This window comes from Micromonospora sp. CPCC 205561 (genome assembly GCF_036906775.1).
Lineage (GTDB): Bacteria > Actinomycetota > Actinomycetes > Mycobacteriales > Micromonosporaceae > Micromonospora.
Genome location: NZ_JBAKHV010000050.1, coordinates 1 through 47,178, shown reverse-complemented (window position 1 = coordinate 47,178; position 47,178 = coordinate 1). Strand labels below are relative to the sequence as shown.

Here is a 47,178-nt window from a genome sequence, read left to right as displayed (position 1 = left end):
GCCGCCGCACCCGCCCCGCGCCGCCCGCCGCCGGCTCCCCGGCCCCGGCCGCGCCCCCCGCCGGCTCCCGCCCGTACCCGGCCGGCGGGTCGCCCAGCAGCCGGCGTACGCCGTCGAGCATGTCGGCGCGCAGCACCTCGTCCGGCACGTCGGCGAAGAAGACCACGGGGTCGCTGCACGTCGCGACCGCCTGCACCGCCCGGACCCGCTCCCGGCGCCCGGCGTCCGGCCCGGCGATCAGCTCGTTGGCCCGCATCGCGATGCGCATCAGGCGGTGGTAGGCGTCGCCCCGGGTGATGAGCGCGATGTCGTGGAAGAGCATTCCGAGCGGGCGGCGGTGGGTCAGCACGGTCTCCACCCAGCCCTCCAGCACCGTCCAGCGGGCCCGCTCGGCCGGCCCCGCCGCCGCCGCGTCGAGCAGCGCCTCCAGGTCGGCCACCAGCGGCTCGACCAGGGCGACGAGCAGGTGCTCCTTGGCGGGGAAGTGGTAGAGGATCGCCGCCTTGGTCAGCCGCAGCCGCTCGGCGATCTGGCGCAGCGAGGTGCGCTGGTAGCCGTGCTCGGCGAAGAGGTCGAGCGCCGCGCGCAGGATCCGGGTACGCGTGTCGTCGGGCACCTCCGCGGTCATGGCGGCAAGCCTAGCCGCGACTGACCGGTGCGCGGCGTCACCGTTGATCGGACTGACCGTCGGTCAGTACAGTGGCGTCGTCGGCACCGCCAGCGGCAGGAGGGGTCATGCCCGTCATCTCCATCGAGAACCTGGTCAAGACGTTCGGCAGCGTCCGCGCACTCGACGGGCTCGACCTGCGGGTCGGGGCGGGGGAGGTGCACGGCTTCCTCGGCCCCAACGGCTCCGGCAAGTCCACCACCATCCGGGTCCTGCTCGGCCTGCTGCGCCGCGACGCGGGCGACGTACGCCTCTTCGACGCCGACCCCTGGCGCGACGCGGTGGCCCTGCACCGTCGACTGGCGTACGTGCCGGGCGACGTGAACCTCTGGCCGAACCTCACCGGCGGCGAGGCCATCGACCTCTTCGGCGAGCTGCGCGGCGGCCTGGACCGGCGCCGCCGCGACGACCTGCTGGAGCGCTTCGACCTCGACCCGACGCGCACCTGCCGCACCTACTCCAAGGGCAACCGGCAGAAGGTCGCCATCGTCGCGGCCTTCGCCTCGGACGTCGAGCTCTACGTGCTCGACGAGCCGACCTCCGGGCTCGACCCGTTGATGGAGGCGGTGTTCCAGGACGAGGTGCGGCAGCTCACCCGCGACGGCGCCACGGTGTTGCTCTCCAGCCACGTGCTCGCCGAGGTCGAGGCGCTCTGCGGCCGGGTCAGCATCATCCGCGAGGGCCGCACCGTCGAGTCCGGCAGCCTCGCCGAACTGCGCCACCTCACCCGTACGGCGGTCACCGTCGAGACCGCGCGGCCGATGACCGGGCTGGCGGCGCTGCCCGGCGTGCACGAGGTCCGCGAGATCGACGGGCGCACCCACCTGGAGGTCGAGCCCGCCCACCTCGACGAGCTGCTCGGGCACCTCGTCCGCTTCGGCGTGCGCGCCCTGACCAGCGCCCCGCCCACCCTGGAGGAGCTGTTCCTGCGCCACTACGGCGACGGGCGCGCCGCCGACGGGCGCCACGCGGGCACCGACCGGCGGGCGGGTGCCCGGTGAGCGCCTTCACCGGCACCGGGCGGCTCGCCCGGCTCGTGCTGCGCCGCGACCGGATCCGGCTCGCCGTCTGGGTGCTCGGCACGCCCCTGCTCGGCTACGCCCTCGCCGGCAGCGTCAAGGGGTTCTACCCCGACGAGGCGGCCCGGGTCGGCTACGCCAGCACCTCGGCCTCCAGCCTGGTCGCCCGGGCGTTCAACGGGCCCGTCGTCGGCACCGACCTGGGCGCGGTGGTGGTCGCCGAGTCGTACGTCACGCTGGCCCTGCTCGCCGCCCTGCTGAGCACCTTCGCGGTGGTCCGGCACACCCGGCAGAACGAGGAGACCGGCCGGGCGGAGCTGCTCGGCGCCTCCGTCGTCGGCCGGTACGCGTTGCTCACCGCCGCGCTGCTGGTGGTCGTCGCGGCGAACGTGGCCGCCGCCGCCCTGCTCGCCGCCGCCCTGGCCGGCGCCGGCCTGCCCCCGGCCGGGTCCGTCGCCGCGGCCGCCGCCGTCGGCGGCGTCGGCGTGGCGTTCACCGGAGTAGCCGCCGTCACCGCCCAGCTCTCGGTCACCTCCCGTGGCGCCAACGCGCTCGCCGCCGCCGCCGTCGGGATCGCCTTCCTGCTGCGCGCCGCCGGCGACGTGCTCGGCGAGCAGACCGACGGCGGCCTGCGGGTGGTCAGCGCCTGGCCGTCCTGGCTCTCCCCGCTGGGCTGGGGCAACCAGGTGCGTGCCTTCGGCGGCGAACGCTGGTGGGTGCTGGCGCTGCCCGTCGCGCTGCTGGTCGCCGCGGTGGCGTCGGCCTACGCGCTCGCCGAGCGGCGGGACATCGGCGCCGGGCTCGTCGCGCCCCGGCGCGGACCGGCCGCGGCGGCACCCGGCCTGCTCAGCCCCGCCGGGCTGGCCTGGCGGTTGCAGCGCGGCGCCCTGCTCGGCTGGGCGGTCGGGGTGGCGGTGCTCGGGTTCTCGATGGGTATCGCCGGTGACGAGTTCAACGCCATGATCGAGGAGAACCCGGCCGCCGCCGAGGCGATCAGCGCGATGGGCGGCGGCACCCGGCTGATCGACGCGTACCTGGCGGCGATGCTGGGGCTCTTCGCCCTGGCGATCGGGGCGTACGTCGTGCAGGCGCTGCTGCGCACGCGCGGCGACGAGACCGACGGGCTGCTGGAGGCGGTGCTCGCCACGGCGGTCGGCCGCACCCGCTGGTTCGCCACCCAGCTGGCCGCCGCGACGCTCGGCGCGTTCGCCCTGGTGCTGCTGGGCGGGCTCGCCACCGGGCTCGGCTACGGCCTGGTCGCCGGCGACCCCCTCGGCCGGGCCGTCGAGCTGGGCGGGGCGGCGCTGCTGCGGCTGCCGGCCCTGCTGGTGGTGGCCGGGGTGGTGGCGGCGCTGTTCGGGCTGCTGCCGCGCTGGTCGGTGGCGCTGTCCTGGGCGGCACTGATCGCGTTCCTGCTGCTCGGGCAGCTGGGCGCGGTGCTCGACCTGCCGCAGGCGGCGCTGAACCTGTCGCCCTACACCCACGTGCCGTCGGTGCCGGCGGTCGACCCGGCGGCGCTGCCGCTGGTCGTGCTGACGGCGGTGGCGGCGGCACTGCTGGCGGCCGGCCTGACCGGCTTCCGCCGCCGCGACGTCCCCAGCTGACGGGTCCCTGACGACGGGGTGTCACGCTGCGGCGAGGGGTTCCCGGGACCCGGCGTCGAGAAGGGCGGCCACCCGTGTGATCGCGTCGCGGATCATCGTGCCGTACGCGTCGTCCGGCAACTCGACAGCGAGGGGGGTCGCGAGCGCCAGGTGCTCCCGGGCACAAGCGACGTCGCCGACCCGGCGGTACCCGTCGGCGAGGTTGAGGTGCAGGGAGGGCAGCAGGGCGCGGACCCGCAACGACCCGTGCTGCCGCTGGACGCGTTCGTCGCTGAGGTCGGCGACGGCGGCCAGCGCGCGCCGGTCCCACGCCACCTCGTCCGCGACCGATTCCTGAAGGTCGGCCAGGTGGTGCGCGATGGTGCAGCGGTGCAGGGCGTCCCCGGTGTCACCGACCCGCTCCCAGAGTTCGGTGAGGGCGACGCGTGCGGCGCTCCGGTCGCCAGCTCCACCCAGTTCCAGGGCGCGGCCGATGTGCGCCATGACGTCGTCGCCGTCGTTCTTGTCCACTGTGCTCCCCGGGGTCGGGACCCGTCGGCCGTCCGCCGGGTCTTCGCGGCACATGCTCGGGGCTCGACCGACTCGAGGGTCAAGCCCTCGCACCTGGAAAGTTGCCCTGGCCGACGGCGGGCCGGTGAAGGAGGCTCAGCCGTCGCGGTTCACGCACGAGCGGGAGGCGCTGGCGTGGGTGCAGGCGCCGTGGCGCAGCGAGCGGTGGCGGCGCTTCGCTGTTGGCGTCAGCCGGGGTAGCGGGTCCTCCAGTGGGGATCGGTCGGGGGGAAGTACTCGCCTCCCGACGGGCTGTCGTGCAGCTCGGTGACGAGGTCTCGGGCCAGCGTGTCGGCCGTCCACGCCAGCTCCAGCCGGGACAGCCAGTCGACCGGGAGCGCGTCCGGCCCGTGCGCCGTACCCAGCAGGGCGCCGGCCACCGTCACGGCGTGGCCGCCGTCGCCGGCCGAGGCGGCGAAGAGGAGCGCCTCGCGTACCGTCTCCCGCCCCGGGAAGCAGGCGACGGCGTAGACGCCGCCCGCCAGCGCGGAAACCGCCCTGGGGTCGGGAGCGAGGCGGGTCAGCTCGCCCGTCGAGGGCGCGTCCGGCCGGGCCGCGGCCAGCGCCGGAACCAGGGACCGCTCCGACGCCTCGGCGAAGCCTCCCGGGTCCGACGCCACGCTCTCCAAGGCCTCGACGAGTTGGCGTCCCGCGGCGAGGAGACGGACCACCGCACCACCCAGCCCGGCGGCACCGACAGCGTCACCGGCGTGCGTGAGGGCGGCCATCTCCGCCGGGTCGCACGGGTAGAGGCTGACCGGCAGGGTGCGGGTGAGCGCGTGCGCCCCGGTGCCGTTGCCGGACGTGGGCGCGGATCAGGCCGTCGACGGTGAAGCAGGCGAGCTGCCCGGCGCTGGTCGCCGCCCGCGACCCGGCCGCGGGCACCGTGCCGCCTGTCGCGCCGATGGCGTCACCGAGCATCAGCCCGAGCACGCAGCCCCGAGCGGTCGCGAGCTGCTCCGCCGTCACCGCGGTCACGCCGTGAAGCATAGGAGCCGGTGCTGCGGGGCCATGGTGGGGCGGGGGCGCCCGCCGGCGGAGGCCGGGAGCGCCCGCCGCTGCGCCGGGACGTGGCTCACAGGGCAGGGACATCCGGATCGTGCCTCTGCACCTACGCTCTCCCTGCGGAGCTGGCCGCACCGTCCGCGTAGGAGGAAGCGTGCTGCGACAGCGTGGGTACTGGCGGGAAAACGGCGACCAGATCAGCGCGCAGGAGGCCTGGGACATCTGGGCCGAGCACGCGTACGACATCCTGGTCGAGGTGGCCCGGGGCTACCACGCGGTCATCACCTATGGCGAACTGAGAGACAGATTCCAAGCCGCCACGGGCATTCGGACGACCGCCCTGCTGCAGAACTGGATCGGCAACGTCCTCAACCGGGTCATTTGCGAGGCCCGCCGCCGGGGTGATCCGCCGCTTAGCGCGCTGGTCGTGCGGGCCGACGACGGGATGGTCGGCCCCGGATACGACGAGGTCCTCCGGATCACCGGGGAACCACAGCCGGCGGACGAGATCGCCCGGGAGGAGCATGCCGCCCAGGCCCGGCTGGCCTGCTACCGCCACTTCGGGGCGGCTCTGCCGGTGGGTGGCGGCGTACCTGCGCTGGCGCCGAAGCTACGGGAGACCCTGAAACGCCGACGCGATCAGGCCCCCGAGCCCCGCCGGCCGGTGTGCCCCACCTGCTTCGTCCAGCTCCCCAGGAACGGTGACTGCGACTCCTGCGGGTAGGGGCCGGCGGGCGGAACGGCGCCGTGGCGACCACCGGAACGGCGGTCACCGCCACCTGCTGACCTGCCCCTAGGATCGTCGGCATGCAGGAGGGCCGGTGGACGACGATTACGCCGTCGCAGTTCGCGCACGAGCGGGAGGCGCTGGCGCACGTCCAGGCGCTGCTGCCCGACACCGAGCCGTACCGTGCCTGGTCGAACTTCACGTTCACCGCGCAGACCGGCCACCCCTACGAGGTCGATCTGTTGGTGGCGGGCCCGGGCGGGCTCTACCTCATCGAGATCAAAAGCCTCAACGGCCAGCTCACCTCCAGCGGCTCCAACTGGATCCTGCGCGGCCCCAGCGGCACCCGTACGTTCGACAACCCGCTGCACCTCGCCGACGCCAAGGCCAAGAAGATCAAGTCTCTGCTCCAGGTGGCGGCGAGTCAGCGTAAGGGTCCGCCGCTCAGGATCCCGTTCGTGCAGGCGGCGGTCTTCCTGTCCAAGCCGGGCCTGATCGTCAACCTCGCCGAGCACCACCTGCACGGCATCCACGGTCCCGAGCCCGCACCCGGCCATCAGCCGGGCCCCCTGCCGACGATCGGCTCGCTGCTGCGGCGCCCGCCACAGGACGAGCGGCAGCGGGTCACCAAGGAGATGTCCGCAGCACTGCCGGAACTGCTCAAGGCCGTCGGCATCGCCCGCAGCCGCAAGCACTACCAGATCGGGGCGTGGGAGCTCGACACCCGCCCGTTCGACCTCGGGCCAACGTGGCAGGACCACCATGCCCGGCACCGGGAGCTGGAGCGGGAGCACCGGCGGATCCGGATCTATCTGGTCGAGCGCAACGCGGTGCAGTCCGAGCGGGCCAGCATCGAACGCGCCGCCAAGCGCGAGATGACCGTGCTGCACGGCATCAACCACCCGGGCATCGTGCGGGTCGACTCGATGGAGTCGCACGAGGCCGGGCCCGCGCTGATCTTCCGCTACGACCACCGCTCCATCCGGCTGGACCACTACATGGCCCAGTACGGCGACCGCCTCGACGCGCTGAGCCGGCTCGCCATGATCCGTCAGCTCGCCGAGACGGTGGCCTATGCTCACCGCCGGCGGCTGCACCATCGCGCCCTGTCGGCCCGCAGCGTGCTGGTCAGCCCGGGTCGGCGGCGTCGGGGCGGCAGCGAGGACGAGGCCTGGCTGGTGCCGCAGTTGCAGGTCAGCGACTGGCAGGCGGCCACCCGGGGTGCCGACACCGCCGGCGGCAGCAGCGGTGACCCGGTGACCCACTCCTCGCACGCCGCCTCGCACATCGAGCACTCCGCCGAGGCGTACCTCGCGCCGGAGCTGACCGCCCCGAAGCCCGACGCGGTGGCGATGGACGTCTTCGGGCTGGGCGCGCTCGCGTACCTGATCCTGACCGGGGAGCCGCCAGCGGCGAAGCGCCCCGAGCTGCTTTCCCGGCTGGCCCGCGACAACGGGCTGCGCGCCACCGCCGTGGCCGACGGAATCAGCCTCTTCGCCGACGAGCTGATCCAGGCGGCCACCGCCCCGGTGCCGACGCAGCGACTCACCACCGTCGCCGAGTTCGTCGAGATGCTGCAGGAGGTCGAGGACGAGCTGACCGCCCCGCCGCCCGGCTCGGTGCACCCGGAGGAACCGGAGCCGGAGCAGGTCGACCCGCTGGAGGCGCGCGGCGGGGACCGGGTCAGCGAGTGGACGATCAGGAAGAGCCTCGGCACGGGCTCGACGTGCCGGGCGTTCCTGGCGCACAACGAGCGCACCGGCAAGGACGAGGTGCTCAAGGTCGGCCTCTCAGACGAGAAGGGCGCCCGGCTGGCGCACGAGGCCCGGGTGCTCGGCCCGCTCACCGACTCCCGGGTGATCCGGCTGGCCCGGCCCGAGCCCCTGCAACTCGGCACCCGCACCGTCGTGGTGCTGGAGCACGCGGGTGAGCTGACGCTGGCACGTAAGCTGCGCGACGACGGCCGGTTGACCGTCGACGAGTTGGAGACCTACAGCCACTACCTCTTCGGCGCGCTCGACTACCTGGAGGGCGAGGGCGTCTACCACCGCGACATCAAGCCCGACAACATCGCCATCCGGATCCGCCCCAACCGCACCCGCCAACTGGTGCTGTTCGACTTCTCCCTGGCCGGCGTCTCGGTCAAGGAGACCGCCGCCGGCACCCCCCGCTACCTGGACCCGTTCCTCGGCACCGCCAACCGGCAGGTCTACGACAAGCACGCCGAGTGGTACGCCCTCGCGGTCACCCTGCACGAGATGGCCTCCGGCGAGCTGCCGGTCTGGGGCGACGGCGGCACGGAGCCGCAGCTCACCGAGGGCCCGCCGGTGCTGGCCGTGGAGGCGTTCGACCCGGCGATCCGCGACGATCTGGTCGACTTCTTCCGGCAGGCGCTGCACCGCGACCACCGGCAGCGGTTCACCTCGCTGAAGGACATGCGCGACGCCTGGCACCAGGTGTTCCGACGCTCCGACGCGAGCGCTCCGGTCGGCACCGACCACCCGGAGATCGAGGCCGACGAGCCGGACGAGCAGGCCGCCGAGGCGGCCCGCGACGAGGCCGCGACCAGGGCGACCCGGGCCACCGCGCTGGAGGCTGCCGGCCTCACCCCGCGGGCCGTCTCCGCCGCCCACCGGCTGGAGGCCACCACCGTCGGCGAGTTGCTCACCGTGGCGAACAAGCTCGCCACCCTGCCCGGCCTCGGCGCGCGGACCCGCAAGGAGCTGCAGCGCCGGGTCAAGGAGTGGCGCGGCCGGCTGGGGGAGCGGGAGACCATCCCCACCACCCCCGCCGCCCGCAGGGCGGCCACCGCCGAGGCAGCCACCGAGACCGACGCCGGGCATGGCGACGCCGATCTGGTACGCGTCGGCGTGGACGCGATCGCCACGCTGCTGCTGCCGGCGAAGAACGGCCGCAACGACACCGAGATCGAGGGCACGCGGCTGCTGCTGCACCTGCCCGACTCCTCCGGCACGCTGCCGGCGCTGCCGCCCTGGCCGCAACAGCCGCAGGTCGCCACCGCGCTGGGCGTGAGCTCCGCCCGCATCGCGCAGATCCTCGGCAAGCAGCGCAAACGCTGGCACCACATCCCCGTGGTCGGCAGCGTGCGTACGCAGATCATCGAGCTGTTGCGCGACGGCGGCCGGGTGATGGGCGTCGGCGAGCTGGCCACGGCGCTGCTCGGCAGCCGGGGCTCGGTGCGTACGGGCGACGCGCTGCGCCGGGCGGTGGCGCTCGCCGCGGTGCGGGCCGCCGTGGAGGTCGACGCCCTCGCCGACGAGCCGCGCCTGCTGCTGCGCCGCCACGGCGAGCGACTGCTGGTGGCCCTGGAGGCGGGCGAGGACGACGGCCCCGACACCCCGGCCGCGCCGGCCCTGCTCGACTACGCCGACGCGCTCGGCAAGGCCGCCGACCGGCTCGCCGCCAGCGAGGTGCTGCCCAGCCCGGCGACGGTGCTGCGTACCCTCGCGGCCGTGACCGCGCCCGGCGGGGCGGCCGACGCGATCGACGAGCGGCGACGGGTGCTGCTCGCGGCGGTGGCCTCGGAGCGGGCCGCCGCGACCGCGCGGCTGGAGCTCTATCCTCGCGACCTCGACCCGGTGCGGGCGCTGCGGCTGGCCCAGGCCGGTGTGGTGCCCCCGGCGGCCGGGCCCGACAAGCGGCGCGGCCTGACCCCCACGCAGGTCGCCGACCGGGTGGCCGCGCGGTTCCCCGAGCTGGACCCGCTGCCGCCGCACCCGAAGCTGGACCGGCTACTGGCCGAGGCCGGTTTCGAGCTGCGCTGGGACCGCGACCGGTACGTCCCGCCGCCACCCCGCAACGCGTCGTCCTCGATGTCGTACGTGCAGCGTCGTCCGTCGGCTACGGCCGCGCCGAGCCGGTGGACGGCGGAGTCGCCGGAGCTGGCGGCGGCGATGCGGGCCGAGGAGCGCCTGACGGGCGCCAGGTCGGCCGGTGGGTTCCGGGCCCTGACGGTACGCCTCAACCGGTACGCCCCGGCCCGCGAGGAACTCATCCGGCGCTTCGACGCCCGGCCGGTGAACGTGGCGGCCCGTTTCCTGGACCACCTGCACGCCCTGGTCGACGCGCGTCCGAAGCCGACCTGGGAGACGGTGCTGAGGGCCGACATCGCGGAGCCCGGCTCCCGGCCGGCGATCAAGCTGGGCGAGTACGCCGAACAGGCGTGGCAGCTCGCCGTGCCCGAGCTGCGCGCGGAGTTGCGGGCCGGTGAGGGGCCGGTGCTGCTGCACGACGCGGCGGTGCTGGCGCGCTACCGGGCGGTGGACCGGCTCCACGAGCTGGCCGACGCGGCGCGGACCGGGGTGGGCGACGTGTGGCTGCTCTGCCCGATGGAGGACCCGGCGCTGCTGCCCAAACTGGACGGTGCGGTGGTGCGGGTGGGCGACAACGAGTGGATCGCCCTACCGGACGCCTGGGTCGTCAACGCCCACCGCAGCGTGTCGACCGTCTGACGACCGAGGGGGTCACCTACTCTTTGGCGGCCGTATCGTGGGCGCTGGCTCACCCCATCGGTGTCCACAGAAAGACCAGGGGCCCTGCCGCGGCTGTGGACCCGTCCCACCTTGGAGCGCGCCCCAGCGCTCAGCGCGACGCGCGGGCATGCGCCCAGCCGATGAGTTCGTCGACGTATTCGGCCGCCCGGGGCCGCTCGGCGAAAGCCGCGCGTAATCCGGCGCAGGCAGCATCCAGTTCCGGCGACGGTCCTCGCCCGGAGAGCAGGATGACCAGTGGTGGCCAATGGCCGATCTGCTTGTTGGGCAATGCGCTCAGCTCGGCCAGGTAGCGGCCTGGCTGCAGCAGTTCGACCAGCCGATCCGCCGCCCGCGTCACGCCAGTGAGGAGATCGGCGTGCAGCCGATCCACATCGGTGTCGGCTGTCACCTGCCAGCGCTCGCGGTCACTGTCGGTCGGGTGGGGGCACGGCACCCGGGGTTCCATGAGGCCGATGCTGTAGATCTCGCTCGCCATGTTCATCGGCTGGGTCTGCCCGGTCCTCCACGCCATCCACTCCCACCACTCCTTCGGGGCCACTGCGGTATCGATGTAGAACATTTTCGCGGTGGGCCGTGACCACTGCGACGGCTGTTTGCGAATAACGGCGACACCTTCGGGCGTGATCAGCCGCCACACCGCACCGGAGCTACGAAAGCCCCGTGGATGCAAGGCCACGCCGATGTCATGCAGCAGGCCGCGTACTACCACATCGAGTTTCGCCATGACCCGACGATACGGTCGTCCACCGGAGTCGGTGCAGCGCGAGGAGCCGACGCAGATTCGATCCGCGATCTGCCCCGTCTGAGCTGGTTCGCCGAAGGAGTGCCCCAGTACCTCGACTTCGTCACCGCCGGCCTGACCCTGCCGTGGAGCCCGGGTGTCGGCGACCCAGGCCAGTTCCAGCCGGGACAGCCAGTCGACGGGCAGGGCAGCCGGGCCGTGCGTGGCGCCCAGGAGAGCGCCGGCCACCGTCGCCGGTCAGCCCCTTGTACATGCCGCGCACGTGAGCGCGGATCAGACCTTCTACCGTGAAGCGGGCGAGTCGGCCAGCGCTCGTTGCGCGCAACGGCCCGCTCGCCGGCACCGTGCCAGCCGTCGCGCCGATGGCGTCACCCAGCATCAGCCCCAGCACGCAGCCCCGAGCGGTCGCCAGTCGCGGCGCTGCCCTGATCAGGTCGCCGAGCATAGGACGAGGCGCGGCGGGAGTGCGGGGCGCGGCGGGCCGTGGTGTCAGGAGCGCGAGCAGGGCGGAGGCCGGCAAGCTGGACGTAGATTTCGCGCTTGGCGGTCGCCTCGCCGCGCCGGTTCAGGACGTAGCCGGTCAGCCAGATCCAGCCGGCGTACGTCGGTTGGCCGCAGACCGAGACGACGCGGAAGGTCAGGGCGCGCTCCCCGGCGAACTGCACCGACGCGCGGCCGTCGACGATCAGCAGGTCGCCGGGGGAGGGGCGCGCGGTCACCAGTGACCGGAGTTGCGGTGGTGCTCCTCCGGAGGCCGGCACTCCCGGGCGTGCATGGTCTGCCAGTCGCGCAGCGCCCGCCTGATCCGGTCGTTCTCCTGGGTGAGCAGCCGTACCGTCTCGTTGAGCATGGCCAGCTCGTCGGAGACCCGGGCCTGGAACTCGCGTACCTCCACGGGGTCGACGCCACGCCGGCGCGCGGCGAACTCGCGGGTCCGCACCTCGTGCGGCGTCAACCGGCCCGGGTAGCCGGCGGGATGGGGCTGAGCACCTCGGTACACCTGGGCCACGACGTTCCTCTCTCCAGGGCAGGCGGGAGCGCAGGCTCCGCGCGGTGGGGTCTGGAAGGGCGGGTCGTCCGCGAGGGGGCCGCGGACGACCCGCCCGCTCGGCCGCCGCAGCCCGATTCGGCGGTACGACAGCAGAGCAGCCGGACAGGGCCGGGACGGGCACGAACACCCGCCCCGACCAGGGGATGAGCCGAACTCGTTGCCACGCGAGGAGCGGCCCGTCGCCCACACTAACGACTTACTCGTGTATGTCAACCACTGGTTGTTGTCGTTCGTAGGCGGTTCGTGATCGAATTGGCGAGCCACGCAAGGAGCGCCATGCCTACAACACCCGACTACATCCGCATCGCCGACGACATCATCGCCGGTGTCAAGGCCAAGAGGCTCAAGCCCGAGGACAAGCTGCCGCCGATCGCCCAAATGGCGACGGACTACCGAGCCGCACGTCCACCATCCAGATGGTCTACGTGCGGCTCGAAGCACTGCGCGTCATTCGGCGGCACCAGGGCAAGGGCATCTTCGTCACCGACCCGAGGACCTGGATGCGGGAGCCGTAGGTAGCGGACCGGCGACGGTAACGGACCCAACGGGTACCCCCGTCCCGTTGACGGGACGGCTAGAGTCGTCGGGTGATCGACCGGAAGCTGCTCTTGTCCGACCTGCAGAAGCAGGTCAAGAACCTGGAAAAGGACCTGCGAGAGCAGGCCGAGTCGGTCGAGGAGGTGCGCCTCCGCCTGCGTGGCGAGTACGACCACGCCTTCAAGGTCGGGCGTACCGCCGCCACCTGGGCGGCCTGGCGCGACGAGCGCGTCACGCAGGTCGCCGTCGCCTGGGTGCTCGGCACCGTCTTCGTACGCTTCTGCGAAGACAACGGCCTGCTGCCAGACCCCTACCTCGCGGGACCGGGGGACCGGCTGGTGCTGGCTGAGGAGGCTGAGGCGCAGTTCTTCCGCGAGCAGCCCGACAAGACGCTGCGCGACTGGCTGCACCAGAGCTTCGACGCCATCGCCAGCACCCAGGCCGGCAAGTCGCTGTTCGACAAGCGGCACAACCCGCTATACCAGATTCCGCTCTCGCACGACGAGGCGAAAAACCTCATCGCCTTCTGGCGTCGACGCGGCGAGACCGGCGGCCTGACGCACGACTTCACCGACCCGGGGTGGGACACCCGCTTCCTCGGCGACCTCTACCAGGACCTCTCCGAGGCGGCCCGAAAGACCTACGCCCTGCTTCAGACGCCGGAGTTCGTCGAGGAGTTCATCCTCGACCTGACCCTCACCCCGGCAATCGAAGAGTTCGGCCACGACGTGGTCAAGATGATCGACCCGACCTGCGGCTCGGGCCACTTCGTCCTCGGCGCCTTCCACCGCCTCCTCAAGGAGTGGGAGCGACACGCCCCCAACCGCGATCCCCACGAGCGAGTACGGCTCGCCCTCGATGCCGTCCACGGCGTCGACATCAACCCGTTCGCCATAGCCATCGCCCGCTTCCGCCTGATCGTTGCGGCTCTAAATGCCTGCGGCGTCAAAGTTCTCGCTGATGCCGCCAGCTATGTCCTATCCGTGGAGCTCGCCGTAGGCGACTCTCTGATCAAGAATCGTCAGCTCTCCCTTCCTGTGGCTGGATCTGCTGATTCTGCCGACTTCCACTACGCCACAGAGGATGTGCACGAACATCCAGGCCTTCTCGAGCAAGGCCGGTACCATGTCGTGGTAGGCAACCCGCCCTACATTCAAGTGAAAGATCGCCGGCTCAACGAGCTATACCGTGGTGCCTACGAAACTTGCTATCGCGAATACGCGTTGACTGCGCCGTTCGGGCAGAGGTTCTTTGAGCTGGCAAGGCAAGCTGATGCGGATGGATCTAACGCTGGGATCGTCGGACAAATTACCTCCAACTCTTTCATGAAGCGTGAATTTGGGAAGCGTCTCATTGAGAATTTTTTCAGTCGTAAGGTTGATCTAACTCATATCATTGACACGTCTGGTGCTCACATCCCTGGTCATGGCACGCCTACCGTCATTCTCATTGGCCGTCGACGTGATCGCAATCGTCAAGACACCATCCGTACGGTTTTGGGAGTGCGTGCCGAGCCCAAGGAGCCGGAGAATCCGGCATATGGCCAAGTTTGGCGAGCAATTGTCGAGCAGGCGGATTGTCCCGGTTCTCAAAGTCGCTGGGTAAGCGTTGCGGATTCGCCCCGGACACAGTTTGATCGTCACCCGTGGAGCGTCAGCGGAGGCGGGGCATCAGAGTTGGCTGTACGGGTTTCCGGCGGTCGCCGTCAGCTTAAGGAGGTTGCAGAACTGGGACGCGTGGTTACAACGGGCGAAGATGCCGCCTATGTTGTCCGACCGTCAGCGGCTGTGTTGCGGAAGGTGGGTAGCGCTGTACCGAGTGTCGAAGGTGTACAAATTCGCGACTGGGGTGTGGAGCCAGGTGCCTCCCTAATTGCTCCATATGACGTTGAATGGAAACTTCTTCCCTTGAGGGAGGTGGACGCCGTGTGGCGCTTCCTGTGGCCCCTTAAGGAAGCGCTGTACGAACGCAAAAAGTTCAGCGTTTCCATGCGGGATCGCGGCTGCGCGTGGTATGAGTGGCGCGAGATTTATCGAGACAAGTTGCTCCTTGATTCGCTGATTGCCTATCCGCTCGTAGCTACCCATAATCACTTCGTTCAAAAACTAGAAGGCGTGTTGAAGGAGTCTGCCCCTGTCATTCGTCTTTCGTCGTTGACTGCGGATCAAAAGACGTCGCTGGCAGGCGTTTTGAATAGCTCGCTCGCCTGCTTCTGGTTAAAGCAGGTGAGCCACAATAAGGGTGGTCAGTCCGGTACTGGCGGCTTCACCAACGAGGAATGGGAACGGTTTTACGAGTTCCCTGGTACAAAGCTGCAGGAGTTTCCGCTGCCGTCGGCGTACCCCCTGGAGTTGAGCCGGGAGATCGACGGCGCGGCGCAGCGGCTCGCCACCGTGACCCCGGCGGCGGTCGCGGGCTCCGGGGTGCCGACCCGCGACCGGCTGGATGCCGCCAGCTACGAGTGGCACGCGGTCCGGGGGATGATGATCTGCTTGCAGGAGGAGTTGGACTGGCAGGTCTACTCGCTCTACGGGCTGCTGGACGAGGATCTGACCGCCCCGGAGAGCGTCCGGCCGCCGATGCTGCAGCTCGGGCAGCGGGCGTTCGAGATCGTGCTCGCCCGCAAGATGCGCGACGAGGGCCTGGAGACGCAGTGGTTTACCCGGCATGGGTCGACGCCCATCACGGAGCTGCCGGCGTACTGGTCCGACGAGTACAAGGCGGTCGTGCAGCGGCGGATCGCGGTGATCGAGAGCAACCGCAACATCGGGCTGATCGAGCGGCCGGAGTGCAAGCGCCGCTGGGCCACCGAGGGCTGGGACGCGATGCGGCGCAAGGCGCTGCGCGACTGGCTGCTCGACCGGTGCGAGGCGCGTGAGCTGTGGTACCACCACGTCGACGGGCTGGAGCAGCCGCGTCCGCTGACCACCGCCCAGCTCGCCGACGAGTTGCGCCGGGACGACGACGTGCTCAACGTCGCCAACCTGTACGCGCCCGGCCAGGATCTCGGCAAGGTGATCGCCGATCTTGTCGCCGACGAGCACGTGCCACACCTGGCCGCACTGCGCTACAAGGACTCCGGGCTGGCCAAGCGCGCCGACTGGGAGCACGTGTGGGACCTGCAGCGGCAGGAGGACGCGCTGCCCGACGAGGCGGCGAAGCGGGAGTTCCGCAAGCAGATCCCGGTGCCGCCGAAGTACACCTCGGCGGACTTCCTCAAGGGCAGCTACTGGAAGCACCGGGGCAAGCTCGACGTGCCCAAGGAGCGGTTCGTCTCGTACCCGGGAGCCAGCCGCGACGGTGACCCGTCGCTGCTGGTCGGCTGGGCCGGTTGGGACCACCGCGAGCAGGCCCAGGCCCTGGCCACCCTGATCGTGGCCCGCGAGCAGGAGGACGGCTGGGCCGCCGACCGGCTGTCGCCGCTGGTCGCGGGGCTGCGCGAGATCCTCCCCTGGGTACGCCAGTGGCACGGCGAATTCGACCCGGAGTGGGGTGCCTCGCCGGCGGACATCTACGCCGGCTTTCTCGCCGAGACCACCAACCGCCTGCACCTCACCGACGAGGCGCTGACGTCCTGGCGCCCACCGAAGGCCACCCGCGGTCGTAAAGCCAAGGCATAGGTGGCGGATTCACGTCCGGGGGTTCCTCGGCGACGGTTCTACAGAGATCAGATGGGGAGGTCATGCTATGGCCACGAGCCAAGCGATCGAGGACCCGGAGGCGCGCTTCTCGGCAGTGCTGGTGAGCGCAGCAAGTCTTCCGGGCGTGCGCATCAGCAGGGCTGAATATCTCAAGAGTGCCTTGATGAAGTACTGTTCCGAGGACGAAATTCGCCGAGCAATCGAAGAGACCCCCGCAGCAGCGGGAATCCCTCTCGAAGTTCTCGATAAGGCGGCAGATGATTCCATCTATTACGAGACTGCCAAGGCCAGCGCTCTCTCTGCCGCTGCGGGGATGCCCGGTTTGCTGTTCCTGCCCGCCACTGTGCCCGCCGACCTGGCCCAATACTTCGGCCACATGCTCCGAATCGCACAAAAACTTGCCTACCTCTATAGTTGGCCGGACCTTTTCTCGGCCGACAGCGACGAGCTCGACGACGCGACCAAAGGGATGCTCATTCTCTTCGTGGGCGTGATGTTCGGAACCCAGTCGGCCAACGCTGCCGTGGGTAAAATCTCGGGTGAGATCTCCAAGCAAGTTGTCAAGAAACTGCCACAGAAGGCACTCACCAAGGGCGTCATCTACCCAGTGGTCAAAAAGGTGGCAAGCTATCTTGGCGTGCAGATGACCAAGCAGACTTTCGCACAGACTGTCTCAAAGGCGATCCCCCTCGTCGGGGCGGTCGTGTCAGGCGGGCTAACTCTTGCGACCTTCCTCCCCATGTCCAAGAGGCTGAAGGAGCACCTGTCTGGCTCGGAACTGGCGAAGCCGAAAACCCAGGTTGTAGATGCGCAAGTCGTAGATGTGGATGTTCATGAGTCCCCCGCCGCCGATGACATCAAGCGGCAGCCAGGGTCAGAGTGCGCGCCCTTGGGGTAGAGAATAATTGCGGCCGAACTGGCTGGGGAGGCACGATGGCGTCACAGGTTCCCCCGGGGATCCAGATCAAGAAGATCCATCCCGCTGTGGGTGAGCTGCAGAAATACGTCCTCAATGGTCCTACGACCTTCCGATGTGTCAGGTGCGGGCGCATGCACACGTCCAACCGCTTGGCGACGACAGCGGGAAACTGGGAGCAACTCGTCTGCCACGACTGCTACGCGGATGGCGCGGCACCGGGTGCCGGCCGGGCTGGATCCGCCCGAGCACGAGGTGCCAGGAGAGCGGCACGGTCCACACCTGTGCAACGTCAGCCGGATGAGCCCTCCAGCCCGTTGCCCCGGGACATGGTCTGGCTCGCCGCCCTGCACCGTGCCGTCGCTGAGGGACAGCAACTGTCGTCGTCCGACGCCGCGACACTGCGTCACGCCGAAAAGGCAACCTCGGCAGCGGCACTGCGCTACGCCGAGCTGAGAGCTGACGCGGAGGCCCGCTTCGCGGAAATCACCGGAAACACGAGCCAGGCCCAGTTTCCGCCTGCTGTTCGGGACAAGCTGGCGCTGGCTCGGAGGGCGGCATGCGAGGCCGTCGCCGTCTCCCAGCAGCGAGCCACGATGGACGACCCGGCACGCGTTTCGCCGGAGAAGCTGGACGTGGCGGTCACGCGCGCTGTCGCGGGCGGGGCCCTGCACGACGGGCTCCTTCAAGTCCTGAAGCGACGCGGCCTACGTGCCGACGCGCTCGATTTACCGACCTCGGATGTGTGGGGCTGGCTGGCCCAGCACGAGGGAGGCAACGAGCCGCTGCCTCCCATCGACGTCCAACGTTTCCAGCAGCTCGGCGACGAGACGTTCATTCAGGAAGCCCTGCGTGACGCCGGCCGGCAGCACCACGACAGGGCGTTGGCACATAAGGCACTGGCGGAACGCTGGGCGACCGGGGCCGAGGAGATCCTCGCCGAGCTTGAGCGTAGCCGCGACTCCGCGGCAGAGAAGCTGAGACGTACGGCGAGCCAGGAACTGCGGACACGGCTGAATCGGGCCGACGGCGCCTACGCGCAGGGGCACGCCCGATGCCTGGAAGCGAAGCTGATCCTCGATGGCCTGCGGGCGCGAGCCGTGGAGCTGCATCGCGGCGAGCGGCTGCGGTCGCTGCGGACCAGCTGTCTGGCCGAGACACTCGACCTCGTTCGGCTCTCGAATCCCGCGCTTGCCACGGCGGTCGCGGACGCCTGCGCGGAGCACTACGCAACCTGCCCGAGGGCCCGCCGTGCTGGATCCTGCGCCGATTGCGTGCCGGCGGTAGCCGATAAGGTGCGGGACAGCCTGACGGTCACTGTCACCGGCGTACCGGAAGAAGCCGACACCGGTCAGCAGCCTGTCGAAGTGCCGTCAGCGGAGGACGCGGTGTGTGGGCATTCCGCTGCCGCCTTCCTCTGCCCCGATCTGGTCAAGCAGATGCCGGCGGACGCCTCACGCGTGGTCGGCGTCGTCGATGTCCGCTTCCACGGCGGCCGGTTCGGCTTCGGCTGGGTCACTCGGTACGGCGAGTTGGGTACGGGTATCGACCGGGCCGCCAACGTGCACGACGCCTGGGTGCAGGCAGCGTGCCGAGCCGTCTTCGACCTGGGCGAGGACCAGTCGAACGTCAGGGTCGTCTGCCGCGACGAGAGGGCGGCCAACGTCGTGCAGTACGTGGTGCGGGTGGGGCTGGTGCCCGACGCCCTGGGCTTCGAGGTGGATGAACGCACGCGGGAGCTGCTGGCCGCGCTGGTCCGGCGTCGTGGCAAGGTCTTCACCTTCACCGACAGATGTCCCGGGCCGCATCGCGGTGGGGCGGCGGCGCGGCGGCTTGCGACCGTCGTACTGAGAGCAGGGGCCGAGACCGGTTGCGGGGAGACCGTGCGGGCGACGGCGGAGCAGGTTTCCGAGGAACTCGGGGCACTCGCGGGCCCGCAGGACATGCCGGCTGAGGAGAGCGGTGCCCAGTGGCTGCCGGGTGACCACGACGCCGGCGAGCTGCGATGGAACGTCCCACTGCATCGGGCCCACCTCAACGGAGGCTGGACGCCTTTCCCCGACGGATTGGACACGGCGGCTCAGGACAGACAGAAGCTTCGCCTGGTATTCGAGCACCCCAGGCGCGGGAGCACGAACGTTCAGGTGATCAGCGACGTGGTGCTACGCCGATTCGGACAGCGGTGGGAGCTCCACGGCGTGGAGTGGCCGGAAGGGATACTTCCCGGCACGTTCGTCACCTGTCGGTGGCGTCCTGGCGAAGCGCGGGTCATCGCGCGCACGGACCTACTGCCGAGCCCGCAGCGGGTGGACGGGCTGCTGTTCCACCACCACTACGACGCGCAGGTGGTCACCCGGGAAAACGCACCCGGATCAGATCAGGAGGAACCGGTCCCCGAGCTGTCCGACACCGGCTGGGTGCTGCGTACGCTGCGCAAGCTGGGGCATCTGAGGGCGGACGGAACCGCGATTCTGGCTGAAGGGGCCCTGCTGCGGAACTGCCTGAGGCTGGGACTGCCGGAACAGCGTGTCAAGGGCATTGGTGCAGCCGTGCGGCAGTTGGTACAGGACCGACGAATCAGCCGAGTATGCGGCAGCCTCGACCAGGACGACCTTCCCTGGTACCCGCCGTTAGCCGGACAGGCGCGGGTCGATCTCCTGCGCTACGCTCCCAGGGTTGAAGCCGTCAGCCGACGCGGTGAGACCCGTGACGCCCACCGCACCGCCCATCCGGGCTACTGGGTGGAAGGCTACGTCCGGCGGCTGCCGGCTGGAGCGCGGGCCTCCGCCGAGAGCATCGAGAACCACCGCGAGGCGGTTCGGAACGCCGAGGTGGTGGATCGCCCGCTGCCGGATGGATGCACCTTCGTAAAGCGCTTCCGCCGCGTGCGTTGACCCGGTAGCTCAAGGTGAGGTACTCGCCGTACTCGGCCGCGCTCCAGGGACCAAGCGGTCGCCAACTCGTGCCCCGGCAGCGGTTCATGCCGATCACCACGTACTGGTCCATGATCAGGGGGCGGTGGTCGCCCGCTGCCGAGTCCCAGCCGAGGAAGTAGAGCGGCTTGGTGAAGAAGGATGGACCCAGCCGCTTCAGCCTGTAGTCACCGCCGTGATGGAGGGCCGCGTATGCCGCCTCAGGCCCCTTACTCCGCAGGACCTGGAGTGCCTCACCGAGGTGCCGCTCCGTGTGACCGTTGTTGAGATCGAACACTTTGCGCAGGCGGGCCGGCCCTCGCCCGCCGGGCAGCCCGCTACCCCATACGTACGCCCCGATCAGGATGTCGATGGCCGCGCGGCCGGTGTGTGCGGCGGCGCCCGCCTGCAGCAGGTCCCTGCGCGTGATGCGTGGCCAGCGACCGAGTTGGGGGAGGTCCTCGATCCAGGCCGGTAGGCCGATTGGCTCCGGCAACCGCCGCCGCCAGGTCTGGGGATTGAGATGGAACCCGTGGTTGAGGATGTACGTCTCGCGCGAGGGGGGTTCTCCCGCAAACGGCGCACACGCTGGCTCGCATGTCACTGCGACGCCCTCGGCTTCGGCACGAATCGCACTGCTCGGTCAGCGAGGTCGGGATGAGCCGTGAAGCCGGCGTCTCCCCAGGCCCGGCTGTGCGCATGTGTCTGGTCGCCGTTGGCCCACCACGCTTCGTACCGGTAGGCCGATGGGGGCAGTCCACCCGGCACCAACTCCGACATTTCGTCGAGGGTGTACCGTGCCTCGCTTGTCCGTCGCCGAAGGTAATCTCGTAAAGCGTCGTACTTGGACACGTGGTCCTCCATCGTATGTCGGCCGAGATCGATCCTCTGCCGGCGCGGATGAAGATGGAGCGTATTGACAGCAGCGCCCGCAGGCTTCGTCCGATCGGTTCGACCAGTGCCGCCGCCGGCGTCCGAACCGTGACCGTCAGCGGTACACGAAAGCTGATCGGCTTCGCTAAGGTCGGCACCTGGTGCCAACGAGGGGAGAAGACGTGACGAAGCCGGGTGGTGTCTTCTGCTTTGAGGGCCAATGGGCCGACGACCTCGCGGAGCGAGGCTCTGTGCTGCCGACCCTCGAATTGCTCGACCGGCTGGGCAGCATCCGGTTCATTCACCGCGACACCGCTACCCCTCAGGAACTCCGCTACTACCTGGAGCGGTGGCTGTCTCGCAAGTACTCCGCCTACCAGGTCGGTTTCTTCGCGCTGCACGGGGCGCCTACCCGGTTGCAGCTCTCCGACTCGCACACCGTCGGGCTGTCGGAGATCGCCAGCTGGGTGTCGGGCCAGTGTCATGGCAAGCGCCTCTACTTCGGAAGCTGCTCGGCACTGCGGGCCTCCGCAACGACCCTCGGCGAGTTCCTGCGAGAGACCAAAGCGGCGATGCTGTGCGGGTTTACGAAGGACATCGACTGGATCGAGTCTGCGGCGTTCGAAACAGTCGTCCTGAACAACATGGTCAACGGTGTCAGGATTGACAGCGTCGAACGGCTCGTAAAGTCACCGCGCTGGGCGCCGTTGGCGCAGCACCTCGGTTTCCGCATCGTCTACCCGAATGGCCGGTCGACGTAGCGTTACGCCGACGGCGCGGCCGTGTCGGCGTCTCCGACAGGGACAGCACCTGAACGGCTGATCGCCGGTCGAGCGCTGCACCGGGTCCGAACTCCGGCTCCCCAGCTCGCATTGACTCATCCTGCCGTGTCGCGGCTCGACGACGGCTGATCGACAACGACGGGTATCTGACTCGGCGGTCAGATCAACAACCCTGGGAGAGCCGATAGTGTCACTGTGAGCGCTGCTCTGATTTCGCGACGTGAGCGCGGACGGATCATCGTATGGGGGTTGCGGATGGCACCGAGCAGACGGCGGGCGGTCCTGATCGGGGTGAACCAGGGCGGGCGCGACGTACACCTGCCGGCGCTGCGCTACGCGGAGGCCGACGCCCAGGCGATCCGGGGCATGCTGCTCGACGAGACGATCGGGACCTTCGACGACGGCGACGTCACCATGTACATCGGCGCGGACGCCGACTGGCACGGCATCAAGACCAAGCTTCGCGAACTGGCGCTGGACTCGGGTCCCTCCGACGTGCTGCTGGTGTACTTCGCCGGTCACGCACTGGTGCCCGAATGGAGCAACCAGCTCGACGCGTACCTCGTCACGGCGGACCTCGACCCGGACGGCCTTCGACGCGAGCCGGACAACGGCCTGCGGATGACCTACCTCAAACGGGACGTCTTCGAGACCTTCGCCGGCGCGTCCTTCCTCATTCTCGACTGCTGCCAGGCGGGGGTCTACCTCGACGCCGACCTTCGCCACGCGGAGGCGATGCAGACCTATCGCACCCAGATCGACCGGCACAGCGCCCTGCTCGCCTGCCGGAGCGGCTCCGCCGCCAGGGAGAGCGAGGAGTACGGCCACGGGGTCCTGACTCACCATCTGCTGCGCGCGCTGCGCGGTGAGGCCGCTGACGACGGCGGGCGCGTGTCGTTCGGGCAAATGGCGACATTCGTGGCCGAGCAGGGGATCGAACCGCCGCCGGTCCAGCTCGTACAAATGTGGGGTCCGACCACCGTGCTGGCGCAGCCGCCGGTATCCCGACACGACCGCCAGTCGCTCAGTTCACCGGCCAACCCGGGCACCACGCGGCCCTGCAAGAGCCCGCTCGAAGACCAGTCCAGCTCCATCCTGCAGCTTCTCGGCCGGGTGTTCCGGTCGGAGACCCGCCCGGTGCAGTCGCCGCAGCAGACCGGATACGCCGACCGGGTGGAGATCATGCGGTACGCCCTGGGGGCCGAGTCGGTAGCGGCGGTGGAGTTCTCCGGCACCGCCATCCGGGTGGTCAACGCGACTCCGCGCTTCGACAAGGAGGAGCTGCGGCCGTTGTTGGAGCTCAGCTCCGCCGATGCCATCAAGTATCGGACCGGGATGCCCGGCCACATCGTCTCGAACGACGCGGGTCGACGGATTCTCTGCGTCCCGCTCCTCCACGAGGACGACAAGGTCCTGGCGCTGACCGTGGTCGATCCAGCTCCTGCGCTGCTCGACATGGGGGAGCCGCTCGCCGTGATGCTGCGGGCGATGTGCGACGCCAACTTCCTGGGCGACCCGCTCCACGCCGAGATGCGGGTGATGACCGCGCTACGGACCGCCTTCGGCCGGCTGCCGCTGAACCTCTACGAGTACGCCTTCAGCCTCTACCAGAAGCTGGTCGGCTCCATGTTCATGGTGTTCCAGCCCGTCGTCGAGCTGGCCCTGCGGCGGACGGGCGTGAGCATCCAGAGCTTCGAGGCACTTGCGCGCCGCGGAGACCACGAGACCCGCGCTCCGCTCAGCGCCCTGCAGATGGCGTACGCCTGGGGCGACCGCTTCATCATCGAACGGGACGCCCTTCTGCTCACCAAGGCGATCCACTCCTACGACGCCGCGGACGCCGCCGCCTCGTACCAGGGCACGAAGCCGTTGTCGGTCAACGTCGCCGTCCGCTCGCTGCTCAGCGACGCATACCTGGCCCAGGTGAGCAAGGCCCTCATCGAGGCCGACATGAACCCGCGGACCCTCACGCTGGAGATTTCCGAACAGGATGCCATCGAGCCCGGGCCGGGTGAGCGGTGGCTGCAGGAACCGCTTGCCTACTTCCACCGTCGGCTGACCACCCTGGCGCGGGACCTCCGGATCACCTTCGCCGTCGACGACTTCGGCGTCGGGTACGCCTCGCTGGCCCGGATGGCGGAGCTGCCGCTGACCCAGATCAAAGTCGACCGCGCGGTGCTCCACCATCCCCTGGCCATGGAGGAACTCGCGCTGGTGGCGCGGGTGGCCCGGCACGCTACCGACCTCGGGCACGCGCACACCCCACGGCCTGTCATCGTCGAGGGCTACGACGACGCGGCGCCGATCAGCCTCAAGCAGATCTACGACCTGGGAATCCACCATGTGCAGGGCTTCTTCTGCGGGAACTCGGCGTCGACGTCGCTGCATGACCTGGAGGAGCCAATCCGTGAGCAGATCGCCAGCCTGGTGAGAGGTGAGAAGTGACGAGCATCAAACTGTTGTTGCCGGCCGAGGTCTTCGACGAACTCGACCTGCCCTACGAGGGCGTCCGGGACGTGTCGGCGGTGACCCTCGCCATCGAGGGCGTCGCCGTACTGGCGAACCTCGCCACCCTCGCGGCGCTTCAGCCGCAGTTGGGAGCATTGGCCACCGCGATCCGCAACTGGCGTTTGCGGGATCCTCGGCCCTCGGTCGTCCTGACAGTCAAGGGGCCGGACATCGACCTGAAGATCGACCTGCCGCGCAACGTCAGCCGGGCACACCTGCTCGATCAGCTTCGCCCGCTTCTCGACGGCGAGGACTGACCACAGCCCGAGGCGTGCGGAGCGGCGTGGCGAAGGCCGGCAGACCCCGGCAGCGCATGACGACGGTGCGCCTCACCCAGCGGCGGGCTCGGGGGTGTTGAGGACCTCGAGGATCGCGGCGGCGAGCTGCTCGATGTAGTCGATCGTCTGCGTGGCGCCGGCCCCGTCGATCGGGCGCTTCTGATTGGGACCCTCAGGATCCTCGTCGTACTCGTGGGCGATCTTGTGGCGGCGTTGCACGATCTGCCGGAGCTGCTCCTGCACGTCCTTGCCGGTGCAGGTGACGCCGTCACCGCTCTGCTCGGTGAGCACCCGCGCGACCCGGTCCCAGAAGCCTTTGACGTCGTGGACGTGGCCGAAACCTTCACGGATCTTGTCCGGGTTCTGGTAGACGAGGTGGCCCTGATCGCGCAGCTGCTGGTCGAGGGCTTCCACGAGCGTCTTCGTGCCAAGCTGGACCTGCTCGACGAGGCCGAGCGAGATCTGGAAAGTGGTGAACGCTCTGGGCTTCTGGGCCGTGGGCTGTGCGACCAGCTTCAGCATCCGTGCCCGGATCTCCTGTCGGACCCAGTGGTCCAGTGCGGCGACGCTCTGCACCCAGGCTGCCCGGAACACGTCCGAAACCTCGAACGCCCCCACCTTCAGTTGGTCGAGGTGCTGGCCTGCGGTGGCGAGACTACGCGCGTAGTTTAGGTTCCGCTGCAGGTTCGTGAAAGGTGCGGAGTCGTCGTCGTGTTCGAGTGGGGCGGTGGGGACAGGCTCGTCGGCGAGCACCGTCGTCGGTGTGTCGAACCCCAGGAGCCCCTCGAGTCGAGCGACGCTGTCGGCCTGGTTGATCCGGTAGACGGTGGTCAGCGACGGTAGAGCGAGCACTTCCCGTTCCACCGACGCCCGAGGAATGTCGGTGCGGGACCACCGCACGGCCCGCGCGTGGCGGATTCCCGAGGGAAGGTCGGTCCGGTACTCGTAGGGCCCGGTCACCCGGCCGACAGCGACATCCGGGCTGGCCCGTCGGAGGAAGAGCACGATGTCACCCTCGGACATCTTCGTTCGAAACGCGACCAATTGGATGGCGTAGTTCTCCACCGTGCGCCGCTCGACATCCGGGTAGGCGGCCCGGACACGCTCGCGGATCTCCGTGGCGGACGCGGTTTCCGTGAGATCTCCCGCAGCCGACCAGCCGACCGCGATGAGACTCTTGTCGAGGGCTAGTTCGTCGTAGCTGTCGTCACGGCCGGCCCGCACGATCCATGCTGTTGCCATGAGGCATCCTTCCCAGAGTGGATGTGCCGTCAGTCCGTGCTGGTGATGGGGAACTTGATCAGCTCTCCGTCCCACTGCTTTGCTTCGACCCGGGGCAGCGCGGAAAGTGGCTGGGACGTGTCGAGCTCCCGGTCGAAGACCGTCCGCCACTCTTCCGGCGTGCCCGTGACCAGGAACGGGCCGATGTGCACCTGCAACGAATCCTCGATCATCTCGACTGGGACTGACTCGCCCCCGATCGTCACGTCGCTGTCGATGCCCGCGATGCGCGCGGACTCGATCGCGTTGTCCAACTCGGCCATGCCGGCCCAGCCAGCCCAGGAGATGCCGTCACCGGACGCCGTGAAGACGATCCGGCCACCGTCGCGGACGCTGCCGTAGAGCGCCAGATCGAGCGACAGACCGGCACTCGGGTCGGCGTTCTCGATGGGCACCTCGTCCAGGAAGGACGGCCGGAAGCGGTCCAGGAGCGCGTTCATCGCCTCCGCCAGGAGAGACCGACGTGTGTTCAGGAACCGCTGGTAGCCGTTCGCGTCCCGTAGCGACTCGTCGAGCGGCACGAGGTGTGCCCGCAGGTCGTCCTCGTTCAGCTCGGGGAAGTACTCAGCCGGGCTCCGACCGTTGATCTTCTTGTTGGCCTGGGCGGAGATGAACACCAGGTTGGCGAGATCGTTGACCATGCCCTTGTCGAACCGTGGATCGTCGAGGGTCGACGGTGGGTGAACGTGGTGGTGCTCGAGCTTCGGCGCATCCTTCGTGCCGGGAAGGATGTCGGAGTCGTACCACCAGTCGCGTGCACCCCGGGCCATTGCCACGAGCAGGCTGAGGAAGAAGTAGGGACTCTCCTTCGTCCGACCCCGCAACGCCCGCTCGGTGACCTCGGCGCGGGAGTTCTCGACGTTGAGGCCCTCCAGCAGCGCGCGGACGGGATCTGCCTGCCGAGCGGCACGGATGTCCTGGCTCAGCCTGGTGTCGGTGGAGCCGCTGTAGCGGGTCCGGATGGTGGCGAGCAGAAGCCAGTAGATGATGCCGTTGGACGTCTCCTTGTCGACCGTGTCGTCGGTGCGCTCGCCGAGAAGCACCACCAACGGGATCAGCACGATCATGGAGGGCAGCGGGTCGGATCGGGTCAGACCGAGATGCGTCTGCAGCAGCGGTATCAACCGCCGAAGACCGCGCTTGACCACCTCCCAGCCTCGCTCAAGCTCCGTGTCGCCGGTCTGCCGCAGCTTGCTGTGGGACCACACCGACAGACCTCGGCCCAGGACGACACCGGCCAGCGCCCGGGACAGGAAGTTGACGTCGATGTGCCCGTAGCCGTGTCGTAGCCAGTGCTCCGACTCGCTCTGGAGCCTGGTCAGCACCCCCGTCCACCGCGTCGACAGGGTCGCCATCGCCAGATCGAGAGTGCCGAGACGACGGCCGCCGCTGTTGACCCGGACGAAGATCTCCGCGACCTCCTCGTACGGGAAGCCTTTGAGGACCTCCATGACGAACCGCCGGTTGCGCAACTCCTTGATCTTGCCGAGTCGATCCTCGATCTCGTGGTCCTCAAGGGTGGAGCCCGCGTCGAGCAGCCGCTGGGTCAGGCGCAGCATGCTTGCCTTCGGATCCAGCACGTCCGCCACCTTGACCCATTTCGGGTCGCGCTGAGTGGCTGCGCTCTGGTTCTGGAACTTCTGGTTTTCCACGTGGAAGACCACCTGCGCCTCGGGGTGGTTGCTGAACACCCGATGCAACGACGTGAGGCGTTGCTGACCGTCGAGAAGAAAGAGCGGCGGCTTCGACGGCGTCCGTTCGGGCCCGTTGACGGACATCTCCCGGATCTCCGGGACTTCGTCGGTCTCCCAAAACAGGAGTGAGCCGAACGGGTAGCCCCGGTATATGGAGTCCATCAGCTTGGCGACCTGTGTCGGCTTCCAGACATATTCCCGCTGAATCTCGGGAAGCAGGATCTCGGCATCTGAGATCTCGTCGATCAGTTTTCCGATGGACCGTTCGATCCTGTCGACGTGCATCAACCAACCTCTTCGTTGCCGCTGTTGTCCGGAAATGCCGAGCCGGGCCCGTGGATGGAGGACAGGCGCGACACACAGGTGACCCCTGCCGACGGGCGAGGGGATGTGGGACGCGGGTGGGCCTGACTGATGTCCTACCGTTTCGTGTATGGCCCTGTCCACCCCATGATCGGCCGTTCCTGCCTGCCGTGCGTCTACTGGGCGCAATATCCGGTTACGTCTGGTCGGGCCGAGGGGGCACTCCTGTCGGTCCGGATGCGCGCCTGCTCCGAGCTGGCGAGCGTTGATCGGTACGGTAAGCGGCATGTCTTCGCCCACCCCCGCGCCGCTGCTCCGGGAGTTCATCGACATCCCGGAGCGCACGAGCACGAGCGACTTCGTGCTCAAGCTCGCCGACAGCGTCGCCGACGCCGATTCCACCCTCCGCGACTATGTGGTCACGGAACGGCTGCTCGGCAACTTCGACGAGGCGCTCGGGTTGATCCGCTCCGCGGTCGAGGGACACGCCTCGAAGGCCGCCTACCTGCACGGTTCCTTCGGTTCCGGTAAGTCGCACTTCATGGCGGTGCTGCACGCTCTGCTGCGCGGCGAGTCCGTCGCCCGGGGGCGCGACGAGTTCGCGCCGCTGGTCGCCAAGCACAGCGTCTGGCTCGACGGGCGCCGGTTCCTGCTGGTGCCGTACCACCTGCTCGACGCCCGTTCCCTGGAGCAGCGGGTCCTCGGCGGCTACGTCGACCGGGCCCGCGCGCTGCACCCCGAGGCGCCCATCCCGGCCGTGCACCGCACCGACGCGCTGCTCGACCAGGCCGCCTCGCTGCGGGAGAAGATCGGCGACAAACAGTTCATCGACGGGCTGCCGGGCGGGGACGTCGAGGACGAGTGGGGCGAGAGCGAGACCTTCTGGACGCCCGAGCGACTCGACGAGGCGTTCGCTGGCGCGTACAACGACGAGCTGCGCCGAAAGCTGGTCAACGACCTGCTGACGAGCTGGAACAAGGGCTTCTTCAGTAACGCCCGGGAGGACGCCGAGGCGTTCGTCTCCCTCGACCGGGGCCTGACCGAGATCAGCCGGCACGCCAAGGAACTCGGCTACCACGGCCTGATCCTCTTCCTCGACGAGCTGATCCTGTGGCTCGCCAACTCGATCGGCGACCAGCAGTTCGTCTCCCGCGAGATCCAGAAGATCACCAACTTCGTCGAGGGCGGCGACACCCGCCGGCCCATCCCAATGGTCAGCTTCATCGCCCGGCAGCGCGACCTGCGTGAACTCGTCGGCGAAGAGGTGACTGGCGCCAACGAGCTGAGCTACCAGGACACCCTCAATCTGGCCAGCGGCCGCTTCGACGTGATCAAGCTGGAGGACCGCAACCTCCCGGAGATCGCCCGCCGCCGGCTGCTCAAACCCCGTGACACCACGGCCGGCGAGGCCATCGCCCGCGCCTTCGACGCCACCACGAAGGTACGCCGGGAGGTCTTCGACACCCTGCTCGGCACCGACTCCGGCAGCGGCGCCGACATCGACGCCTTCCGGTCGACGTACCCGTTCAGCCCGGCCTTCCTCTCCACGCTCGTGCACGTCTCCAGCGCGCTGCAGCGCTCCCGCACCGCGCTGAAGCTGATGCGCCAGCTGCTGGTCGACCGTCGCGACACGCTGCGCCTCGGCCAGCTCGTGCCGCTCGGCGACCTCTACGACGTGATCAGCAGCGGCGGCGACCAGCCCTTCACCGAGAAGCTCAAGGCCGAGTTCGAGATGGCCCAGAAGCTCTACGACCTGAAGCTGCGACCCTACCTCCTCGGCCAGTACGACCTCACCGACGACGACCTCGACGCGGCCCGCCGCGGCGACCCACAACCCGCCGAGACGGTGGGCCGGGTCCGGGCCTTCACCGGCGACGACCGGCTGATCAAGACGCTGCTGCTGGCGGCCCTGGCGCCCAGCGTGCCGGCGCTGCGGAACCTGACCGCCCGGCGGCTGTCGGCGCTCAACCACGGCAGCATCACCAGCCCGATCCCCGGCGGCGAGGTGGCCCAGGTCAGCCGCAAGCTCGCCGACTGGGCGGGCCGGTTCGCCGAGATCCGCATCGGCGAGGGCGACGACCCGGTCGTCTCGCTGGAACTGGTCGGCGTCGACGTCGACAGCGTGCTGGCCACCGCCAAGCACTACGACAACGAGGGTGCCCGCAAGCATCTCGTGCAGCGGCTGCTCTGGCAGCAGCTCGGCGTGCCGTGGAGCGATTCGTTCTTCGCCGAGGCGGGGCTGACCTGGCGGGGGAGTCGCCGAGTCATCGAGCTGGTCTACGGCAACGTGCGCGACCCGCACGACATCCGGGACGAGGCGTTCCACCCGAACTACCCGACCGGCTGGCGCATGATCATCGATTACCCGTTCGACGACGGCAGCCACGGCCCCGCCGACGACCGGCAGCGGGTGCAGGAGCTGACCGGCCGGACGACCTCCCAGACGGTCTGCTGGATCCCGGCGGCGCTGACCGTCGAGCGCCGCACCGACCTGGGCAAGCTCGCCATCATCGACAAACTGCTCGAAGGCCAGCGCTTCGACAGCCATGCCGAACACCTCAACCCCGACGACCGGCGCCGTGCGCAGGCCGCGTTGACCAACCAGCGCAGCGCCCTGATCGCCAAGATCCAGGCCGTGCTGCGGCAGGCGTACGGGCTGGCCACCAAGCAGCCCACCGACGTGCAGCTCGGATTCGACGACCACCTGCAGTCGCTCACCCGCGCTCTCGAACCGAAGCTGCCGATGGGCGCCACCTTCAACGACGCGCTGCGCAGCCTCGGCGACCAGATGCTCAGCCAGCAGTTCCCCGCCCACCCGGACTTCGATCCCGACCGCAAGGGCGAGGCCGTACGCCTGCCCGAGGTCAAGGTCGTCCTCGACCACGTCCGACAGGCGGTCGAGTCGCCCGAGGGGCGGGTCGAGGTGGACCGCGCCCACCGGCAGACGCTGCGCCGGATCGCCAACCCGCTCGGGCTCGGCACCATGCACGAGGCGGCGTTCGTCATCGAGGGGCAGTGGGCCCAGCACTTCCACCACAAGGCCGCCGCCGAGGGGATCACGGGCGAGCTGCGGGTGGCCGACCTGCTGCGCTGGATCGACCAGCCGCAGGCGCGCGGCCTCGACCCGATCGTGGCGCAGCTCGTCGTGGCGGCCTTCGCCGAGCAGACCGACCGCGCGTTCCAACGCCACGGCAGTCTGCTTGTCCCGGCGCCCGACCTGGGCCGGATCTCCGCCGACCACACCCTGCGCGAGGAGCGCCTGCCCGGCCAGCAGGACTGGGACACCGCCCGCGCCCACGCCGCGGCCATCTTCGGGTTTCAGCCGATCGCGTTGCGGCGGGGCCGGCTCGTGGCGATGTTCGGCCGTGACCTGGTGACCCAGGCAAACCGCTACCGCGAAGCGGCGCACGGGCTCGTCGCCCGGCTCGAACAACACGCGAGGTGGTTGGGCATCGACACGGAGTCGGCCGGTGGCCGGCTCGGCACCGCCCGAGTGGCGGCGGACCTGCTGGAAGGGCTGGCCGGCTCGCGTACGGCCGTGGAGACCGTGGAGCGCCTCGCCCGTGCCGAACTGGGCGGCCCGGCTGACCGGACCGGGAAGAGCATCAAGAGCGCGGCCCAGGTGTCCGCCGATCTCGCCGCCGCCTCCTGGGACAACTTCGAGATCATCAGCGGTCTCGGCGGCACCTGGGCCGCCGAGGCGACGGCGATCCTCACCGAACTGCGCCGGGTCGGCCAGGCCGACGAGCTGACCGCCCCGCTGTCCCCGGCCCTGCGCCGGGCACAGTCCGACGCGGTGGCGCTCATCCGTCGCGTGACGCGCAGCCGGGAGCCGATCGACGATCGGCCTCGTGAGGTCGTGAGCCGTGATCCCGATCGCACGCGTCAGCCGGGCGATGTCGGCGGCACGGTGGCCGTCCCGAGGAGCGACGTTGCCGTCCCGGCGGGCGACGTCGACCGGGCAATCGAGAAGCTTCGCGCCTTCGCGGCTGACCACCCGGACGCCACGATCGAGGTGAGCTGGAGAATCGTCTCGTGACCCAGGCACCCGCCCCCGCCCAGGCGTTGCGGATCAGCCCGGTGGCGTTGCGCCAGAAGGTGGCGCAGCAGCTCGACCGGCACCGCAACGGCGACGTGTACCCGGTGATGGTGGTGCGCGCTGAACCCGCGTGGCCGCACGACCCGACGATGCTGTTACCGGACGGCCGTCGGGCGCGGATCGAGCCGTGCGTCTCGCCGCTCGCCGTCTGGGAGCACCTCGTCGCCGACCACGGCGACGAGGTGCTGGTGCTGCTCACCGACATTCCGGAGTCCGTGCTGCACCACGGCGTCCGCAGCCGGATCTTCCGGGAGCGGGTGCACACCGTCGAGCCGTGGGACCTCGTCGTGGACGCCTTCGGCGCGCAGTTGCCGGATCCCGCTCTGGAGCGGGAGTCGTGGGCCGGCGTGGCGTTGCTCGACGCGATGCCGACGGCGGGCTGGCCGAAGCTGGCCACCGCCGTGCTGACCCGCGACGTCGCGCTGCGGCACCTGGCCGCCGTGCGCCTCGGCCTCGACCGGCGGGGCGAAGGCCCGGAGGCTCTCGACGTCGCCGCGTTGTTGCGGTGGAGCGCCGAACCGGGCGCGGTGGAGGCGTACGGGCTGCTGCGCGAGGAGGAACAGGCCGGGCTGTCCCGCTGGCTCGTGGAGCAGTTCGGCCGGCCGGCGAAGGCCCTGTTCGCGCTGACCGCGGCCGGGCGAGGCCAGGAGGCCCTGCCTCTCGGCCTGGTCTGCGACGCGTTGTGGAGCACCGACAGCGCCGACGCGGTACGTGCCCAGGGTCGGGTCGACCAGTACTTCGGCAGTCTCAACGACGACGCGACGGTGCGGGGCTTCGCCGAGGCGACCGTACAGGTGGTCACCGGCCTGCTCGCCGCTCCCGGAGCGGCCGTACGACGGCAGGGCCACGCCGTGCTCGACCGCGCCGAGGAACTGCTCGTCCAGTTCAACGCGGCCGGCAGCGCCGGACACAGTCCGATCCTGCGTACCGGCTTCAACCAGCGGATCGGCGTCGCGGCCCGAGCCCTGCTCGCCGGGCTGCACGACGCGGCGGACACCGCGCTGGAGCGGGCGGTCGAACACCTCGCCGAGCACCGGCTGGCAGCGGCGGAGACGGAGCGGATCACGCGGATCCGGATGGCGCAGCGCCTCGTGCGCTGGCTCGGCACGGACGTGGTGCCGCCCGAGAGCGTCGCGGACGGAGTGGATCGGCAGATCGCCGAGTGGGGCTGGGCCGACCTGGCGCTCAACCACGTCTGGGCCGGTGATGACGCTCACCCGGAGTTGCAGCAGGCGTTCCGGCAGATCCACGATCGCGCACAGGCCCGCCGCCGGGAGCTCGACGGCGCCTTCGCCCAACGCCTCGGCGCCTGGGCGACCGCCGGGCCGGGCAACGACGGCGGGCTGCTCACCGTGGAGAACATCCTTCCGCGCGTCGTCGAGCCGCTGATCCGCGCCGACCGGCCGGTGCTGCTCGTCGTCCTCGACGGCATGAGCGCCGCCGTCGCGGTGCAGCTCGCCGACGAGCTGTCCCAGCACTGGGTCGAGTACGACCCGCTGGCCCGAGCCGGCGCAGGACGCCGCCGGGGCGTCGTGGCGGCGCTGCCCACACTGACCGCCGTCTCCCGGACCTCGCTCTTCGCCGGCGCGCTGCGCAGCGGCAACCAGGAGCACGAGAAGAAGCTCTTCGCCGAGGGCCGTTGGGGCAAGGGCTCGCGGATCTTCCACAAGGGCCCGGCCCGGGGCGGCGCGGGCGAGGTGTTCGCCGGCGAGTTGGCGGCGGCGGTCGCGGGCCAGGCTCCCGTGGTTGCCGTGGTGATCAACACCGTGGACGAGTCGCTGGCGCACGGTCGGGAGGGCGGCGAGGCCGGGTGGCAGCTCGACGACGTCGGGTTCCTACGCAGCCTGCTCGACCAGGCGCGGTCCTCCGGCCGTGCGATCGTCGTCACGAGTGACCACGGGCACGTGTTGGAACGCGGGGGGCAGCACGTCAAGGCCACCGACGCCGCCTCCGCCCGTCATCGGGTCGGCCCGGGCCCGACCGCGCCGGGCGAGATCGAGCTGACCGGCCCGCGTGTGGTCGCGGATGGCAAGCGGATCATCGCGTTGTGGGACCCGCTCCTGCGCTACCGGCCCAGCAAGGCGGGTTACCACGGTGGCGCCTCGCTCGCCGAGGTCACCATTCCGCTGCTGGCCTTCCTGCTGCCGAACGTCGCCGCGCCGCCGGCCGGTTGGGCACCCGTCGAGGCTCGCCGGCCCCCGTGGTGGCAGGCGGTCACCGCCGCACCGACCGCCGCGCCCGTGACGTCGGCACCCGTGCCCAAGCCGCGCCGGAAGGCACCGGCCGTCACCGGGGACGCGCTGTTCGACGTACCGGAGGCGCCGGCCGCGACCCCGGCGGCGCCGGCCGGTGACGGGGATCTGGTGGCGGCTCTGCTCGCCTCGGAGTTGTTCAAGGCTCAGCACGGCCTGACGCCGCGCCGGGTGGACGAGCGGAAGATCGAGGCGGCGCTGCGCGCGCTCGTCGACGCGAAGGGCGTGCTGCCGGTGGCGGTCCTCGCGCAACGTGCCGGTGAGGCACCGGTACGTGCGGGAGGATTCGTCACCACGCTGCAGCGCATCCTGAACGTCGACAACTATCCCGTCCTTTCGCAGATCGACGACAACCGGACCGTTCGGCTGGACCTGGCGCTGCTGCGGGAGCAGTTCGGGCTGCCAGGGGCGAAACCGTGACCACGGTCAGTCCCGCGCGCCGCAGGGAGGTCATCGACGCCCTACGGCGAGGTGCCGTGCCGTCTGCCGGCCTGGACCTCTTCGCGGTGGGGCTCGACCGGTTCGGCACCGCGGTCGGTGAGGATCTCGACACCGTCGCCGCCGGTGGCTCCGTCTTCAAGGCCGTCCGAGGTGAGTACGGCTCCGGCAAGACGTTCTTCACCCGGTGGATCGCCGAACGCGCCCGGCGGGCCAACCTCGCGGCGGCGGAGGTGCAGGTCTCCGAGAACGAGACCCCGCTGCACCGGCTGGAGACGGTCTATCGTCGGCTCACGGAGCGGCTGAGCACCTCGACCTTCCCGCCGAGCGCGCTGCGGCCGGTCGTCGACGGCTGGTTCTACGCGCTCGAGGAGGACGTCCTCGCCGCCGGCGAAATCGCCCCCGACGACGTTGACGCCCTCGACCGGGCGGTCGCCGCGCTGCTCGACCAGCGACTCGCCGCCGTCAGCCGGAGCGCCCCCGCCTTCGCCGCCGCCCTGCGCGGCTACCGGCGCGCCACCCTCGACGAAGATCCCGCGACTGCCGACGCGGTGCTCGCCTGGCTCGGCGGTCAGCCGCACGTCGCCGCAGCCGCCCGCCGGGTCGCCGGAGTCAAGGGGGACCTCGACCACTTCGCCGCGCTGAGCTTCCTGCAGGGGCTGCTCGCCGTGCTGCGCGACAGCGGCCATCCCGGCCTGCTGCTCGTGCTGGACGAGGTGGAGACGCTGCAACGCGTCCGCTCGGACGCCCGGGACAAGGCGCTCAACGCGTTGCGTCAGCTCATCGACGAGGTGCACTCGGGACGGTTCCCCGGGCTGTACCTGATCATCACCGGCACCCCGGCCTTCTACGAGGGACCGCAGGGCGTGCAGCGGCTCGCGCCACTGGCGCAGCGGCTCGCCGTCGACTTCGCCACCGACGCCCGGTTCGACAACCCACGCGCGGTGCAGATCCGGCTGCCCGGCTTCACCGTCGACTCCCTGATCGAGCTGGGTGCACGGGTACGCGACCTCTACGCGGACGGCTCGGCGGCCCCTTCGCGAGTGGCCGCTCTGGTCGACGACGCCTACCTCGGCCAGTTGGCCCGGGCGGTCGCCGGCGGGCTCGGCGGCAGGGTGGGTGTCGCGCCGCGCCTGTTCCTCAAGAAGCTCGTCGGGGAGGTGCTCGACCGGGTCGACCAGTTCCCCGAGTTCGACCCCCGGCAGCACTACGCGCTGACCCTGACCGCCACCGAGATGACCGACGTCGAGCGCAACGCGAGCAGCGCCGACGCGGTCGCGCTCGAACTGTAGGAACGTCCGCGATGACGAGTGGTGCCGAACTGCTGCATCCGGTCGTGCTGCACCACGTGGTCAACACGCTGCAGTGGCCGGCGCTGCGGCCGCTGCAGGACGCCGCCGTCAAGCCGCTCCTGGCCGGTGAGGACGCCCTGCTCCTCGCGCCCACCGCCGGCGGCAAGACCGAGGCGGCGGTGTTCCCGCTGCTGTCCCGGATGGCGCAGGAGAACTGGTCGGGCACCTCCGTGCTCTACGTGTGCCCGCTGAAGGCCCTGCTCAACAATCTCCTGCCCCGACTGGAGACCTACACCGGCTGGCTGGGCCGCCGTGCCGTGCTCTGGCACGGCGACGTGACGATGGGACGGCGCCGCACGATCCTTCGCGAGCGCCCCGACGTCCTGCTCACCACGCCCGAATCCCTGGAGTCGATGCTGGTCAGCGCCGCCGTGGACCACGACGAGTTCTTCGGGCAGCTCCGGACGATCGTGGTCGACGAGGTGCACGCGTTCGCCGGGGACGACCGGGGCTGGCACCTGCTGGCCGTCCTGGAACGCCTCTCCCGGGTGGCGGGTCGCCCGGTGCAACGGGTCGGCCTGTCCGCGACGGTGGGAAATCCCGACGAGCTGCTGGGCTGGCTGCAGGGTGCCGGGCGTGAAAAGCGTCCGGCACGGGTGGTGGCACCGGGCATCGGCACGGCTGGCGTCACGACAGCGGCATCGCCCCCCGCCGGTGAGATCGAGCTGGACTACGTCGGGTCCGTGCACAATGCGGCCAAGGTGATCGCGGCCCTGCACCGGGGCGAGAAGCGGCTGGTGTTCTGCGACTCCCGCGTGCTGGTCGAGGAACTCGGCCAGCGGCTGCGGGCGCTCGACGTGACGACGTTCCTCTCCCACGCCTCGCTCTCCGTGGACGAGCGCCGGCGGGCCGAGGAGGCGTTCGCGCAGGAGCGGGACTGCGTGATCGTGGCCACCAGCACGCTCGAACTGGGCATCGACGTGGGCGACCTCGACCGGGTCATCCAGATCGACGCCCCGCGCAGCGTCGCCGCCTTCCTGCAGCGGATCGGCCGGACCGGCCGGCGGCCCGGCAGCAGCCGGAACTGCCTCTTTCTGGCGCTCGACGGGGAGGGACTGCTGCACGCCGCGGGGCTGCTCCACCTCTGGTCACAGGGGTGGGTCGAGGCGGTCGTGCCACCACCCGAGCCCCGGCACATCGTGGCCCAGCAGATGCTCGCGCTGTCGCTCCAGCGGCACCGCGTCGGCGACCAGGTGTGGCCGGGGGAGTGGAACGGACTGGCGCCCTTCGACAGGAGCGCCGAGGTGATCGTGCGGCACCTCGTCGATCACGGCTACCTCGACGTCGACTCCGGGATGCTCTTCATCGGGCCGGAGGCGGAGCTGCGGTTCGGCCGCCGGCACTTCATGGACATGCTGGCGGTGTTCACCGCCCCGCCGCAGTTCACCGTGCTCTCCGGTCGGACCGAGATCGGCCGGACCGATCCGGCGCTGCTCACCGCGAAGGTCCAGGGCCCTCGGCTGTTGCTGCTCGCCGGGCGGAGTTGGCGGGTCACCTACATCGACTGGAAGCGGCGGCGCTGCTTCGTGGAGCCCGCCGAGGGCGGCGGCAAGGCGCTCTGGATGACCGGTGGTTCTCCACAGGGGCTGTCGTACCGGATGGTCCGGGCGATGCGCGACGTGCTCCTCGGCGCCGACCCGCCGGTCGCCCTCACCGGGCGCGCCAGCACCAGGCTCGCCCAGTTGCGGGAGGAGGCCACCCCCCTCGTCCATCCCGGCGGCACGGTGGTCGCCCGCGACGGCGACGGCGAGACGAAATGGTGGACGTGGGCCGGGTTCCGGGCCAACGCCACCCTGATCGCCACCCTCAGCGAGATCGCCGACCCGACCCAGCGGTACGACGACGCCTCGGTCCGGCTGCGACCAGACGTCGATCGGGACATGGTGCGGGCGGCCATGGCCGACGCCGCCGAGCGGCTCTGTCTTCCGGACGTCACCGAGAAGGCCCTCTTCGGGCTCAAGTTCAGCGCCGCGCTGCCCGAACGGCTGGCGGTGGCGACCCTGGCCGCGCGGCTGGCCGACCTGCCGGCGGCACGCGAGGTGCTCGCCGAACCGACCCGGACCGTGCACCTCCCGGGCTGATGCGGATCGGGACCAGGGTAGGAGCTGACGCCGTCAGTTCGGGTGGGGCGGTTCGTCGAGGATGGCGCTGAAACGCTCCTCGGCCAGGTCGAGCTGGCCGAGGATGTGCTCCTTCACCGGCGCCGACAGGGGAGTGTCGGGCCGGGTGACGAGGTCGCGGTAGACCGGTACGAGGGGGCGGTACTTGCGCGCGGACGAGGTCACCTTCGGCCCGACGGTGTGGATGACGCCCACCCCGTTGTCGGTGAAGTCGGAGATCTTGATGACCCGCGCCCACGGCTCCCGGTCCAGGCTGGTTGCCACGTGCTCCCGGTACTGGACGTGCTTGTCCCGCCCCGGGTCGTACGCCGGATTGGTGACCGCGCCGACCAGGCGGGCCACCCGCGGACCGAACCGCCGCGCGAGCACGGCCAGGGCGGCGGCGGTGGCGTCCCCGCCGTCGTGCGCCCCGTCGGGTCCGCCGCAGGACGCGGCGGCCAGCTCTTCGGGATGGTCCTCCACGGCGTCGTGCAGCAGGCCGGCGACGATCACGTCGACGTCGCGGACCTGGTAGTGGTGCATCATCCGGATCGCCACCCGCAGCAGGTGGTTCAGGTAGGGCTCGCGCACCCGCCGGTCGTCGCGGTGCAGCTCGGCGGCCAGGTCGAGGGCCTCGGTGAGCCGCCCCCGGGCGGCCTCGTCGAACGCGCGCAGCTCCAGCCGGAACCGGGCCAGCAGGCCGGGCTCGCCGTGGATCTCGGTGATCGCGTGCATCGGCATGGTGGCCAGGTAGGCGGGAAACTCCATCCGCCACTTATAGCCGATCTTCACCGTGCCGGGGGCCCCGCGTCGGCCACCCGACGCGGTCCCGCGTCCGACGCCCACCGTCACACCGCTCGGCCGCGTCGCGTCGGGCTGCCTCCGGTCGGCCGCGTCCCAGTCGGGCCGCGTCGGGCCGCCAACGGTCGGGCCGCGTCTGGTCCGGCCTTCACCGGTCCGGCCTTCACCGGTCCGGCCTTCACCGGTCCGGCCTTCACCGGTCCGGCCTTCACCGGTCCGGCCTTCACCGGTCCGGCCTTCACCGGTCCGGCCTTCACCGGTCGGCCGCCGTCGGGCCGTCCGGCCGAGCCGTCCGGCGGGTCGCGTCGGTTCAGGCGGCGTGGACGCGCTTGACCAGGCGTACGGTGGTGCCGTCGGCGTTGCCGTCGACGGTGGCCTCGTCCATCATCCGGGCCATGATCATTCGTCCTCGGCCCCGCTCGTCGGCGTCCGGGGTCGCCTCCCGCCAGCCGCCCGTGTCGCTCACGACGAACTCCAGCCGGTCGGTGCGCAGCTGCCCCCGTACGGTGACCGACGCCTCCGGGGCGAACCGGTAGCCGTGTTCGATCGCGTTGGCGCACGCCTCGCCGACCGCGACCAGCGCCGCGTCGACGTCGGCCCCGCCGATGCCGAGAGCGCAGAGCCACTCCCGCAGCGCCCTGCGGGTCGGCGCGAGCTGCTCCGGGACGGCGCTCAACGACGCGGTGAAGACCGCCGGGTCGCGGTGCCGGTAAACCAGTACCGCCACGTCGTCGTTGCGGCTGTCGGGCAGCAGGTCGCGGACGACCCGGTCGGCCAGCGCCCCCTCGGGCAGCTCGCGGCCGTGGGTGAGCGCGGCGACGGCCCGGGAGATGCCGGCGTCGATGAGCTCCCGACGTCGTTCGATCAGCCCGTCGGTGTAGAGCAGCAGCGTCGAACCGGGCCGCAGTCGCGCCCCGGCCTCCGGCCTGCCGGGCACGGCGACGCTGGCCAGCGGCACCGAGCCGGCGCGGGTCAGCAGGTCGGCGGAGCCGTCGGGGTGCACCAGGATGCCCGGCGGGTGACCGGCCGAGGAGTAGCGCAGCGTGCCCAGCGACCGGTCGATGATCGCGCAGAAGACGGTGGTGCAGGCCCCGCCGGGCACCATGCGGGCGAAGTCGTCCAGCGCGGAGAGCACCTCGGCGGGGCTCTTGGCCTGTAGCAGCAGGGCGCGCGAGGCGCTGCGCAGCTGACCCATCACGGTCGCGGCGGGCAGGCCGCGCCCCACCACGTCGCCCACCACCACGCCGACCAGGTCGTCGGGGAGCTGCACCACGTCGTACCAGTCGCCGCCCACCTCGAGGGGCGCCACCGCCGGCTGGTAGCGCGTGGCGAACCCGGTCGGCAGGTCGACCGGGCCGAGCATCGCCCGCTGCATGGCCAGGGCCACCGTCCGCTGGGTCTCGAAGGCCCGCGCGCGCACCAGGGCCTGGGCCAGCGCGGCGCAGAGCTGCCGCACCAGCGGCCGGTCCACCGCCGGCACCGCCCGGGGCGGGTCCAGCTCCAGCCACACGCCGCCGGGCGTGCCCCCCGGCTCGATTCGCGCCCCGAGGGCGGTCACCGAGCCGGCGTCGTCGAGGACCAGCCGCGGCTCGCCCTCCGGGCCCAGCCCGTCCAGCGCCCGCTGGACGGGGCCGGTCAGATCCAACCCCCGGGTCACCACCAGTGGCGTGCCGGCGGCGTCGGCGCAGACCGCCAGGCCGCGGCTGCCGTCCAGCAGCGTGCAGAGCTCGGACAGGCCGGCGTCGAGGACCTCGGTCACGTCGGTGGCGCGGGCCAGCCGACCCGAGAGGGCGGTCAGGGCGGACTGCCGCGCGGTGGCCAGCACCTCGGCGGTCACGTCGCGCAGCGTGGCGACGTAGAGGCGGCGGCCGGTGCGCGGCTCCCGCAGCGAGTTGTAGACGGCCTCGGCCCAGATCCGGTGCCCGTCCGCGTGCCGCAGCGGCAGGGTGACCCGCCCCCGGTCGGAGTCGCGGGCGGCGCGCAGCACGTCGACCAGCAGACGCCGGTCGGCCGGCGTGGCGTCGGGCTCCGGCCACCACGGGTGCGGCGGCGGCACCGGTGCGGCCAGCCGGGCGGCGCCGACCAGCCGGCAGAACGCCTCGTTGGACTCGACCAGCGCGCCGTCGGCGTCGACCACGGCGAACGCGTCCTGCAGGGACTCGATCAGCGCCGCCCGCCACGTCGCCTCCTCCGCGCGCAGCCGGGCCAGTTCCAGGTGGGCGCCCACCCGGGCCAGCAGTTCCGCGGAGGAGAAGGGCTTGGCCAGGTAGTCGTCGGCGCCGCCGCGCAGCCCTTCCACCGCGGCCTCCTCGCCGGCGCGGGCGGAGAGCACGATGATCGGCAGCCCGGCCGTACGCCGGTCGGCACGCAGCGCCCGGACCAGCCCGAAGCCGTCCAGCCGGGGCATCATCACGTCGGTCAGCACCAGGTCCGGCACCCGCTCGGCGATCCGGTCGAGCGCCTCCCGGCCGTCGGCCGCCGTGACCACCCGGTGCACCGGCGCGAGCAGGCTCGTCAGGAACGCCCGCAGGTCGGCGTTGTCGTCCACCACCAGCACCGTCGTGGCGTCGCGGGCGCCGGTCGCCTCGGCACCGCCGGCCGCCGCGGCGGGGGACGAGCCGGGGAGCCAACGCAGGGCCTCGGTGACGTACGCCTCGTGCGCCGGCTCGTGGCCCCGGCCGCCGGGCGTCGTGGTCGCGGCGGCGGCCCGGCCGTACGGCAGCCGTACGGTGAACGTCGCGCCCTCGCCCTCGACGGAGCGCACGCCGACCGAGCCGCCGTGCAGCCGGACCAGCTCCTGCACCAGCGCCAGCCCGATGCCGGTGCCCTCGTGCGACCGGCCGCCGGCGCCGCGCACCCGGTGGAAGCGGCGGAACAGCAGCGGCTGCTGGTCCGCCGGGATGCCGACGCCGGTGTCCTCGACGCTCAGCGTGACGTGCGTGTCGTCGCCGCGCAGCCGCAACCGCACGGCGCCGGCCAGCGTGTACTTGAGCGCGTTGGAGAGCAGGTTGACCACGACCTTCTCCCACATGTCGCGGTCCACGTACGCGGGGCGCGGCAGCGTCTCGACGTCCACCCGGTAGGTCAACCCGGCCTGACGCATCGCGTACGCGAACGACTCGGCGACGCCGACGGTGAGCGCCGCGAGGTCCGTCGCCACCCGGTCCGGGTCCAGCCGGCCGCCCTCGACGCGGGCGAAGTCGAGCATGTCGTCGACCAGCTTGCGCAGCCGGCCGGTGCTGCGGTGCACCAGCTCCAGCCGTTCGCGCTGGGCCGGCGGGAGCGGTTCGCGCAGGTCGGCGAGGCTCTCCCGGACCGGTCCGGCGATCAGGGTGAGCGGGGTGCGCAGCTCGTGGCTGACGTCGGTGAAGAACTCCGTCTTCGCCGCGTCCAGCTCGGCCAGCGCCGCGGCCCGGCGCCGCTGCGCCTCGTAGGCCAGTACGTCGCTCAGCGCCGTCGAGACCCGGCTGGCGACCAGGCCGAGGAAGTCCCGGTACGCCTCGTCGAGCCTCCGGAACGGGCTGATCCCGGCGACCAGCACGCCGACCGGCCGGTCCTGCCCGGTGACGAGCAGGGGCAGCAGCAGCACCTCGTCCACCGGGGCGTCGGCGGTCGCTCCCACCCGCGCGCGCGGGTGCCCGGGCGGGGGCACGCCCCGGACGCGCGCCGGCCGGCCGGTGCGGGCGACGTCGCGGATCTGCGCCAACCAGTCCGGCCCCGGGAGCGAGGCGGCGCCGTCGCCCTCGGGCAGGCCGACGGAGGCGGCCAGGACCAGCTCGTCCGCCGCGGCGGGTGCGCCCGCCTCCGTGGCGTCGTCCGGCACCGTCCGCGCCGGACGCAGGTAGATCATGGCCGCGGGCAGGTCGGCCGGGCTGGCGGCGAGCACCCGGGCCGACGCCTGGACGGCGTCGTGGGTGGTGTCCGCCGCGGCGATGGAGACCGACCCCAGTCCGCGCAGCGTCTCCAGCCGCCGGTCGGCCAGCACCCGGGCCGTGACGTCCGTGGTGGCCACGAAGACGCCGAGGACCCGGCCGCTCCCGTCGAGCACCGGGCTGTAGGAGAAGGTCCAGTACGTCTCCTCCAGGTAGCCGTGCCGGTCGAGCAGGAGCAGCTGCTTCTCGGCGTAGGTGGCGCCGTGCCCGGCGAGCACGTGGTCGGTGAGCGGACCGAGCTCGTCCCAGACCTCCGCCCAGCAGAGCGCGCCGGGCTGGCCGATCGCGGCGGGGTACTTGCCGCCGAGCACCGGGGTGTACGCGTGGTTGAAGATCTGCACCAGCTCCGGGCCCCACCAGAGCAACATCGGGATCTTCGACGGCAGCACGGTACGCACCGCCGCGCGCAGCTCCGGCGGCCAGCTCCGCACCGGACCGAGCGGGGTGGCCGCCCAGTCGGTCGCCCGGTGCGCCGCGCTGGTCGGGTCGTCGCCGGCGAAGAGGTCGTCGGCGGACGCCCGGTCGACCGGTGGCCCGACACGCTGCTCAGAATCCACGTCCCGGCCCCCTGTCCCCGCTGATCCCCGGATCGCACGCAGCCGCGCCGTGCCCCTCGTACCGCCGCAGTCATTTCCCCCGCCGCGGGTGGCTTGAACCGTCCATCGACGTGACCCGAGCCGCAGGCCGCGGCGCCGGGCCGGCCACCCGCGTCGGCGGCGGCGACGTACCCGGCGGGCGTCGCGCCGGGGACGGGCGAGGCAGGCCCGCAGGCGGTGATCAGCACCAGGTCGAGCGGCCGTCCGCGTGGCGCTACCGGGTCAGCCAGGCGGCGGCGCGGCTCCGGACCGGCTCCGGGACCTCGTGGGGGCCCGGAAACTCGTCGTAGGTGACGTCGTGGCCCAGCGCCCGCAGGCGGGGCACCAGGCGGCGGCTGCACACGTCGACCGGGAGGACGGCGTCGCGGGCGCCGTGCGAGACGTAGATCCGTGGCCGGCCGTGGGCGACCAGCGGCGCGGCGAAGCCGGGGGAGAAGGCCACCACCGCGTCGACCAGGTCGCCGTTGGTCAGGCCCAGGGAGAGGGCGTACGAGGCGCCGTCGGAGAAGCCGCCGAACGCCACCCGGCCGACGGGGTAGCCGGCGAAGACGGTGGCCAGCAGGCCGTCGATGCGTCGGACGTCAGTCCCGAAGCCCGCCACGACGAGGTCCCAGGTGCTCGACACCGCCTGCGGGGCGACCAGCAGCAGCCGGTGCGCGTCGGCCACCGGCAGCAGCAGGTCCAGCCCCTGCCGGGCCGAGCCGCCCGCGCCGTGCAGGAGCAGCACCAACCGGTACGGCGGACCGTCCACGGGCTCCGGCGCGTACACCATCGCCAGCGGCGCGCCCCGCGGGTCGGTCAGCGACGCCGGCCCGGCGGCGGCCAGGGCGCTCGGCGGCGCCGGGCGCGCGGCGAGCCGGCCGTGCCGGGCGTTCTCCGCCGGCTGCCGGTGCGGCGGCGCGGGTTCGGCCACGGAGATGACCGCTCCTCGTCCTCGGCGGGCAGGTGTCGGCGGTCTACCCGGCCGCCCACCGGTCACTCCCCGCCGTGCCGGCTCGTCCGCCGTGCCGCTGACCCGTCGCGCCCGCTCACGCGCTGACGCGGCGGACCAGGCGGGACGGGAAGAGCGTCGACGGCGGCACCGGCCGCCCGGCCAGCACCGCCGTCGCCGCCGCCGTGGCGATCCGCGCCACCGGGTGGGTCGCCGTGGTCAGCGCGGGGGTGGTCATCGCGGCGAGCGGGATGTCGTCGAACCCGGTGACCGCGACGTCCCCGGGCACCTGCACGCCCTCGCCGCGCAGCCGGTCGATCACCCCGAAGGCGGTGGCGTCGCTGCACCCCACGATCGCGTCCGTGTCCGGCCAGCGCTCCAGCACCTCCCGGGCCGCCACCCGGCCCCGGCGCGCGCTGAAGTCGCCCGGCACCAGCCGTACGGGCAGTGCCGCGTCGCGCACCACCCGCCGGTACGCGTGCACGGATCGGGCGGCGCAGGACAGCCAGCGGGGCCCGGTCACCATGGCGATGCGGCGGCGCCCGGTGGCGTACAGGTGCCGCACCACCGCCTCCGTGCCGCCGCCGTTGTCCACGTCGAACGCCGGTACGAGGGCGGAACCGACGCCGATCGAGGCCACCCGGCCCCGCAGCCCCACCGGGACCGCGTCCAGCACGGCCTCCGTCGTGTTGGTCAGCAGCAGCGCGCCGAGGCCGCGCTCCTCGGCCAGCCGGCGCAGCCCGCCCGGTGCCCCGGTGGGCAGCCAGTGCAGCGCCACCCCGAGCCCGTACGGCGCGCAGACCCGCGCGGCCGCGCCGACCACCCGGTCGACGTACGGGTCGTCGAGGACCGTCGCGTCGGTGCCGGAGACCGCGACGACGAGCCGCAGCCCGGTGCCCCGGACCAGCGCGCGGGCGGCCAGGTTCGGCACGTAGCCGAGCTGGTCGGCGGCGGCGCTCACCCGGTCGCGCGCGGCGGGGGAGGCGTACCCGGTGTTGGCGAGCACCCGTGAGGCGGTGGCCCGGGACACCCCCGCCGCGCGGGCGACGTCCTGCAGGGTCGATGGTCGGCGCGTCGTCATCCCGGTCCTCCCCGTCGTCGCCCCCGTGCGGGCGGTCGGTCCGCATCATCCCTCTCCGGGCACGCCGCCGGTAAGGGGCGCAGCCGGGTTGTCCTGAGAGCGCTCCCAGGTGTGGGATCGGGCAGCAGACCGCCCGAGGCGAGAGGACCGCCACCGTGAGCCGTACCGCCGTCCCGTCCGCCGCGTCGGCCCCGGCCGTGTCCCGGACGGTGCCGGCCGCGCGAAACGGCGTGGCCGTGGTGTTCGCCCTCAACGGCCTGGCCGTGGCGACGTGGTTCTCCCGGGTGCCGGCCGCCCGCGAGGCGCTCGGGCTCAGCCCGGGCCGGCTCGGCCTGCTGCTGCTCGCCATGTCCGTCGGCGCGCTGCTCGCGATGCCGACCGCCGGCCTGGTCGCCCAGCGGCTCGGCACGGCCCGCACGGTCGCCCTCGGCAGCGTTTTCGTCGCGGCCGGTCTCGCCCTGGCCGGTGTCGCCGCCGACCTCGCCGGGTCCCCGGTCGGGGTGGCGCTCGGACTGTGCGCCCTGGGCTACGGCTCCGGCACCTGCGACGTCGCCATGAACGTCGAGGGCGCGGCCGTCGAGCGGCGGCTCGGGCGCACGATCATGCCCCGCTTCCACGCGGCGTGGAGCCTCGGGACCGTCTCCGGCGCCGGCCTCGGCGCCGGGGCCGCCCGCCTCGACGTGCCGTCCGCCGCGCACCTGGTGGCGCTGGCGGCCGTGGTGCTGCTCGGCACGCTGCTGGCCGTCCGGTCGTTCCTGCCGGCCGCCGGGAGCGGCACCGCCGCCGACCCGGCCGCCCCGGCCGAGCGCCGCCGCGATCTGCTCGCCGCCTGGCGGGAGCCGCGCACCCTGCTGATCGGGCTGTTGGTGCTGGTCGCGGCGTTCGCCGAGGGCAGCGCCAACGACTGGGTGGCGGTGGCCTTCATCGACGGCCACGACCTCAGCGAGGCGGCCGGTGCCGCCGTCTTCGGCGTCTTCGTCGTCGGCATGACCCTCGGTCGCACGGTGGGCACCCTCGCGCTGGACCGGTGGGGCCGGGTGCCGGTCCTGTCCGGCACGATCCTGCTCGCCACGGCCGGCGCCAGCGTGGCGGTGCTCGCCGGCTCCGGGCCGGTGGCGGTCGCCGGCGTCGCGCTCTGGGGGATCGGCGCGTCGCTCGGCTTCCCGGTCGGGATGAGCGCGGCGGCCGACGACGAGCGGCGCGCTCCGGCCCGGGTCAGCGTGGTGGCCGTGATCGGCTACACGGCGTTCCTCGCCGGCCCGCCTCTGCTCGGCCTGCTCGGCGACCGGGTCGGTACGCTGCGGGCGCTGCTCGTCGTGCCGCTCCTGCTGCTGCCCACTCTCGCCCTGGTGCCGGCCACCCGCCCGCCGGCGCGCTGACTCGTCGTGCCGCTCCTGCTGCTGTCCCCTCTCGCCCTGGTGCCGGCCACCCGCCCGCCGGCGCGCTGAGCGGACGGTGCCGGGCCCGGCCGCGCTGTCGGCAAGCCGCTCCGTGCGGCTCGCCCGCGGGGGCCGGAAGATCGCGCGGGCCCGGCCAGCGCGCTCCCAGGAAGCGCGCAGGTCGCTGCCAGGCCGTGGTGGTGCACTGGAGGCGACGCCGAGGAGAGGAGCCGGGCATGGGCTGGTTCAGCCGCCGGTCGCGCGCCGCCGACGCGACCCCGACAAAGCTCGACCGTGAGGCGACCCGGGAGGACCTGGCCGCGCTGGAGGCGTTCGTCGCCAGCCGTCGGGGCGTGGAGTTCTACCTGGAGCCGGAGACCACGGCGACCGACACCACCGTGGTCGCCATCGCCCACGACGGCGAGTGGATCCGCCGCCGCACCGGCTCGCCGCGTGCCGCCGGGACGATCGCCCGCAGGCACGCCGTGCCGCTGTACGAGGCGGCCCGCACCGGCTACCCGGAGCGGATGCGCGCCTGGAACCGCGCCCACCCCGAACGCCACACCCCCTAACCCCCCCGCCCCCACCCCCCGCCCCCACCCCCCACCCCCGCCC

At 71.5% G+C, this 47,178-nt stretch carries 29 protein-coding genes and 3 pseudogenes; 18 read left to right on the top strand and 14 right to left on the bottom strand.

Annotated elements, in window-relative coordinates; all coding sequences use genetic code 11:
* The coding region (locus tag V6V16_RS22455; protein ID WP_334565011.1) for a TetR/AcrR family transcriptional regulator at window positions 1-628 on the bottom strand (628 nt) is incomplete at its 3' end.
* 107 nt (window positions 629-735) lie between these two features.
* On the opposite strand from V6V16_RS22455, the gene V6V16_RS22450 reads away from it, so the two are divergent.
* Together V6V16_RS22450 and V6V16_RS22445 are read left to right on the top strand one after the other, a co-directional pair.
* On the top strand, window positions 736-1,668 hold the full coding sequence (locus V6V16_RS22450; protein ID WP_334565009.1) for an ABC transporter ATP-binding protein: 933 nt from the start codon (window positions 736-738) through the stop codon (window positions 1,666-1,668).
* Window positions 1,665-3,290, top strand: a complete 1,626-nt coding sequence (locus V6V16_RS22445) for an ABC transporter permease (RefSeq protein WP_334565007.1) — start codon at window positions 1,665-1,667, stop codon at window positions 3,288-3,290. Before V6V16_RS22450 ends, V6V16_RS22445 begins: the two co-directional genes overlap by 4 nt.
* A 21-nt stretch (window positions 3,291-3,311) precedes the next feature.
* On the opposite strand, the gene V6V16_RS22440 is transcribed toward V6V16_RS22445, so the two are convergent.
* Both V6V16_RS22440 and V6V16_RS22435 read right to left on the bottom strand, forming a co-directional pair.
* Window positions 3,312-3,773 (bottom strand): hypothetical protein, encoded by a 462-nt coding sequence (locus V6V16_RS22440; RefSeq protein WP_334565012.1) that lies wholly within the window; start codon window positions 3,771-3,773, stop codon window positions 3,312-3,314.
* A 254-nt stretch (window positions 3,774-4,027) separates the two neighbouring features.
* A pseudogene (locus V6V16_RS22435) lies at window positions 4,028-4,624 on the bottom strand (ADP-ribosylglycohydrolase family protein); the annotation flags it as partial.
* Between the two features lie 374 nt (window positions 4,625-4,998).
* Between V6V16_RS22435 and V6V16_RS22430 the strand changes: the two are divergent.
* Both V6V16_RS22430 and pglW read left to right on the top strand, forming a co-directional pair.
* Window positions 4,999-5,568, top strand: coding sequence for a hypothetical protein (locus V6V16_RS22430; RefSeq protein WP_334565005.1), 570 nt, complete (start codon window positions 4,999-5,001; stop codon window positions 5,566-5,568).
* A gap of 83 nt (window positions 5,569-5,651) precedes the next feature.
* Complete coding sequence (pglW, locus tag V6V16_RS22425; protein WP_334565003.1) at window positions 5,652-10,043, top strand: BREX system serine/threonine kinase PglW; 4,392 nt, start codon at window positions 5,652-5,654, stop codon at window positions 10,041-10,043.
* Window positions 10,044-10,173: 130 nt separating this feature from the next.
* On the opposite strand, the gene V6V16_RS22420 is transcribed toward pglW, so the two are convergent.
* From V6V16_RS22420 to V6V16_RS22410, 3 genes are all read right to left on the bottom strand, one after another.
* Entirely contained in the window at window positions 10,174-10,809 is a 636-nt protein-coding gene (locus V6V16_RS22420; RefSeq protein WP_334565002.1) for a DUF4304 domain-containing protein, read from the bottom strand.
* Between the two features lie 386 nt (window positions 10,810-11,195).
* Entirely contained in the window at window positions 11,196-11,546 is a 351-nt protein-coding gene (locus V6V16_RS22415) for a hypothetical protein (RefSeq protein ID WP_334565000.1), read from the bottom strand.
* Window positions 11,543-11,782, bottom strand: a complete 240-nt coding sequence (locus tag V6V16_RS22410; protein WP_334564998.1) for a DivIVA domain-containing protein — start codon at window positions 11,780-11,782, stop codon at window positions 11,543-11,545. The genes V6V16_RS22415 and V6V16_RS22410 overlap by 4 nt, the downstream gene beginning before the upstream one ends.
* A 372-nt stretch (window positions 11,783-12,154) precedes the next feature.
* Between V6V16_RS22410 and V6V16_RS22405 the strand changes: the two are divergent.
* From V6V16_RS22405 to V6V16_RS22390, 4 genes and pseudogenes are all read left to right on the top strand, one after another.
* Window positions 12,155-12,393, top strand: a pseudogene (locus tag V6V16_RS22405) (winged helix-turn-helix domain-containing protein).
* A gap of 72 nt (window positions 12,394-12,465) precedes the next feature.
* Window positions 12,466-16,035 carry a BREX-2 system adenine-specific DNA-methyltransferase PglX gene (pglX, locus tag V6V16_RS22400; protein ID WP_334564996.1) on the top strand — a complete coding sequence of 1,190 codons (3,570 nt, stop codon included), beginning with the start codon at window positions 12,466-12,468 and terminating at the stop codon, window positions 16,033-16,035.
* Between the two features lie 67 nt (window positions 16,036-16,102).
* Window positions 16,103-16,954 (top strand): hypothetical protein, encoded by an 852-nt coding sequence (locus V6V16_RS22395; protein WP_334564995.1) that lies wholly within the window; start codon window positions 16,103-16,105, stop codon window positions 16,952-16,954.
* 302 nt (window positions 16,955-17,256) lie between these two features.
* The gene (locus tag V6V16_RS22390; RefSeq protein ID WP_334564993.1) at window positions 17,257-19,866 is read left to right on the top strand and encodes a hypothetical protein; all 2,610 of its coding nucleotides are present in this window, start codon (window positions 17,257-17,259) and stop codon (window positions 19,864-19,866) included.
* A gap of 49 nt (window positions 19,867-19,915) precedes the next feature.
* On the opposite strand, the pseudogene V6V16_RS27935 reads toward V6V16_RS22390, so the two are convergent.
* Window positions 19,916-20,488, bottom strand: a pseudogene (locus tag V6V16_RS27935) (8-oxoguanine DNA glycosylase OGG fold protein); the annotation flags it as partial.
* Window positions 20,485-20,748, bottom strand: a complete 264-nt coding sequence (locus tag V6V16_RS27930) for a DUF7662 domain-containing protein (protein ID WP_442934134.1) — start codon at window positions 20,746-20,748, stop codon at window positions 20,485-20,487. The gene V6V16_RS27930 and the pseudogene V6V16_RS27935, both read right to left, overlap by 4 nt.
* A gap of 3 nt (window positions 20,749-20,751) precedes the next feature.
* On the opposite strand from V6V16_RS27930, the gene V6V16_RS22385 reads away from it, so the two are divergent.
* From V6V16_RS22385 to V6V16_RS22370, 4 genes are all read left to right on the top strand, one after another.
* A complete protein-coding gene (locus tag V6V16_RS22385) occupies window positions 20,752-20,943 on the top strand; it encodes a hypothetical protein (protein WP_334564991.1) in 192 nt (63 codons plus the stop codon).
* A complete protein-coding gene (locus tag V6V16_RS22380) occupies window positions 20,940-21,518 on the top strand; it encodes a DUF6642 family protein (protein WP_334564989.1) in 579 nt (192 codons plus the stop codon). Before V6V16_RS22385 ends, V6V16_RS22380 begins: the two co-directional genes overlap by 4 nt.
* Before the next feature lie 276 nt (window positions 21,519-21,794).
* Window positions 21,795-23,984 carry an EAL domain-containing protein gene (locus tag V6V16_RS22375; RefSeq protein ID WP_334564988.1) on the top strand — a complete coding sequence of 730 codons (2,190 nt, stop codon included), beginning with the start codon at window positions 21,795-21,797 and terminating at the stop codon, window positions 23,982-23,984.
* The gene (locus tag V6V16_RS22370; protein ID WP_334564987.1) at window positions 23,981-24,304 is read left to right on the top strand and encodes a hypothetical protein; all 324 of its coding nucleotides are present in this window, start codon (window positions 23,981-23,983) and stop codon (window positions 24,302-24,304) included. The genes V6V16_RS22375 and V6V16_RS22370 overlap by 4 nt, the downstream gene beginning before the upstream one ends.
* A 72-nt stretch (window positions 24,305-24,376) precedes the next feature.
* Here the strand turns inward: V6V16_RS22370 and V6V16_RS22365 are convergent, their stop codons facing one another.
* Together V6V16_RS22365 and V6V16_RS22360 are read right to left on the bottom strand one after the other, a co-directional pair.
* Complete coding sequence (locus V6V16_RS22365; protein WP_334564986.1) at window positions 24,377-25,567, bottom strand: restriction endonuclease; 1,191 nt, start codon at window positions 25,565-25,567, stop codon at window positions 24,377-24,379.
* A gap of 29 nt (window positions 25,568-25,596) precedes the next feature.
* The gene (locus tag V6V16_RS22360) at window positions 25,597-27,585 is read right to left on the bottom strand and encodes a GmrSD restriction endonuclease domain-containing protein (RefSeq protein ID WP_334564984.1); all 1,989 of its coding nucleotides are present in this window, start codon (window positions 27,583-27,585) and stop codon (window positions 25,597-25,599) included.
* 304 nt (window positions 27,586-27,889) lie between these two features.
* Between V6V16_RS22360 and pglY the strand changes: the two genes are divergently transcribed.
* From pglY to V6V16_RS22340, 4 genes are read left to right on the top strand one after another with little or no spacing between them, the layout of a single operon-like run.
* Complete coding sequence (pglY, locus tag V6V16_RS22355) at window positions 27,890-31,642, top strand: BREX-2 system ATPase PglY (RefSeq protein ID WP_334564982.1); 3,753 nt, start codon at window positions 27,890-27,892, stop codon at window positions 31,640-31,642.
* Window positions 31,639-34,374 (top strand): BREX-2 system phosphatase PglZ, encoded by a 2,736-nt coding sequence (gene pglZ, locus V6V16_RS22350; protein WP_334564980.1) that lies wholly within the window; start codon window positions 31,639-31,641, stop codon window positions 34,372-34,374. Before pglY ends, pglZ begins: the two co-directional genes overlap by 4 nt.
* Window positions 34,375-34,430: 56 nt before the next feature.
* A complete protein-coding gene (brxD, locus tag V6V16_RS22345; RefSeq protein WP_442934133.1) occupies window positions 34,431-35,684 on the top strand; it encodes a BREX system ATP-binding protein BrxD in 1,254 nt (417 codons plus the stop codon).
* A gap of 11 nt (window positions 35,685-35,695) precedes the next feature.
* Window positions 35,696-37,825: a DEAD/DEAH box helicase gene (locus tag V6V16_RS22340; protein WP_334564977.1), complete on the top strand. Its 2,130-nt coding sequence runs from the start codon at window positions 35,696-35,698 to the stop codon at window positions 37,823-37,825.
* 33 nt (window positions 37,826-37,858) lie between these two features.
* Here the strand turns inward: V6V16_RS22340 and V6V16_RS22335 are convergent, their stop codons facing one another.
* From V6V16_RS22335 to V6V16_RS22320, 4 genes are all read right to left on the bottom strand, one after another.
* The gene (locus V6V16_RS22335; protein WP_334564976.1) at window positions 37,859-38,611 is read right to left on the bottom strand and encodes an HD domain-containing protein; all 753 of its coding nucleotides are present in this window, start codon (window positions 38,609-38,611) and stop codon (window positions 37,859-37,861) included.
* Window positions 38,612-38,954: 343 nt separating this feature from the next.
* Window positions 38,955-43,133: a SpoIIE family protein phosphatase gene (locus V6V16_RS22330; protein WP_334564975.1), complete on the bottom strand. Its 4,179-nt coding sequence runs from the start codon at window positions 43,131-43,133 to the stop codon at window positions 38,955-38,957.
* Window positions 43,134-43,386: 253 nt separating this feature from the next.
* On the bottom strand, window positions 43,387-44,085 hold the full coding sequence (locus tag V6V16_RS22325; protein ID WP_334564973.1) for an alpha/beta hydrolase: 699 nt from the start codon (window positions 44,083-44,085) through the stop codon (window positions 43,387-43,389).
* Window positions 44,086-44,200: 115 nt separating this feature from the next.
* Complete coding sequence (locus V6V16_RS22320) at window positions 44,201-45,184, bottom strand: LacI family DNA-binding transcriptional regulator (protein ID WP_334564971.1); 984 nt, start codon at window positions 45,182-45,184, stop codon at window positions 44,201-44,203.
* 155 nt (window positions 45,185-45,339) lie between these two features.
* Between V6V16_RS22320 and V6V16_RS22315 the strand changes: the two genes are divergently transcribed.
* Both V6V16_RS22315 and V6V16_RS22310 read left to right on the top strand, forming a co-directional pair.
* Window positions 45,340-46,563 carry an MFS transporter gene (locus V6V16_RS22315; protein ID WP_334564969.1) on the top strand — a complete coding sequence of 408 codons (1,224 nt, stop codon included), beginning with the start codon at window positions 45,340-45,342 and terminating at the stop codon, window positions 46,561-46,563.
* 236 nt (window positions 46,564-46,799) lie between these two features.
* Window positions 46,800-47,135, top strand: a complete 336-nt coding sequence (locus V6V16_RS22310; protein WP_334564967.1) for a hypothetical protein — start codon at window positions 46,800-46,802, stop codon at window positions 47,133-47,135.
* Window positions 47,136-47,178: the final 43 nt, after the last annotated feature.

What these genes read in the sequence shown, in the direction of transcription:
- V6V16_RS22450 (WP_334565009.1), top strand. Translation starts at nt 736, where the DNA reads ATGCCCGTCATCTCCATCGAGAACCTGGTCAAGACGTTCGGCAGCGTC.
- V6V16_RS22440 (WP_334565012.1), bottom strand. Translation starts at nt 3,773, where the DNA reads ATGGCGCACATCGGCCGCGCCCTGGAACTGGGTGGAGCTGGCGACCGG.
- pglW (WP_334565003.1), top strand. Translation starts at nt 5,652, where the DNA reads ATGCAGGAGGGCCGGTGGACGACGATTACGCCGTCGCAGTTCGCGCAC.
- V6V16_RS22420 (WP_334565002.1), bottom strand. Translation starts at nt 10,809, where the DNA reads ATGGCGAAACTCGATGTGGTAGTACGCGGCCTGCTGCATGACATCGGC.
- V6V16_RS22395 (WP_334564995.1), top strand. Translation starts at nt 16,103, where the DNA reads ATGGCCACGAGCCAAGCGATCGAGGACCCGGAGGCGCGCTTCTCGGCA.
- V6V16_RS27930 (WP_442934134.1), bottom strand. Translation starts at nt 20,748, where the DNA reads ATGGAGGACCACGTGTCCAAGTACGACGCTTTACGAGATTACCTTCGG.
- V6V16_RS22385 (WP_334564991.1), top strand. Translation starts at nt 20,752, where the DNA reads ATGTCGGCCGAGATCGATCCTCTGCCGGCGCGGATGAAGATGGAGCGT.
- V6V16_RS22375 (WP_334564988.1), top strand. Translation starts at nt 21,795, where the DNA reads ATGGCACCGAGCAGACGGCGGGCGGTCCTGATCGGGGTGAACCAGGGC.
- V6V16_RS22365 (WP_334564986.1), bottom strand. Translation starts at nt 25,567, where the DNA reads ATGGCAACAGCATGGATCGTGCGGGCCGGCCGTGACGACAGCTACGAC.
- V6V16_RS22360 (WP_334564984.1), bottom strand. Translation starts at nt 27,585, where the DNA reads ATGCACGTCGACAGGATCGAACGGTCCATCGGAAAACTGATCGACGAG.
- pglY (WP_334564982.1), top strand. Translation starts at nt 27,890, where the DNA reads ATGTCTTCGCCCACCCCCGCGCCGCTGCTCCGGGAGTTCATCGACATC.
- V6V16_RS22340 (WP_334564977.1), top strand. Translation starts at nt 35,696, where the DNA reads ATGACGAGTGGTGCCGAACTGCTGCATCCGGTCGTGCTGCACCACGTG.
- V6V16_RS22335 (WP_334564976.1), bottom strand. Translation starts at nt 38,611, where the DNA reads ATGGAGTTTCCCGCCTACCTGGCCACCATGCCGATGCACGCGATCACC.
- V6V16_RS22320 (WP_334564971.1), bottom strand. Translation starts at nt 45,184, where the DNA reads ATGACGACGCGCCGACCATCGACCCTGCAGGACGTCGCCCGCGCGGCG.
- V6V16_RS22310 (WP_334564967.1), top strand. Translation starts at nt 46,800, where the DNA reads ATGGGCTGGTTCAGCCGCCGGTCGCGCGCCGCCGACGCGACCCCGACA.